This is a genomic window from Luteibacter yeojuensis (genome assembly GCF_000964085.1).
Taxonomy (GTDB): Bacteria; Pseudomonadota; Gammaproteobacteria; order Xanthomonadales; family Rhodanobacteraceae; genus Luteibacter; species Luteibacter yeojuensis_A.
Map to the genome: position 1 here is coordinate 1 of NZ_JZRB01000014.1, position 57,671 is coordinate 57,671.

Annotated in this window: 51 protein-coding genes (1 of these 51 running past the window's edge); 25 read left to right on the plus strand and 26 right to left on the minus strand. The window is 62.9% G+C overall.

The features are described 5' to 3' along the window. Positions 1-1,163 precede the first annotated feature (1,163 nt). The 4 genes from VI08_RS06575 (at position 1,164) to VI08_RS06590 (ending at position 9,825) form a co-directional block, all read left to right on the plus strand. Positions 1,164-4,373 carry a TonB-dependent receptor gene (locus VI08_RS06575; protein ID WP_045828768.1) on the plus strand — a complete coding sequence of 1,070 codons (3,210 nt, stop codon included), beginning with the start codon at positions 1,164-1,166 and terminating at the stop codon, positions 4,371-4,373. Positions 4,374-4,454: 81 nt separating this feature from the next. Beyond that, positions 4,455-6,821, plus strand: a complete 2,367-nt coding sequence (locus tag VI08_RS06580; RefSeq protein WP_045828769.1) for a GH92 family glycosyl hydrolase — start codon at positions 4,455-4,457, stop codon at positions 6,819-6,821. Positions 6,822-6,831: 10 nt separating this feature from the next. After that, positions 6,832-8,676, plus strand: coding sequence for a glycoside hydrolase family 2 protein (locus VI08_RS06585; RefSeq protein ID WP_052697724.1), 1,845 nt, complete (start codon positions 6,832-6,834; stop codon positions 8,674-8,676). Positions 8,677-8,742: 66 nt separating this feature from the next. Continuing rightward, the gene (locus tag VI08_RS06590; RefSeq protein WP_232309485.1) at positions 8,743-9,825 is read left to right on the plus strand and encodes a PA0069 family radical SAM protein; all 1,083 of its coding nucleotides are present in this window, start codon (positions 8,743-8,745) and stop codon (positions 9,823-9,825) included. A gap of 34 nt (positions 9,826-9,859) precedes the next feature. Here the strand turns inward: VI08_RS06590 and VI08_RS06595 are convergent, their stop codons facing one another. Continuing rightward, complete coding sequence (locus VI08_RS06595) at positions 9,860-10,087, minus strand: hypothetical protein (RefSeq protein WP_045828770.1); 228 nt, start codon at positions 10,085-10,087, stop codon at positions 9,860-9,862. 85 nt (positions 10,088-10,172) lie between these two features. Further along, on the minus strand, positions 10,173-10,385 hold the full coding sequence (locus tag VI08_RS06600; RefSeq protein ID WP_045828771.1) for a hypothetical protein: 213 nt from the start codon (positions 10,383-10,385) through the stop codon (positions 10,173-10,175). Between the two features lie 321 nt (positions 10,386-10,706). Between VI08_RS06600 and VI08_RS06605 the strand changes: the two genes are divergently transcribed. Genes VI08_RS06605 through VI08_RS06615 form a run of 3 tightly spaced genes read left to right on the plus strand, consistent with a single transcriptional unit; the run spans position 10,707 to position 15,630 of the window. Then, complete coding sequence (locus tag VI08_RS06605; protein ID WP_045828772.1) at positions 10,707-11,654, plus strand: helix-turn-helix transcriptional regulator; 948 nt, start codon at positions 10,707-10,709, stop codon at positions 11,652-11,654. Positions 11,655-11,695: 41 nt separating this feature from the next. Beyond that, positions 11,696-13,924, plus strand: a complete 2,229-nt coding sequence (locus VI08_RS06610) for a hypothetical protein (RefSeq protein WP_045828773.1) — start codon at positions 11,696-11,698, stop codon at positions 13,922-13,924. After that, positions 13,924-15,630: a LeoA/HP0731 family dynamin-like GTPase gene (locus tag VI08_RS06615; RefSeq protein ID WP_045828774.1), complete on the plus strand. Its 1,707-nt coding sequence runs from the start codon at positions 13,924-13,926 to the stop codon at positions 15,628-15,630. Before VI08_RS06610 ends, VI08_RS06615 begins: the two co-directional genes overlap by 1 nt. Positions 15,631-15,951: 321 nt before the next feature. Here the strand turns inward: VI08_RS06615 and VI08_RS06620 are convergent, their stop codons facing one another. The 3 genes from VI08_RS06620 to VI08_RS22490 form a co-directional block, all read right to left on the minus strand. Further along, positions 15,952-16,410, minus strand: a complete 459-nt coding sequence (locus tag VI08_RS06620; protein WP_052697725.1) for a hypothetical protein — start codon at positions 16,408-16,410, stop codon at positions 15,952-15,954. Between the two features lie 198 nt (positions 16,411-16,608). Then, complete coding sequence (locus tag VI08_RS21655; RefSeq protein ID WP_198148860.1) at positions 16,609-16,917, minus strand: hypothetical protein; 309 nt, start codon at positions 16,915-16,917, stop codon at positions 16,609-16,611. A gap of 216 nt (positions 16,918-17,133) precedes the next feature. Further along, positions 17,134-17,451, minus strand: a complete 318-nt coding sequence (locus VI08_RS22490) for a restriction endonuclease (RefSeq protein WP_084621324.1) — start codon at positions 17,449-17,451, stop codon at positions 17,134-17,136. Between the two features lie 234 nt (positions 17,452-17,685). Between VI08_RS22490 and VI08_RS06635 the strand changes: the two genes are divergently transcribed. Then, positions 17,686-18,618 (plus strand): hypothetical protein, encoded by a 933-nt coding sequence (locus VI08_RS06635; RefSeq protein WP_045828776.1) that lies wholly within the window; start codon positions 17,686-17,688, stop codon positions 18,616-18,618. 103 nt (positions 18,619-18,721) lie between these two features. Further along, complete coding sequence (locus tag VI08_RS21195) at positions 18,722-19,198, plus strand: DUF535 family protein (RefSeq protein WP_269745828.1); 477 nt, start codon at positions 18,722-18,724, stop codon at positions 19,196-19,198. A gap of 102 nt (positions 19,199-19,300) precedes the next feature. On the opposite strand, the gene VI08_RS06645 is transcribed toward VI08_RS21195, so the two are convergent. The 7 genes from VI08_RS06645 to VI08_RS06675 form a co-directional block, all read right to left on the minus strand. Beyond that, positions 19,301-20,893: a hypothetical protein gene (locus VI08_RS06645; RefSeq protein WP_157006393.1), complete on the minus strand. Its 1,593-nt coding sequence runs from the start codon at positions 20,891-20,893 to the stop codon at positions 19,301-19,303. Between the two features lie 553 nt (positions 20,894-21,446). Continuing rightward, a complete protein-coding gene (locus VI08_RS06650) occupies positions 21,447-22,061 on the minus strand; it encodes a hypothetical protein (RefSeq protein WP_045828779.1) in 615 nt (204 codons plus the stop codon). Between the two features lie 118 nt (positions 22,062-22,179). Beyond that, the gene (locus tag VI08_RS06655; RefSeq protein ID WP_084621328.1) at positions 22,180-23,199 is read right to left on the minus strand and encodes an HNH endonuclease; all 1,020 of its coding nucleotides are present in this window, start codon (positions 23,197-23,199) and stop codon (positions 22,180-22,182) included. A gap of 375 nt (positions 23,200-23,574) precedes the next feature. Next, on the minus strand, positions 23,575-25,059 hold the full coding sequence (locus tag VI08_RS21660; RefSeq protein WP_157006396.1) for a hypothetical protein: 1,485 nt from the start codon (positions 25,057-25,059) through the stop codon (positions 23,575-23,577). Positions 25,060-25,190: 131 nt separating this feature from the next. After that, positions 25,191-26,507, minus strand: coding sequence for a DEAD/DEAH box helicase (locus tag VI08_RS21200; RefSeq protein ID WP_084621330.1), 1,317 nt, complete (start codon positions 26,505-26,507; stop codon positions 25,191-25,193). 385 nt (positions 26,508-26,892) lie between these two features. After that, the gene (locus VI08_RS22355; RefSeq protein ID WP_052697728.1) at positions 26,893-27,429 is read right to left on the minus strand and encodes an ImmA/IrrE family metallo-endopeptidase; all 537 of its coding nucleotides are present in this window, start codon (positions 27,427-27,429) and stop codon (positions 26,893-26,895) included. Beyond that, positions 27,422-27,793, minus strand: a complete 372-nt coding sequence (locus VI08_RS06675; protein ID WP_045828782.1) for a helix-turn-helix domain-containing protein — start codon at positions 27,791-27,793, stop codon at positions 27,422-27,424. The genes VI08_RS22355 and VI08_RS06675 overlap by 8 nt, the downstream gene beginning before the upstream one ends. A gap of 610 nt (positions 27,794-28,403) precedes the next feature. Between VI08_RS06675 and VI08_RS06680 the strand changes: the two genes are divergently transcribed. Then, on the plus strand, positions 28,404-29,255 hold the full coding sequence (locus VI08_RS06680; protein ID WP_332308621.1) for a PA0069 family radical SAM protein: 852 nt from the start codon (positions 28,404-28,406) through the stop codon (positions 29,253-29,255). A 19-nt stretch (positions 29,256-29,274) separates the two neighbouring features. Here the strand turns inward: VI08_RS06680 and VI08_RS06685 are convergent, their stop codons facing one another. Further along, positions 29,275-29,556 (minus strand): hypothetical protein, encoded by a 282-nt coding sequence (locus tag VI08_RS06685; protein WP_045828783.1) that lies wholly within the window; start codon positions 29,554-29,556, stop codon positions 29,275-29,277. Between the two features lie 235 nt (positions 29,557-29,791). Between VI08_RS06685 and VI08_RS06690 the strand changes: the two genes are divergently transcribed. The 4 genes from VI08_RS06690 to VI08_RS06705 are packed head-to-tail and all read left to right on the plus strand — an operon-like array spanning position 29,792 to position 32,619. Next, positions 29,792-30,748, plus strand: a complete 957-nt coding sequence (locus tag VI08_RS06690; RefSeq protein ID WP_045828784.1) for a DUF6662 family protein — start codon at positions 29,792-29,794, stop codon at positions 30,746-30,748. Between the two features lie 9 nt (positions 30,749-30,757). Next, complete coding sequence (locus tag VI08_RS06695; protein WP_045828785.1) at positions 30,758-31,282, plus strand: FMN-binding protein; 525 nt, start codon at positions 30,758-30,760, stop codon at positions 31,280-31,282. Continuing rightward, positions 31,269-32,135 carry an FAD:protein FMN transferase gene (locus tag VI08_RS06700; protein ID WP_045828786.1) on the plus strand — a complete coding sequence of 289 codons (867 nt, stop codon included), beginning with the start codon at positions 31,269-31,271 and terminating at the stop codon, positions 32,133-32,135. The genes VI08_RS06695 and VI08_RS06700 overlap by 14 nt, the downstream gene beginning before the upstream one ends. Beyond that, the gene (locus VI08_RS06705; RefSeq protein ID WP_045828787.1) at positions 32,125-32,619 is read left to right on the plus strand and encodes a hypothetical protein; all 495 of its coding nucleotides are present in this window, start codon (positions 32,125-32,127) and stop codon (positions 32,617-32,619) included. The genes VI08_RS06700 and VI08_RS06705 overlap by 11 nt, the downstream gene beginning before the upstream one ends. Here VI08_RS06705 and VI08_RS06710 read toward each other — a convergent pair. The 3 genes from VI08_RS06710 to VI08_RS06720 form a co-directional block, all read right to left on the minus strand. Beyond that, positions 32,603-34,156, minus strand: coding sequence for a S10 family serine carboxypeptidase-like protein (locus VI08_RS06710; protein WP_052697730.1), 1,554 nt, complete (start codon positions 34,154-34,156; stop codon positions 32,603-32,605). The two genes, VI08_RS06705 and VI08_RS06710, sit on opposite strands and share 17 nt — an antisense overlap. After that, positions 34,153-35,580, minus strand: a complete 1,428-nt coding sequence (locus VI08_RS06715; protein WP_198148862.1) for a hypothetical protein — start codon at positions 35,578-35,580, stop codon at positions 34,153-34,155. Before VI08_RS06715 ends, VI08_RS06710 begins: the two co-directional genes overlap by 4 nt. A gap of 193 nt (positions 35,581-35,773) precedes the next feature. Then, positions 35,774-36,718, minus strand: coding sequence for a LysR family transcriptional regulator (locus VI08_RS06720; RefSeq protein WP_045828789.1), 945 nt, complete (start codon positions 36,716-36,718; stop codon positions 35,774-35,776). A gap of 160 nt (positions 36,719-36,878) precedes the next feature. On the opposite strand from VI08_RS06720, the gene VI08_RS21665 reads away from it, so the two are divergent. The 3 genes from VI08_RS21665 to VI08_RS06730 all read left to right on the plus strand — a co-directional run bounded on the left by VI08_RS21665 (position 36,879) and on the right by VI08_RS06730 (position 39,984). Next, on the plus strand, positions 36,879-37,025 hold the full coding sequence (locus VI08_RS21665; protein ID WP_157006406.1) for a hypothetical protein: 147 nt from the start codon (positions 36,879-36,881) through the stop codon (positions 37,023-37,025). A 123-nt stretch (positions 37,026-37,148) separates the two neighbouring features. Beyond that, positions 37,149-37,916, plus strand: coding sequence for an SDR family NAD(P)-dependent oxidoreductase (locus VI08_RS06725; protein WP_198148863.1), 768 nt, complete (start codon positions 37,149-37,151; stop codon positions 37,914-37,916). A gap of 7 nt (positions 37,917-37,923) precedes the next feature. Continuing rightward, complete coding sequence (locus VI08_RS06730) at positions 37,924-39,984, plus strand: S9 family peptidase (RefSeq protein WP_084621336.1); 2,061 nt, start codon at positions 37,924-37,926, stop codon at positions 39,982-39,984. Here VI08_RS06730 and VI08_RS06735 read toward each other — a convergent pair. Continuing rightward, complete coding sequence (locus tag VI08_RS06735) at positions 39,920-40,768, minus strand: oxidoreductase (protein ID WP_045828791.1); 849 nt, start codon at positions 40,766-40,768, stop codon at positions 39,920-39,922. The two genes, VI08_RS06730 and VI08_RS06735, sit on opposite strands and share 65 nt — an antisense overlap. A 182-nt stretch (positions 40,769-40,950) precedes the next feature. Here VI08_RS06735 and VI08_RS06740 point away from each other — a divergent pair, with 182 nt between their 5' ends. Continuing rightward, positions 40,951-44,091, plus strand: a complete 3,141-nt coding sequence (locus VI08_RS06740) for a S41 family peptidase (RefSeq protein WP_045828792.1) — start codon at positions 40,951-40,953, stop codon at positions 44,089-44,091. On the opposite strand, the gene VI08_RS06745 is transcribed toward VI08_RS06740, so the two are convergent. Both VI08_RS06745 and VI08_RS06750 read right to left on the minus strand, forming a co-directional pair. After that, positions 44,039-45,724 (minus strand): FAD-dependent monooxygenase, encoded by a 1,686-nt coding sequence (locus VI08_RS06745; protein ID WP_045828793.1) that lies wholly within the window; start codon positions 45,722-45,724, stop codon positions 44,039-44,041. The two genes, VI08_RS06740 and VI08_RS06745, sit on opposite strands and share 53 nt — an antisense overlap. Beyond that, positions 45,721-46,758 (minus strand): glycoside hydrolase family 5 protein, encoded by a 1,038-nt coding sequence (locus VI08_RS06750; protein WP_045828794.1) that lies wholly within the window; start codon positions 46,756-46,758, stop codon positions 45,721-45,723. The genes VI08_RS06745 and VI08_RS06750 overlap by 4 nt, the downstream gene beginning before the upstream one ends. A gap of 205 nt (positions 46,759-46,963) precedes the next feature. On the opposite strand from VI08_RS06750, the gene VI08_RS06755 reads away from it, so the two are divergent. The 4 genes from VI08_RS06755 to VI08_RS20775 are packed head-to-tail and all read left to right on the plus strand — an operon-like array spanning position 46,964 to position 49,801. Further along, the gene (locus tag VI08_RS06755) at positions 46,964-47,983 is read left to right on the plus strand and encodes a sensor histidine kinase (protein WP_052697732.1); all 1,020 of its coding nucleotides are present in this window, start codon (positions 46,964-46,966) and stop codon (positions 47,981-47,983) included. Next, complete coding sequence (locus tag VI08_RS21975; protein ID WP_198148865.1) at positions 47,980-48,123, plus strand: hypothetical protein; 144 nt, start codon at positions 47,980-47,982, stop codon at positions 48,121-48,123. The genes VI08_RS06755 and VI08_RS21975 overlap by 4 nt, the downstream gene beginning before the upstream one ends. Positions 48,124-48,138: 15 nt before the next feature. Beyond that, positions 48,139-48,735: a LytR/AlgR family response regulator transcription factor gene (locus tag VI08_RS06760; RefSeq protein WP_332308622.1), complete on the plus strand. Its 597-nt coding sequence runs from the start codon at positions 48,139-48,141 to the stop codon at positions 48,733-48,735. After that, the gene (locus VI08_RS20775) at positions 48,728-49,801 is read left to right on the plus strand and encodes a sensor histidine kinase (RefSeq protein WP_052697734.1); all 1,074 of its coding nucleotides are present in this window, start codon (positions 48,728-48,730) and stop codon (positions 49,799-49,801) included. The genes VI08_RS06760 and VI08_RS20775 overlap by 8 nt, the downstream gene beginning before the upstream one ends. 5 nt (positions 49,802-49,806) lie before the next feature. On the opposite strand, the gene VI08_RS06770 is transcribed toward VI08_RS20775, so the two are convergent. Then, positions 49,807-51,030 carry an ABC transporter permease gene (locus tag VI08_RS06770; protein WP_045828795.1) on the minus strand — a complete coding sequence of 408 codons (1,224 nt, stop codon included), beginning with the start codon at positions 51,028-51,030 and terminating at the stop codon, positions 49,807-49,809. 213 nt (positions 51,031-51,243) lie between these two features. Here VI08_RS06770 and VI08_RS06775 point away from each other — a divergent pair, with 213 nt between their 5' ends. Beyond that, entirely contained in the window at positions 51,244-51,816 is a 573-nt protein-coding gene (locus tag VI08_RS06775; protein WP_198148866.1) for an isochorismatase family protein, read from the plus strand. A 22-nt stretch (positions 51,817-51,838) separates the two neighbouring features. Here the strand turns inward: VI08_RS06775 and VI08_RS06780 are convergent, their stop codons facing one another. Genes VI08_RS06780 through VI08_RS06805 form a run of 6 tightly spaced genes read right to left on the minus strand, consistent with a single transcriptional unit; the run spans position 51,839 to position 56,172 of the window. After that, complete coding sequence (locus tag VI08_RS06780; protein WP_045828796.1) at positions 51,839-52,207, minus strand: nuclear transport factor 2 family protein; 369 nt, start codon at positions 52,205-52,207, stop codon at positions 51,839-51,841. Then, positions 52,207-52,929, minus strand: a complete 723-nt coding sequence (locus VI08_RS21980) for a nuclear transport factor 2 family protein (RefSeq protein ID WP_198148867.1) — start codon at positions 52,927-52,929, stop codon at positions 52,207-52,209. Before VI08_RS21980 ends, VI08_RS06780 begins: the two co-directional genes overlap by 1 nt. After that, positions 52,926-53,270, minus strand: a complete 345-nt coding sequence (locus VI08_RS06790) for a helix-turn-helix domain-containing protein (RefSeq protein WP_157006409.1) — start codon at positions 53,268-53,270, stop codon at positions 52,926-52,928. The genes VI08_RS21980 and VI08_RS06790 overlap by 4 nt, the downstream gene beginning before the upstream one ends. Before the next feature lie 35 nt (positions 53,271-53,305). Then, on the minus strand, positions 53,306-54,049 hold the full coding sequence (locus tag VI08_RS06795) for an SDR family NAD(P)-dependent oxidoreductase (protein ID WP_198148868.1): 744 nt from the start codon (positions 54,047-54,049) through the stop codon (positions 53,306-53,308). A gap of 17 nt (positions 54,050-54,066) precedes the next feature. Beyond that, entirely contained in the window at positions 54,067-55,494 is a 1,428-nt protein-coding gene (locus VI08_RS06800) for an alginate export family protein (protein ID WP_052697736.1), read from the minus strand. A gap of 27 nt (positions 55,495-55,521) precedes the next feature. After that, a complete protein-coding gene (locus VI08_RS06805) occupies positions 55,522-56,172 on the minus strand; it encodes a hydrolase (RefSeq protein ID WP_045828798.1) in 651 nt (216 codons plus the stop codon). Positions 56,173-56,282: 110 nt separating this feature from the next. Here VI08_RS06805 and VI08_RS06810 point away from each other — a divergent pair, with 110 nt between their 5' ends. Together VI08_RS06810 and VI08_RS06815 are read left to right on the plus strand one after the other, a co-directional pair. Then, a complete protein-coding gene (locus VI08_RS06810) occupies positions 56,283-57,167 on the plus strand; it encodes a LysR family transcriptional regulator (RefSeq protein WP_045828799.1) in 885 nt (294 codons plus the stop codon). Between the two features lie 20 nt (positions 57,168-57,187). Next, positions 57,188-57,671: the 5' portion of an alpha/beta hydrolase gene (locus tag VI08_RS06815; RefSeq protein WP_045828800.1), read on the plus strand. Its footprint extends 470 nt past the window's final position; 484 of the gene's 954 nt are visible here — the first part of the coding sequence; its start codon is at positions 57,188-57,190; the stop codon falls past the right edge of the window.

Here is a 57,671-nt window from a genome sequence, read left to right on the forward strand (position 1 = left end):
CGGGCCGTAGCGCCGCTTTCGCGACAACCGATGCACTGGGCGGCCCTCCGCTCATGTCGGCGCCAAGGGCCTGCCCACCCCCGAGTCGCTACGCCCCGTTTCGTGTGGCAAAAGCCAGTACGGCAGGGCGCCACGCTCGTCCAGCCCCGCCCTTGTGCACGCAGCGCACGGGGCGTTCGCGTTCGTGCGTGCGCGAGCCTTAGACGGGTTGCTGTTACCTGGAAGGGCCTATGCCTGCGAGCACGCCTGGCAAGTGGTCAGCGCTGACCACAGCAGCGCCCCGACCCACCGTTCGTTGCACACCTCATCAGAAGTTGCTTGTGCCCCATGGAACCGGGCGATTGGAATCGGTGGCGGGTGGGCCCCTGGGGCCGACATGAGTGGAGGGCCGCGTAGCGCAACGTAGTAGCGAGAGCGGAGCTACGGCCCGGTCCGAAGGTCCGCGACTGGCGGACCCAGGGGCCCGCCCGCCACCGAATCGCGAAGTGCCACCAGCTAGAGGCGGCGCATGCCGCTAGACCCATGCATTCGCATAAGCGAATGAACCGACGTTGAGGTGCGACACAGCGGCCGACCCCGGAAACGCGCGAAGGAACTTTTCATCGGCGACGCCCCGCAAGTGTGCAAAAAGCGGCCTTGGCAACCTTTGATCTTCACAACTCCACTTTTCGTAAGTGCTTGTTGAACAAGGCGGAAAAGAGGCAGGCCAAACGGCTTTTTGCATCGCAGCGTGACACGCCGCGGTAACAAGGTCTTAATTTGTCACCGGGGAATTAGATCGATCCAAGTTGAAAGCCAACTTGGAGGGGTGTGGGGGCCGGCCGGGGAAAGCACCGCCGGGCCTCGCAGGCCAACCATGGGGATGGGGAAGTCGCGACATGTATCCAGAATCTGTCCGTCATTTCATCGCACCGATCGTCGGCTCTTTCCGCGTGGCCGCAAGCCACGAACCTTTGCAGTAGCGCGTCCGATCGACCTGGAAGTTCCGTTGCCAACGGCCAGGGCGCTGTTGGTCGTCGCAAATTTAGATCGATCCAAGTTCCAGGAGAGGAGGACGCGTGACGTAATAAATCGCGCTTCTTGCAACGGCGGTCATACGGGGGATCGCCGGGTTCCGGGGCCCGCGAGGGGGCCTTAAAAAATCATTGAGGGAGATGACACAGATGAATCGTTCGACCCAGTTCTTCAAGCGCAAGCCACTATGCGCAGCGCTTGCCACCGCGACCCTGTCGCTCGCGGGCGTCGTGGGCATGCCCACCGCCGCCTTCGCGCAGACCGCCGCGCCTGCCACCACCAACGCCCAGGCGACGCCGCAGGACACCAGCGACGCGGGTAACTCGCAGGCCGACAAGACCAAGCGCGCCCAGCGCCAGAAGAGCGGCGACCAGACGCCCATCAACCTGGATACGGTGGTCGTCACGAGCTACCGCCAGTCGATCGACCAGAACGTGCAGGACAAGCGCGACGCGAACTCCATCGTCGAAGTGATCAACGCGCAGAACATCGCGCAGTTCCCGGCGAAGAACATCGCCGACGCGCTGGCGCACGTGCCCGGCGTGGTCATCAGCCGTGAATCGGGCGAAGGCAAGACCGTCAGCATCCGCGGCCTGGCCCCGGAACTCACCTACACCCAGTTGAACGGCAACTACGTTGCCTCGGCCGATACCTCGGCCGGCCTCACGCGTTCGTTCAACTACACCCTGTTCCCCGCCAACATGTTCTCGGACATCAAGCTCTACAAGAGCCTTGAGGCCCGCCTGGACGAAGGCGGCATCGGCGGCAACGTCGACCTGCGCACGCGCCGCCCGCTCGAGATGGCCGCCAACGAAGGCTTCGTCTCCGGCACGGCCGCCAGCTCCGATAACAGCAGCAAGACCGAACCCCAGGTCTCCGCGCTGTATTCGTGGAAGAACAAGGACGAGACGTTCGGTTTCCTCGTCGGCGGCTCGTACCAGAAGCGCCAGGCGAAGACGTACCAGGCTGACGCGACCAGCTGGCATTGGTGGTCGGACGATTGCAAGGACCACGACACCTGCACCCAGGCGCCGGTGGATGTCCACGGCAACCCGTACGGCCCTGCGATCAACAACAACATCGACCTGTGGGGCAATGGCGTGGTCGACCAGGCCGGCCGCCAGTACAACGGCTACTGGATGCCGCAGCAGTTCGCCACGAGCCAGAACGACCTGACCCTGAAGACCAAGGGCGCCCAGGCGACGATGCAGTTCAAGCCGAGCGACCACTTCCTGCTGACGGGTAACTACTTCCGCTTCGAACGCCAGCAGACCCAGATCACCAACACGCTCGAGATCCCCGAGTGGGGCCTGCCGAACAACAGCAACTACGCCGACCAGAACGGCCGCCTGCTCGCACCGAACGGCCTCACGTTCGACAAGTCGGGCACGATCGTCACCGGCGCGAACTACGTGCTGCCGCCCGCCGGCGTCGGCTGTAACTCGCAGACCAACCCGGTCACTGGCGCGGCGCGCCAGGCGGTGGATGTCTGCAACACGGAAATCCCCTGGCTCAACGGCAACTACTCCGTCGAGAAGGCCACGTCGCAGACCCTCAACCTTGAAGGTGAATGGGATACCGGTGGCGCGCTCAGCGGTACGTTCAACGTCGGCCGCACGTGGGCCAAGGGTGGCCCGTCGATCGAACTGGGCATGGCCGCCAAGCCGCGTAACTTCGTCAACGGCCAGTGGGTGAACGGCAGCAACGGTGCGTCGTGGACCACGACCGGCAATGGCAACACCGGCAAGCCGGGCATCAGCGCCGAGCAGGAAGTGCTGAACAACATGCTCGCCGGCGCGGGCCAGGTCGACCTGGGTTCCACCGGTTCGAACATGGTCAACACCACGAACTCGCAGAACTTCGCGCAGGCCGACTTCACCTGGATGTTCGATAACGGCTGGCTGCAGTCGATCCAGTTCGGTGGCAAGTACACCGATGCCAACGCCGAACAGCAGAGCAACGAAGTGCGCTGGTACTGCAAGGGCACGCAGTCGCAGTTCCAGACCTGCGATCCAAACGCCGGCCAGCTGCCCCCGGGCTTCCTGCTGCCGAACTACATCGACGGCGTGAACCACGCGTACGGCGACGATATCTTCCCGGCGATCAACTTCCCGGCCTACTACAACCACCTGAACGACACGTACGACCGCGTCCTCTACAACAAGCCGCAGAACAAGTCGTCGATCGGCGAGAAGATCGCCGCGGCCTACGTGCAGGCCAACTTCGACACCGGCACGGTGCGCGGTAACGTCGGCGTCCGCTTCGTCACCACGAAGCAGGACCTCACGGTCGCTAACCAGATCACCACCAACAACGCCACGTACTACCACGACGCGGCCGGCAACATCCTCATCTGCCCGGCCTCGGGCGTGAATGCGGGTGGTGGTGCGTGCGCCCCGGGCGATTTCCAGTACCTGCCGCGCGAAGTGTCGGTGGTCGAGAACTTCTCGAACTCGACGACGACCAAGCGCTACAACAAGTTCCTGCCGAGCTTCAACGTCGCGTGGACCATCGCCGACAGCTTCGTCCTGCGTGCCGCCGGCTCGCAGGCCCTGGCCCGCGCGAACTACACCGACCTGGCCCAGCTGGGCCAGCTGACCAACAACACGCAGGAGTACTACAACGACCGCAAGCAGTTCGGCGCACCCCTGCCGGGCTGGTACGGTTCCGGTGCCAACGCCGACCTGAAGCCGTTCACGGCCACGCAGTTCGACCTGGCCGGTGAGTGGTACTACGCACCGCACGGCGTGGTCGGCGTCGACCTGTTCAAGAAGAAGGTGAAGAACTTCGTCGTCCCGGTCACCGTCAACAACATCAACGTCGATGTTGCCGGCACCCCGACGAACTTCCTGCAGTACAGCACCAACGCCAACGGCCGCTCCGGTACGTCGAAGGGCGTGGAAATCTACGCGCAGCACACCTGGGACATGGGCTTCGGCTACATCGTCAACTACACGCTCAACAAGACCAACGAAACCGCGGTCTCGCTGGGCGATACACAGGTCGGCAAGGCCGAGCTGATCGGTAGCGCGAAGTACGCCGCCAACGTGTCGCTGTTCTATGAAAAGAACGGCCTGCTGCTGCGTGCCAGCGACAACTGGACCGGCCGCACCATGCAGGGCCTGGCCACCGGCCTGCCGATCTACGCGCAGCCGTACAAGCAGATCGACCTGAACGGTGACTATGAGTTCAACAAGCACTTCATGGTCACGGCCTCGATCATCAACTTCAACAAGGCACGCCCGCACACCTACCTCGGTGGCGATACCCGCGCACGCCTGGTCGAGCTGATGTACCCGGGCCGCCAGTACTACGTTGGCATCACCTACAAGTTCGGTGGCGACAGCGACAAGGAGTAACACTCGAGGGGCCGGGCAGATGGACTGCCCGGCCCCTTTCCATTTCAACGGATGAATCCCCGCTCCGTCGAAGGAAAGCACATGACCATCCCCCCGGCTCGTCACACGCGCCGCGCGCTCTTCATCGCGCTATCGATGCTCACCCTGGGTGCCGCCGCTGCGGACCAGGCAAAGCACGCCAAATCCTCGCCGTCGACCGCACCGGTCGAAATCGCCAACCCGCTTGTCGGCACGGCACCGCTGGACAAGCAGGAACTGATCGGCAATGCGCCGCCGCCCGGTGAGCCCGTCTACACCGGCATGACCACGCCAGGCGCGAGCCTGCCGCAGAGCGCGACCGAAGCCGCGCCCGTCAACATCAACGCCGACCTCGGTTTCGCGACCGGCGTGCCCGTCGCCTACGACTACAACCGCCCCGCCATGATCGGCTTCAGCGGTGGTGGCTCCACGTACGGCGCGCGCGGCGCACCGATCGTGGCACCCATCGTCGGTGACTGGACCGTACCGCCCGATTACCTGACGTCGTACTACGACAAGAAGACCGAAAAAGCCTCGCCGGGTTACTACGCCGTTGATCTCGCCACGTTCCACACCAAGGCGGAACTCACGGCGACGCAATGGACGAGCCTCATGCGGTTCACCTTCCCGCAGAGCCACCGCTCCAACGTCGTCATCAACCTGCGCCGCGCGGGCGGGGACGTGGAAGTGGTGGACGACCACACCGTGCGCGGCCAGGCTGCGAGCGGCAAGCGCGATCGCGATACCGATGGCCCGTACTTCGTCGCCGAGTTCTCGCGCCCGTTCACCAGCTTCGGCACGTTCCACAGCGAAGTGATGATGAAGGGCGAGGGCCTGGGCCGCGAAGACGTACAGGCCGGCCGCCGCAAGATCTCCGGCGACTATGCCGGCGCGTACCTCACCTTCGACACCAAGGCCGGCGAGCAGGTCGTCGTGCGCATCGCGCATGGCCACAGCGCCGAAGAAGCCGACCAGCGCCTGAAGGCCCAGGACAGCGACACCGACTTTGACCGCGTGCATGCGAAGGCGCGCGAGAAGTGGGCCGAGCTATTCAGCCGCGTGCAGGTGGAAGGCGGCACGGCGAAGCAGCGCATGCTGTTCTACTCGACGCTTTACCACTCGTTCGCCAGCCCACGCATGATCGCCCGCAAGGGTGAGCACTACACGGATTCGCAAGGCCAGGACAAGGTCGCGGATTACGACCACTATGGCCCCGTGCCGTACTGGGATACCGGCCGCAACCAGATTGCGTTGCTGATGCTGATGCAGCCGACGGTGGTGCAGGACATCATGCGTTCCGAGCTCGACCGGGCGCGCGAACGCGGTTACATGAACACCTCGTTCCACGGCGACCATGCCGTGTTCATGTACGACGGTGCGTGGCAGCGTGGCATCGATTTCGATTACAACGCCGCGTACGAGTACCTGCGCAAGAACGCCACCGACCCGAAGGGCCCGCGCGGTTACCTTGCCGAGTACGACAAGCAGGGCTGGATCTCCGACGAGATCCCCGACGGGAACCCGAGCCCGCCGCACGCCGGTGGGAAAGCAGGCGTGGCCACCACGCTGGAATACGCGTGGGACGACCATGCGCTGGCCGACTTCGCCCGCCGCCTGGGCAAGACCGACGACGCCGCGATGTTCGAGAAGCGCGCCGCCAACTACCGCAACGTGTTCGACCCTTCCGTGGGCTTCATGCGCGGCCGCACGGCCGACGGCAAGTGGATCTCGCCGTTCGATCCGGGCGAGCCGTACTACAACTTCATGATGAAGGAAGGCTCGGGCTGGTCGACGCTGTGGCTGGTGCCGCACGACGTGCAGGGCCTGATGGACCTGCTAGGCGGCCGCGACAAGTTCAACGCCAAGCTCGATGCGTTCTTCTCCACGCCTTATGCGCCCAAGGGCATCTGCCGCGATTGCACGGGGCTTATCGGCCAGTACGTGCAGGGTAACCAGCCCGACCAGCAGGCGGCCTACCTGTATGCATGGAGCGGCGAGCCGTGGAAGACGCAGGAACTCACCCGCCGCATCCTCGCCGAGATGTACGGCAGCGATAGCACGGGCTACGGCTACCCGGGCATGGATGACCAGGGCTCCACCTCGTCGTGGTATGTGCTCAGCGCCATGGGTTTCTACCCCGTCGACCCGTCGCGCCCCGAATACATCCTCGGCAGCCCGCTGTTCGATCGCGTGCGCCTGACGCTCGGCAACGGCAAGGTGCTCGAGATCGTCGCGCGCAACAATTCGGACACGAACAAGTACATCCAGTCTGCGACCCTCAACGGCAAGCCCTGGACCAAGCCCTGGTTCAGCCACGCAGATGTCGTGAATGGCGCGACGCTGGTGCTCACGATGGGCCCGAAGCCCAACAAGACGTGGGGCAGCGATCCGCACGATGCACCGCCGTCGATGACGACGGCCAAGAACTAAGGACAAACGGATGATGCGATACACCCTCCTCGCCGCCGCGCTCGCCCTGGGCGCCACGGCGACGGCCACCGCCGCCGACCAGCCCGCCACGTGGAGCGGCAAGCCCGCCGTGCTGGCCACGCCCTGGACCACCAAGGTGGACCCGAAGAACGCGCTGCCCGAATACCCGCGCCCGCAGCTCGCGCGCCCCTCGGCGGCCCAGCCGCGCTGGATGAGCCTCAACGGGCTTTGGGAATTCGCCGGTGCCGACAAGGCCGCCGCGCCCACGTTCGGCAAGGCGCTCAGCGAAAAGGTGCTGGTGCCTTACCCGATCGAGTCCGTGCTCTCCGGCGTGCAGAAGCACAGCGACTACATGGTCTACCGGCGCATGGTGGATATCCCCGCTGACTACACGGCCAATGGCCAGCACGTGCGCCTCAACTTCGGCGCCGTGGCCGACGACGCCACCGTGTACGTCAACGGCAAGCAGGTGGCGAAGCACCAGGGCAGCTACACCTCGTTCGGCGCGGACATCACCGCGGCGCTGAAGCCGCAGGGCCAGCAGGAAATCGTCGTGGCCGTGCATGCGCCGGTCGATGGCGAAAACATCATGGTGGGCAAGCAGCGCCTGAAGCCCGAGGGCATCTTCTACACCCCGGCCTCGGGTATCTGGCAATCGGTGTGGCTCGAGCCCGTGCCCGCCGCCAGCCTCGCCCAGCTCGAGTTCACGCCGGCGGCGTCGCTCGATGCCTTCACCGTCAACGCGAAGGTCGATGGCGCCGCCAAGGGCGGCACGCTGCACGTCGTGGCGTATGCCGATGGCAAGCAGGTGGGCGAGGCCAACGGGCCGGTAGGCAAGCCGCTGCGCCTTGCCGTGCAGCAGCCGCACCTGTGGAGCCCCACCGACCCCTTCCTCTACACCTTCAAGGCCACCCTCGACCAGGGCGGCAAGAAGGATGAGGTGGAAAGCTACGCCGGCCTGCGCACCATCGCGATCAAGAAGGTGGGCAAGTTCAATCGCATCGTGCTCAACGGCAAGCCGACGTTCCTGCTCGCCACGCTAGACCAGGGCTACTGGCCCGACGGCATCCACACCGCGCCCACCGATGACGCGCTGAAGTTCGATATCCAGAAGACCAAGGATTTCGGCTTCAACACCATCCGCAAGCACATCAAGGTGGAGCCGGCACGCTGGTACTACTGGGCCGACCGCATCGGCCTCATGGTGTGGCAGGACATGCCCGCCATGCCCAACGGCCACAACGACAAGATCAGCGAGGCCGACAAGGCGCGCTTCCGCAAGGATGTCACCGCCATCGTGCAGCAGCTGAAGGGCACCACGTCGATCATCGGCTGGATCCCCTTCAACGAAGGCTGGGGCCAGTGGAGCATCCCGGCCGCCGGCGAGCTCTCGACGCTGATCAAGAAGGTGGACCCGAGCCGCATCGTCAACGCGCGTAGCGGTTACAACTGCTGCGACACCAAGGGCGACGTGCATGCCGGCGACATCATCGACGTGCACGACTACCAGGGCCCCGGCCTGCCGAGCCCCGACGCCACCCGCGCCTCCATGGATGGCGAACATGGCGGCCTGACCCTGGGCGTGGCCGGCCACGTGTGGCCGAACACCGCCATCAACCCCTACGGCGACGTGAAGGACGCCGCGGCGCTCAACGCGGGCTACGTGGCCAACACCGCCGTGCTGCGCGACAAGGGCCCGGCCGTGGGCATGTCGGGCAGCGTCTATACGCAGATCACCGACGTGGAAGGCGAGCACAACGGCCTGTACACCTACGATCGCCAGGTCGAGAAGGTGGACGAAGCCAAGGTGAAGGCGATCAACGAGGCCACCATCAAGGCTTTCGAGACGCCGTAAGCGCTTCGGCAGGGATGGGCAGGGGTGTCGTAGCCCCTGAGACCGGATTGGCGTACATTTGTACGCATGTCCGAACCCATCCCCATGACCCGCCTGCACAAAGGCCGCGGCGCCGCCTCCAACCCGGAGGGCCGCTTCGAATCCACGCGGTACCAGGCCGAGGACGATGGCTGGTACCGCGAGGATGACGACCGCCGCCCCGCCACCAGCGTTCGCGAGGAAATCGCCCGCAGCGTCGTCTCGCGTAACGACTCGCCTGACATCGGCTTCGACCAGGCCATCAACCCCTACCGGGGCTGCGAGCACGGGTGCATTTACTGCTACGCACGCCCCTCGCACGGCTACCTGAACCTATCGGCCGGCCTCGACTTCGAGACCAAGCTCTTCGCCAAGACCAACCTGGCCGACGTGTTGCGCGACGAGCTGGTGAAGAAGAACTACACCTGCAAGCCGATCAACATCGGCAGCAACACGGACCCCTACCAGCCGATCGAAAAGAAGTGGCGGCTCACCCGTGCCGCGCTGGCGCTGCTCAACGAGTGCCACCACCCTTGCACCATCGTCACCAAGAACGCGCTGATCGAACGCGACATCGACATCCTTGCGCCCATGGCCGAGCGGAACCTGGTGCAGGTGTTCATCTCCATCAACTCGCTCGACAACAAGCTCGCCTCGAAGCTGGAGCCGCGTGCGTCGGCGCCGCATCGCCGGCTGCAGGCGGTGAAGGCATTGCGTGATGCCGGTATTCCCGTGGGCGTATTGGTTGCACCGATCATTCCTGCACTGAACGAGAAGGACGTGGAGGGGATCATCGAGCGTGCCGCGGCGGATGGGGCGAATTCGATTGGCTACACGTGCATCCGGCTGCCGCATGAGCTAAAGCAGCTGTTCCGGGAGTGGCTGGATATCCACTACCCCGACAAGGCGGCGCACATCATCAGCCTCATCCAGCAGATGAATGGTGGGAAGGACTACGACAGCAACTTCGCCACACGCATGCGGGGGCAGGGGATTTTCGCGGACATTATCCGGAAGCGGGTGCAGGTGGCTTCAAGAAAGGCAGGGCTGCATCGGGCATGGGATACGGTGCTGGATACGTCGCGTTTCGTCCCGCCGCGGGTGCATTCGCCACAAGGGGAGCTGTTCTAAATCTAAAGCTTACGGCTACAGCGAGCGTCTGCGGCTAGTAAGACGCTTTTGCATATGCGCGCTTGGCTTCGCGCAAAGCCGGGCTGCATCGGGCTTGGGATACGCTGGCCACGTTCCAGATGATACAGCGCGGTGCGTTGCCCTTGCTCAAGGCCTTCGCCTCCGCACCCTTGCCCCAGAACGCAATCGCCACGTCGAGCGGTTGGTCGGACGCGAGCAGCTCTTTAACGGCCCGCGAATACCCATCCCCTGCCACGAACATCGACGTGCCCTCCCTATGCCACTCAGAAAATGAAATCACACCCGCCAGATCGCAGGCAATACCCCAATGCCTGGAGGCGCCGCGATTAACGCGCCCCGCGCTTTGCGGGAAGAATGCGCTCGATCAGGCGCTCCAGATCCGTCGCCTCACGGCGCATCAGGTTCTCGCCGCTGCACGCGGGGCAGGTGTCGAAATGCGTGACGCCTCGGAGAAGCATGTCTCCCGCCGGCATCGTGGTCGTCCGCCACTCGCAATCAAGGCACTCGAACGTCCAGCTATGCACCTTGCCCCATACCATCACAGTGCATCCGTCGAATTATTGACGGACGACAGATAAGTGCACAGGCCGAAGAAGGCAAAGCCGTACACCACAGTGGCGCCGATAAACTTGAACATATCAATACTCCCAAAACGCAAATAAATTTCACGCCGCGTCGTGAAGCCGGGTCGGCATCCTTGCCGTGACAGGCGCTCCGTCCCATCCCATTTTGCATTTCGATGCGACATACTGCGTCGCACATCGATGCATCATGGAGAGCATCGAGAGCCTCAGGGGGCGATAGTTGTGAGTGCTGCCACAAAGGACACGGTCTGGCGCCAATGGAGTCTTTTGCGCCTCATGCCGCGCGCACCGACCTGGACCACGGCGTCCGAGTTGCGCAAGGCTTTGGCCAGACAGGGTATTGAAGTAAGCAGGCGAACCATCGAAAGGGATCTTCAGGTCCTTTCGGGTCGTTTTCCCCTGCTCGCGGACGAATCCAGCAAGCCATTCGGCTGGTGCTGGGCGAGGGATGCGAACTTCCAGTTCACTCCAAGGCTGAGCGCATCCCAGGGCGTGGCACTTCTGCTTGCGCAGGCCCATCTGCGGACACTACTGCCGAGCTCCGTGCTAGCGGAACTCATTCCTCTGTTCGACCTGGCCGACCAGGAGCTTGCGCATGGCGACTGGAGTGACTGGCACCGACGCACCGCGGTCGTACCGACGTCACTGTCGTTGCTCCCTCCATCGATCGCGCCCGGGGTGCTGAACGATGTGCACGAGGCGCTGCTCTCGCGCCGCCAGCTGATGGCCTCCTATCGCTCCAAGGGCGCGACGGAGGCCCGCGAAACGACGATTCATCCGCTTGGCCTGATCGTTCGCGGACCAGTGCAGTATCTCGTCTGCACGCTGTTCGACTACGGCGATATCCGCCAACTTGCACTGCACCGGCTGTCGGCTACGAAGGTCTCGCCTGAGCGCAGCGTGATGCCCGTCGGGTTCGATTTCACGGATTATGTCAGGCCGGCCATGAAGTACGAATCGGAAGGGCCTGTGCGCCTCGTTGCGCACTTCACGCCCGATGCCGCGGACCATCTCCGTGAGACAGCGCTCTCTAAAGATCAGCGCTTGGTGGACCTTGCTGGGACCGGGCGAATCGAGGTCACGGCCACCGTGGAACTGGACCAAACCCTTCGCTGGTGGCTCAAGGCATTCGGCAGCCGGGTCGAAGTGCGGGAGCCCGCGGCACTTCGCGAGGAGTTCGCAGCGGACCTGAGAGCCAGCCTCGCGCAGTACGACGCGGCCTGAGTCTGCAACTGTCAACGAGCACTGAATATGACCAAGGAACGATGGGCCAGATGACCACAGATGCTCTCAACGACGGCACGGTTGACCTGGCAGATACGATTTATCCGGCGATCCTTGCGCAGATCCACGGGCTGGTCGACACGGTCAGTCAGGAGACGACCGATGGAGCACTGGGCAAGAAGCAGGAAGCCGCAAAGGCCATGCTCGAGTCAATCGCGGGCAAGCTTACCGACGACGTCGAGTGGCTGCGCAAGCATTCCCGGACGAAGGATTTCACGCTCGCCTTCTATGGCGAGACAAACGCCGGCAAGTCTACCTTGATCGAGTGCCTCCGCATCCTCCTTGGAGAAAGAACGAAGAAGGAACAGCGCGCCGCATTCATGAAGCTGCAGCAGCAGCTCGGGCTGAGCGAATCGGACCTTCAGGAAGCGGAGGCGCGGGTAGAGGCAGCTCGGCTACAGCTCGACGAGGTTGCTGCCGAAGCGCTCGCCCAAACGGTGATCCACGCAGAGCAAGTCGCGGCGATCGACGAGCATATCGCCACGGCCCAGTCGGCGATCGATGCGCGAGCCAAGGCAGTCAGCTGGTTCGGGCGCATCATGCACCTGTTCCGTGAATGGCCCGAGGAGCGTGAACTGCGCGAACTGAAGGCGCGGCACACAGAGCTCCCATCTCGGCACAATGGGGTTATGCAGCGTCTTCGTGATCACGAGGCCGAAGCGCAGCTCGCACGCGAAAGTGCCTCGAAGTATCGCGACGCGGCATTGGGCAACCTGGCCGAACTCGCCGCTTTCGAGGATGGACAGATCATTGGCGATGGCAGGTCCGACTTCACCCGCAAGACCGGTGAATATACGTTCACGGCGGGCGACCAGACCTTCATTATGCTGGATGTTCCGGGCATCGAAGGTGACGAGGCCCGGGTCGGTGACGAGATCAATGAGGCGATGGCGTCAGCACATGCCGTCTTCTACGTTACCGCCAAGGCCGCGCCGCCGCAGACGGGAGAAACCGGGCGTCCTGGCACGCTTGAGAAGATCAAGGCCCACCTCGGCTACCAGACTGAGGTGTGGACTATCTTCAATAAGCGCGTGACTAACCCGATGGCGCTCAAGAAGACCGGACTGCTTACGGCCGACGATGAAGGGGGTCTTGCCGACCTCAACGCCAGGATGGTGGAGCAACTGGGCCGGAACTATCAGGGTGAGATAACCCTGAGTGCACTCCCAGCGTACCTCGCGGTGGCTGACTGCATTGTCCCGAGGTCCACGAACGCCAGCATCCGTGACAAGTTCCTGGGCGCGTTCTCCGCCCTGGAGCTTCTTGAAAAGTCAGGGATCGACTCATTTCGGCGACGCGTGACCGGTGAGATGATCGCGGGCCAGGAGGAGAAAATCCGTCTGGCGAACATTCACAAGGTAGCTTCGACGCTCAGGGACGTAGGTACTGAGATCGAACAGATGAACAAGGCAGAGTTCACTCCGTTAGCCGACGAGCTTGCCGCGAAAGCCAGGAACTCCGGAAGGCAGCTCGACATCGCAGTGACTGGCCTGAAGAGCCGTCTTGAGAATCGTGGCGAGCAGGCGGTGCATGAGTTCGAGAATGAGGTCAGAAGGAAGATCTACAAGGTTATTGACCGCAACGTCAGCAACGACGCCTTCGAGGAATGCCTGCGCGAGATCTTGGCAGCCGAGCAGGGGGCCCTGCAGGAGAGGCTGCCGGTGAAGCTGGACGAGGAAGTGGTGCTCTTCCAGGAGCACGTTAAGACGGTTGTCGAACGGTTCGCGGAGCATGTTGGCGCGTTGCTCGCCAGCTACGAACACCTGCGCCGAGTGCGGACTGAGAGCACATTCTCGCTCAATGTGAACATCGACAATGGGATCAACTATTACGGAATACTCGGAAGCCTGGTGAGCGGTGGCCTGCTCATTTGGAATCCGGCTGGCTGGATCATTATGTCCATCAGCATCGCGTCGCTCGTAGCGAGTCTCATCAAGTCGGTATGGTCATTCTTCAATGACGACTATAAGAAGGGCCAGCAACGCAAAGCGGCTGACGAAAACCTGGCCAGTATCTGCGCTGAAATTCGCACTTCATTGAGGGCGAGCCTCAAGGAAGCGATGCCTGGTCTCGAAGAAAACGCCAGGATGATCCATGACCTACTTCAAGCGCCCGTGCGTCAGGCACGGCAGGTCGCCAGCGCGTTAGATAGCGCTAGGCTGTACCTCAAGCGCCTCTCTACTACCCTCGAAACCCAGGACGCTATCTGATGGAGTCGACACTAGAACTGTTCCAGGCCAAACAGGCCCACGCCCTCGACCTGCTCGGCAAGCTCGAACAATTCATCCGACAAGGGTCAGATCTTGGCGTGCCAATCGATCCCTCCCTTTCCGCCAAGCTGGACCATGCTAGCCAGACCCTCTCCGACAGCAAGCTGAAGATCGCACTCATCGGCGGCTTTTCAGAGGGTAAGACGTCGATCGCGGCGGCGTGGATGGAGCGCTTGGACAAGGCCAGCATGCGCATCAGCCAGCAGGAGTCTTCCAACGAGATCTCTGTCTACCAGGTCGAGGATGACCTGTTGTTGATCGATACGCCGGGGCTCTTCGGGTTCAAGGAGCGAAATGACGCCGATCTCCAGGCTGTCGAGAAGTACAAGGACATCACCCGGAAGTACGTGAGCGAAGCGCACCTGGTTTTGTACGTCATGAACTCGACGAATCCGATCAAGGAGAGCCACAGGGACGAACTTCACTGGCTTTTCCGCACCCTTGATCTGCTTCCGCGAACGGTCTTCGTGCTGAGTCGATTCGATGAGGTTGCCGACGTCGAGGACGAGGGTAGCTATCAGGAAAGCCTGAAGGTGAAGCGCGCGAACGTGCAGGATCGGCTCCGCGATGCGCTGGACATGAACGCCCAGGAGGTCGCCGACACGTGCATCGTAGCGGTCGCGGCCAACCCGTTTGACCTTGGTACCGAGCACTGGTTGGCGAACCTTGAGCAGTTCAAGTCGCTCTCGCATATCAGCAGCCTACAGGCCGCTACGCTGGCGAAGATAAAGGACAACGGCGGGGCCATGGTGCTCGTCGACCAGGCGCGGAAGAGTGTCATCCGGGATATCCTCCACAAGGAACTCCCGGTGGCCAAGGAGAATGACGACCGGCTGGGCGCTGAGCTGGAAAAGCTAAAGGACGGTCATCGAACGCTGACGAGTCAGCTGGCTGGCGCCGGTAGCCAGCTCTCTGAGGCACGCACGGCTTTGCGTGAATTCATTGTTCGCTACTTCTCGGATCTCATCCTCCGGACGCAGGGCCTGACACTCGAAACGTTCCCTGAGTTCTTTGAGCGTGAGATCGGTGCCGAAGGCATCATCGTCACGACCCGCCTTCAGAACGAATTCGACCGCCAGCTCAATGGGGTCGCGCAGGAGCTCGGGCGCATGCGGCTCAGCTTTGATTCCGAGGTCAGCTACTTCAACGACTCGGTGCTCAAGTTTGGCAAGCAGGGCGTCAATTACCTGGTGAAGGGCAACCTCATCAACAACACCAGCATCCTCGCTGCGCGCGATGGCGTGGTCGGTATCGCGAAGACGCTTGGCATGGACTTGAGCAAGGCCCTGAAGTTCAAACCCTGGGGCGCGGTGAATCTGGCAAAGGGCGTCAATGGTGCGCTAGCCGGTCTGGGGCTGGCCCTTGAGGCTTGGGATAGCTACGAGCGAATTCAACGCCAGAAGGAATTCGAGTCCGCGAAGGTCAAAATGGTTGGGAACTTCGAAGGCCAGCGCAAGGATCTTATGGAATTGGTCAATGACGACTATTTTATCGAGCGATTCTTCCCCGAGTACGCACAACTTCAGGCCGGTATTGCTGAAGTGGCGGCAGCCATCGCCAGGCAGGAAGACTTGCGTCGTCAGTTCCACCAGTGGCGGGTAGCCGGCGAGTTTATCGAGGGCGAGTTTTCGGTCGTTGTTGGCTAACGCCACCGGCTGACGCAACTGGTCCGCTACCGTACACCCCAACAGCGACAAAGACGCCTGCCGTGCGACGAAACGAAGCCCCGGGCACGGGGCCTCGTGCTACTAATCAAGGCCAAAGGCTTCGGAGCGGCACGATCGCGCTGGAAGGAAAGGCGTTATACGCGAACCTGACGATAGCCCCTGATAAAACGGATGGCATCCCCGCACAGCCAGCGGACGATGCAACTTCATCTGATCCAAGCGTGCGGACACGCTGGGAAGGCGCTGCATTGCTCGCAACTACAGCGGAGCTATGGCTTAGGAGGTGCGACCGGCCCTGCGTCACAGGCCGGTCAGGTGCCTGATGATGGTGGAAGCGACGGTGCCGAACAGTTTGCCACCGAGCGTCCGCACGGTCGTGCTCATCCGCGACTCGATGTCACCCTCCGCGTAGTACAGGTTCGCGCCGGTCTTGTGCTTGAAATGCTCCGCCAGCCCATCGCGCTCGGCGCGGTAGGTGCCAGCCGGTAAGCCAGCTTCACGGAGCTCGATGTAGCGGAGCACCGCCTGGCTCGCAAAGAAGGCGCCCGACACCTCGGTTGCTCGCTTCGGATTGCCATGCCAGTACACCATCACCCATCCGTCGTCATCAATCGGGTCGAGGTCAGGGTCGACGATGGGAGCGACCACCGTCCCGTCAATGAGAGATAGGGCGCAGGTGCGGCCGTCGACTTCTGTGTTTGTGTACAGCGGCAGAAGGTTGGCGACGAAACGGACGATGTCTTCGGATTTCTGGCTCATGGACTCAGATGCATCCGCCGCAGGGAGAACTGTTCAAAATAATAGGCACAAATCTCTACCTACTAGAAGAGGGAATCCGAAGCCAGCATCAGCTCAAATCGAACTACCAGATTGCCTGCCGAATTCTGACCAACGAGAACGAGTCTTGCGCACGTCTAATGAGCGCAAAAAATTAAAGCTTCAACGAGTAAACTTTGATCACTTCTTCGGGCACTTCGAGTACAAGGCATCTCCATCGGTGCCGAGGAAGAGGCGGCCATCATCGAAGATGAAGCGCTCATATCCGGTATATCCACCGTACGCATTCTTGGCGTTGTAATCGCCACAAACGATGGGGTGCGGCTGGCCGTAGCTATCCTTGTTGGATAAACTAATCATGTCACGGAATTGAACAGAATCGGGATCCTTCATCTTCTCCAGGATCGCCTTTTTCGCATCGGCTTCGTAGTTTGCGCACCCAGCAAGGGTCAGAGCCGCAGACAAAAGCCAAACATTTCGGATACTCACGTTTCGTCCTGAAGTAGAGTTTCTGGGCAATCTGGCTAGATTCTGCAGTGCACCCCTGTTGATCTGCTCAACGGACCAACGCGAGCAGTGAGTTCGGGGCGTGCTGGGCGCATCGTATAGCCTGATATCCGGGTGCAGTCGTACCGTCCGGAGCAGACTATCGGCGGAAACGCACGAAACTTTAGGCGACCCTATTGCTCTAGGACGGCGCGATCGCTAGGAATTGCCGTCATGACGGATCATGAGGATGACGGAGTAACGGTGAAGTCTCGAACTCTGCAATGCTCTATCAATGCATCGGAGGGCGTGAACGACCTCCTGATGCACGGGCCTGGACCAATGCTTGCACTCCGCTATGATTTTGTGCGGGATGTTATGCCCGGGGTTCTCAACGAAGACGTCGACTTCCTTAATACCACGTACCAGCGCGAGCTTATGCGGCGTACGAGCGGTGTAACCCATTTCGCGGAAGAGCGAGGCAACCTGATCCTGGAGATCATGCCAATGCTTGATGTCTGAGTTCGGGATGAGCATGGAGGCCGGTCCTGTCCACTATTGCAGCGGGCTGCGCTTATTTAGTAGCAATATCGGTGCGGACGCAATGAGGACGCCCATGCCGTTAAGAGTGTCAACGTTCCGTCGGATCGATAGAATAATGACGCCGCCTTGCCGTATACCTCTGGATGGGCCGAGGCATAATGCGCCGAGGACAAGGGGCGTTATAACAAATGATTTTCAGGCAGCCACGCTAAACGCTTAGGAAAAGCAATGTTTATTACGAATAAGGCGACACCTGAGGAGCTTCTCTCCGAATTTCTCCGCGGCCATGATGCTCCAGACATAGAAAGCGAATTCAGAGATCTCGCGCATAACAACGATCTGTGCCCTCAATTCACTGAGCGCGTCGATATGGTCCTTCAATCGTACGCGCGGCATCACACTTACGTCGACGACATTCAGGCCATGAACGATCAGGGTGTCGATATCTTTTTCCGCTATCGGGCGGACGGCATGGAGTCTAAGAACGTCGGAATCCAGATTAAAAGCTACAAAGAGATCGAGGACTCTCTGAAAAAAGATCGCGAAGGCGAACCGCTTGAGTCGAAGCTCGCCTCACAATATCTCGATGCAAAGTCGAAGCATGGGGTCAAAATCTACTACATCTTTCTTTGTGGCGATGGAGCGCTCGTATCTCATGCCAACCTAGAGAGACGCATTAGAGCCAAATACTCCTCGATGGACGATGTCGTTGTGGTCGGGCCTAAAAAAGCATGGGCTTTCTATTCTCTGCATGACTACGAAATCGCGGCACATTGTGCCTCAATCTTGTGCGATGGAGATTACGTTCTTCAACGAGCAAGGGAATCTCTCAACGACTTCAAGGCTTCTCAGCAACGTATGCTGATTGCGTGGGTTCTCTTGCAGCTCGAGGGCGAGAGATACGTCGATGTTGGTGAACTTCAGGACTACGGCGTGGGGTACGGTGCAGACGATGAGGAAGACGATGATCTTAGCGAAGATATGGCTAACCTGATTGATCGCCTTGAACGTTACGCCGATCTCGAATATCTGGACGGTGAGACCTATAAAATCGACCCATCCGCTTTTCCAGAGCTGTGTGCGCTGTATTTTGACCTAAGAGTAAGGCACGGCATTAGTGGCGGTGGGGCCATTCGATACCTTCATAGCCTTCTCGTTTGACGTATCGATGAATACTCGCCGGCGGATGGCGCCACTGGCGAGGCGTCGATGCATGTACATCTTGGTTGCAAAGACTGTCGTTATTCGAGCTGGCGTCATAGTAATGCTGCCGCCGAGCGGTGAGTCAGGTTCGGGCCGATGCAGAATTAATAGCCTCGCGATAGGAGATCGGACGGGCTACATCGCTTGCTTGCAGGATACCGCGGACGTAAATGGCGTGAACTTGATCGAGGAAGCAACGAAGGACTTTCATGGCATTCGTCCACGCTGCGTGCTGGTGCACGTCTTCCGCGAGATCGCCCGGCACGCCGGAGCGACGTCGATGCTGAGGGTCAGCAACCTCGGACACTCTCTGAATTATCGGAAGGCGGCCGTAGTCACGGATTACGACCGTATGTGGTCGGAGTATGGCGGCCAGCCGGCTACCTTGAGCTGGTTCGATATACCTCTAGGTCGTGAGCCACGTGCGGACGTTGCAAGTAAGAAGCGATCTGCGCATCGTCGGCGCGAGGCGATGTACGCACTCCTCGGCGCGATGGGCAACTCGGCCGGTTCGAGCCCGGTGGCGCGTACCAGTTAATCAGTGTCCTGCGGTCGGGGGTGGATGACGCTGGCCTATTGCGGAGTGCCTGGAAGAGCATCCGTCCGCCATGACGACGGGTAGCCGTGTATTGGGGCCTATCTAGTGCGTATGGTTAGAAGCTACTTCTATCCCGGGCGTTTCATGCGTGCCTGAACTCTCGTCGGGCAGACGGAGCTGTGCGCCCTCTGCTTCGGTGCGCACATGCTTGACGTTCCAGCTGAACGGGCATGCGCCGACGGCACCATCGGGCACGTGGAATCTCAGCGAGGTTGCGCATTCAGGATATTCGGTCAGGACGACGAACGGCTTTGTTCCACTGAGTGGGCCGGCCGTTCCGAAGGACGTAGAGAGAAGGAACCTCTTGCCATCAACGGGTACTGCGTCAAGAAGCGGAAGCTTGGAGATGCTTCCAACGAAGAGCGCTTGCCTGCCCTTCGGGGTCGCCGGGTTCGAGCCTAGCCATGTGCCCGTGTATTCGTCGATTGCCTGAAGTGGCGGCAACTGTCCGTTAAGATCAACAACATATCGTTGGAGTTTGTCATGAGCTTCGGTGACGAATTTGCTGTGAGAAAAACAGCCGAGATCTCTCGCTGAGATGCAATGTGCGGTCTCCATGTTTTCTGGACCCACGCGCGTGGCTAACGCATCAGACGCAGACTGGATGATGACGTTGCCGCCTGTGTGAAGAAAGGCATTCGTGACATCCGCTTCGCTCCCTCCCTGCATCGCTACCGCGATGCCGCCTGCAGTTCCCGCCACGACGGCTTTTGAAAGAATCTCCTGAGCTGTTCCTGACGGCATCGCGGCGGCCTGCGCCCCCACCTGGGAAGCGATACCTGTACTGATGCCGGCCTTCCAGGCTTGGTCGACATCACCGGTGGTCCGGTACGTGTACCAAGCCTCGAACGCTGCGACGCCGCCAGGTCCGCCGTACATTGCGGCAGCCTGCTGCGCGGCCTGGCGAATAAGCGCGCTCTCCTGCATGGCCTTGAACGAGTTGTCTTCGTTTGATCGTGCTCTATCGATGCTCGATGCGATAATCGCCTTGCCCACATCACCTTGTTTTAGGTAGTTTGCAGTCCGTTCGGCGTTTTTAACCTCGGCGGCCGCCTCGCGTTCCGCGTAACGCGCGCCTGCCTTCGCCGCGTCAACACCATCGCTGATTTTTCGTCTTACGTCATCGGCTTTGTAGTGCCAGGCCATCGCGTAATTTGAGACGTCCTTGCCGAAGGTGGCCGTGACCCGCTTATCGACGTTCTCGTCGATCGTCTCGGTGACATTCACGATTGCGCCAGAGCTATCCTTCCATATGACGTTTGCCGAATTTGCGCCCGATTTAATGACCGTTATTCCGCTCTCGACTAGCCCTGCGCTAGTGGCTCCGGTGTTCCGAACGACGTCCCACATTGCCGTTTCGGCAAGATGAACTCCCGTTGCGGCGGCGTGTTGAATGTCATTCAATACCTGAATGGGATTCGGCAGGGCAGGTATCGGCGGCGGCGGCGGCGGCAACAAGCATAGAGGGCAAATAATTGGACCGATATTCCCTAGGTTGATTCTGCCTATGGCGCTACTGAAGTAGGCATGATCAAGGGATATTCGGTCCGTAGACTGTCTTTCTTGCGCGTATGCCGCACCACAGGCTGCTAGCGCGAGCGCGGAAATTCCTGAAAGCGTGCTGCACTTATCCATGGATGAGTCCTCATTCGGGAAGCTGCTAACGCCGCTTCGGACGCTTGCATGATGAGGTTTGCGTGGTATTGGAAATTCTGCCTACGCGCAAAGAGTGCTTTGATACGGTGTGTCTCATGGCTGAAACATAGGCCGCCGAAGTGGTTGGCAGCGGAGCATTCGCGGTGTAAAAGCCAGAAAACTAGGTTTTGCACGGAGGGTTGGTAAAAGCCATGAATAAGTCTAAGAAGGCTTGTGTGGGCGCACTTCTTGCGACCGTCTCTCTTGGCGCCATTGCACAAGATTCCAGTACGGCAAGTGGAAAAGGTGTTTTTAAGAACAGCTGTCCGGCATCCCAGACAGCGTCATTCCACGTTTGCAACGGGACCGGAGCGAATCGCTTCGAACTCAAGCCAGGCGAGGATCACCAGATGGATGTATCCGTTGGTGCGACGTACACCGTCATCTGTTCTGGGAGCGAAGCGCGTCTTGACGAGAAGTGCCCTCACGGAAAGCACTGGGTGCCTCTGGATAGATGATCGCACGCTGTTCTAATTTGCCGGACAACACTTGCTCATGTGTGGTCGAGTCCGTTATTGCGAAATCGCCGCTTCAGCAAGTAGCTTGCGAGCGGGACCTCGAGAAAGTGCAGCTCGTTGATCACTTGAAGGCGCTGATAGATCGTGCGGATAGTTTCAGCGCGCTCGCCGCATTGATCGAGATGTTTTGCGTAGGGAGGTGCGAGCTGGTCAAAATCCGTGAACGCAGAGCGGTTAAAGTCCCAGGAGTAGTGCTTCGTCCCATCGTCGTTATCGGACACATGTGGCTGCCACCAAGGGACCTGAATCAATTCTCGGAGCGATTTGTAAGCATGGAGTAGGGAGTCAGTCTCCTGGCGCAGCCTCTCCCTCAACGGCCCGGTAAAACGCAGCCCGTTCTGATTCGCCCGCCGTTCCTCGATAAGACCAGAAAATCTGTTGAAGTCGTCGCTAGAAACCCTACGGAACGTATAGACACTTGATTCAAGCTCGATAATCATCTGTTCGGGAAGGATCTCGAAGACCCGGCGGATCCTTTCTTGATCCCGCTGGAATCGGCTTTCCAATATTGGCCGCAACGCTGCAAATACGCCCGCCACCGAGCCGATCGTGAAGAAGACTTCCTTGATGTCAGACCAGGCCAGATTCATTTAAACGCATATCCTTCAGTGAGTTAGAAAACCATGTATTGACGTTGGCCGGGCTGCACCGCGCATTTCGGAATAGCTATTCTGACGCCGTATTATTTGTTGGTGGGCGATGCGGCCCTCAGGTGCGCATGTACCGAACTTCTCTACGTTCTACGCAGTTGGAGTAGATCGCACCGTGCCCGGACGTATCTCGCAGATTCCGGAAGATGAAGGGGATGCCGAACATGGCGACGACAGCATGCTTTTCATGCAGCACTGCGATGTGGAGGGCGTGCGTCGGCGAATTTGCGAGGTTCGCGACATGGTGTAGTAGCGATGTGCCCCGAGAGAAAGGCTCTGCATCGAACGCGTGCATCAGATCGTCAAAACCAGATCTGGTTGGAATCGTGCCGTCTCGCACCGAGCCCAGGAGGTCGCGGAAGTGCGTCGCACGCGCTGATTCGACGAAGCTTTCGCGATCCTCTACCGCGGCGATCTCGAATGCGACCTTCGCGGCCTCCAAAAAGAGGCAGGGCATATCCACAGCTACCTGGCCTGCGATCTCGCCGGTTGGCGTGGAATGACTCGGGGCATTCTTGTAGTTCTCGATCGCCTGGTCGATAGCCCGCCGCTGCTCTTGCGGCGACCAGCCGAGCGCAGCGCCTTGAGGGGACTTGAAGAATCGTTCGAATTTCGATCGAACAATAACGGGGATCTTGTCACGGTCGGACGCATCGATCAGAAATGAGCTGGCCAGCCCCCCTTCTGGGGTGATCGACACGTCTTTGATCTGCGGTATGACTCGCGGCTTGAAATCAGCGTCCAGTTTGACCTGCACGCTTCCGCTAGGTCCGGTGACGGTGTGCGGGCCCTCGAATGGCTGCGGGATGTTTCCACGTCGCCCTCCGAGCTTGTGCGCATTTCGTGCGACCTGGATAAAAGGTTGCTTCAAGTACGGGGCGTCGATGTGCCGGCCGAAGTGACGGTTGCATCGCTCACATAGGATGTTGGCCGTGAGAAGTCCTCCGGCACCATCGGCGAAGATATGCTCCTCGGTCAAGGGAGGTGGCGCCATGCACTGAATACACCGCGAGGCGACGTATGGTGGCCCCTGCAGTAGCAGGAAGGCGTCGTGGCTCGTGCTCGAAGAAGAATTCATGATGGCTTTGCTGTAGGCGGTGGATGGAGGAGCTTCCGGCCCGCGCCCATGAGGGCACGCTCAGCCATGCACCGGGGTCGGCGTTGGGAATGGTGGGAAGGATTACGAAAGCAACTTCGCCACGCGGATGCGGGGGCAGGGATCTTCGCGGAAATCATTCGGAAGCGGCTGCAGGTGGCTTCGCGCAAAGCGGGGCTGCATCGGTCAATGTTCCAGATAGATCGCCCGACCACTCCTCTTCAATCCCTCAATGAGCATTTGGACAACGAGGAAGATATGCTCGAATGCCTCGACCATAACACTCAGGTCGGGCAAATTATCCGGCCGCGCGCCGTCGCAGCCGTCGACCCTCAGCCTATCCCACTATGACTTTTCCTAGTCGCTTATAGTCCAGTAAATTTCGCAATCCTGACCTACCCAGTCATTTGCGGCGGCCATGATCCGCCGCACACTATCAGCGCTCTCATCATCAAGTGAAGCCGCGGATAGCCCTGGTTGAACGGCAAACACGACGAGCCGAAAGCTGATGGGATCGGTCGACTCGATCAGCCGAATGATGCTTTCGCGATCACTAACCAACACGGGAGAGTGCCCACCATTCCTTCTTTCTAACGTCCGCCTCTTGATGTGTTGAAGTAGGAACTCTTTGTCGAAAAACCGAGCGGACTTCACCGCTTGACCAGCTACCTCATAAACATCATCGACTCGACCAGCTCCTGGCTTACCTCCTGCACCCTTGCAATGATGAAGCTCGACTACAAGTTGTTCATCGACGCTACGACCGACAATAAAATCAGCGGCCTCACCGCTTCGGTGGTCGTAGATCAAGAACGTAGGTCCCGAGGCGACAAGTATATCTTTCAGAAAGGGTTGAATTGAGACCAAACCTTCGGCCTTGGCTGGACCAAACTCGGTAGAAATGTCGCAGCCATCCCAAACACGTGGCCTCAACGATTCGGCGTTGAGGGAAATTGACGGAACCACTTCGTGAAGAGTGCCGTCAGCGAACGTGGCAAGATTCTTCGTGAAATAAGTAAGCGAGACATCATCGAGCCACTCGTCAATACCAATAAATTGATGATCATTGGCCTCGACAAGAAGACGCAGTGGACTGTTCCCCATGATGCTGTACGACGGAGAAGCAGACGGGTCGTACCTAATTGATACTCGATGATTTTCGTCGGCGATATCAAACGAAAGGCTCGATTGATCATCTTCGACTTGAAACGAACGTATATCGCAATCCAGTATGTTGCTTGCGACAGACACATCTCCGTCCTGCCAACGGACCGATGGGGCGGTTTTATAAGCGTCTGGGCCCCAGTCGGCCATCACTGTATCTAGGGGTATCTGCTCCAGCGGCTCGCCGAGGCGCAAGCGATCAAGGCCCGACTTACCAATCGAAACATGCTTGGCCGTAATTCTCGCATGAAGTTCGGAGACCCAATCAACTACCGACTTGATGGAGTTGCGTCCCGTCGACCAAACACGACCTCCGCCGCTCGCTCCAATCAATTCGGTTCGGCCAGCGCCGTTGACAGCCCTCCCGAAGAAATGACCAGGAGCATACTTGGCCCCCGTGGAATCGGAGATGGTTCTGTCAGTATTAGCACCAGCTGATATTCGGTACGACTCGGCCGAACGAATCGGTGAGGTGCTGCGCATACCGACGTTAAAGAATTCCTGATTGTTGAGTCCATTGAGGACCAGCCTCGCCACACGGAAGTTGATCTTGGATGCCGATCCCTCCAGATAGTGCTGGATTATCTCCCCATACGATCGTCCTGATCGCGACGTGGCTGTGATGAAGAAAAGTGAACTGTCGGGAAAGTAGCGGATGACAAAGCAGTCAAAGTTCACGGTACGAAGCTCATTGGTCGCATACCAATCAGGCGATCCGGTCGTGCGCGTAACTAGGATAGCGGTAAGCCTATCTTGGCTAATCCACGATCCAACTATCCGACCTTGGTTGATCAATGCGGGGGGATTCGTCAGGTAAGGCTCCACAGATGCCCTGAAGATCGCTGCGTGAAATGGCAGCGAACGTTGTCCAGCGTCAGAAGGTCGACCACCGAGCCTGTGTCCGTGCTATCAAATCCTTCAGTAAACTCACGTTCGACCGCTGCCTTCGCCTGCTGGGCATCGGCAACATCGGCAAGAAGTACAGACCAATCGACGCCCTCGCGAAACAACTCACCGCTCTCGCTCTGAACGTGGCTAAACGGTGCTATAAACGTCGCGTCAGCGGTTTTTAGGTCGTTGGTACGGGCAAACCTGCCGATGAACTGCAGGGTGGGTACAAGAGATCTGTGTACCGCATGAAGTACGGCAATCTTAAATTTCGGAAAGTCGTATCCTTCACCGAACATGTCGACGCATACGACGCCATCAATGTCATTAGATGCGAGACGCTGCTCGATCTTATCGATCTGGCGCCGCGACACCATGCTCGAAACAGCTTCAACCCTCAGTCCCTTTGCAACGTAGAGGTTGACCAGATCCTTCGCGTGAGCAACGGTGTTTGTACGGATAAGCATTCGGTGGTCAAAGCCAGCGTCGCGGTCTCGCCTGTATATCGCTTCTGCCTTAGTCGCCAATAGCTCATCTATTTCGGGTCTGTCAGCGCCCTCCGGAGTATCGATTGCATCGAAGGTAACCTTGCCAAATGCTCCCTCCGCCGCAGCTTTTCTAAGCGGATAGTGAAAGATGAGTTTGCCTGGAAGTCCGAGGCGGTCCCTCCTAAATGGAGTTGCAGATACGAGAACCTGGTTCGCATTCACATGCGAAAGTAGGGCTGCCCATGTTGCCGCGGGTGAATGATGCCCCTCATCGACAAGTACAAGATCAAAGAAGCCTTCCGGCGGGGGTGAAACTCCGTCGTTTTCCGGGCTAACGACCTGCGGTGTAGCGATGACTACGTCAGCTCCCTCTAGAGCCACCCATGCCTCACGGTTTGCTGGCCGTGACTCAAGTAACGCTACTGTCGGAGGACGAAGGTCACGATTGGCTAGAAGATCGAGCCGCTTTAGAACGTCCAAGTCCGAGAAGGTTTTGCCCATTTGCTTCCGTAGTGAAGCAGTTGGTACCACGACTAGGACGCGTTTCGGGCGAAGTAGAAAACACAGACCAACAAGTACGGCAGACTTACCGTAACCAGTCGGCAGCGAGACAATTGCACCCTCATCGCTGCTCGTGAAATGTGCGGCAGTGGCGTACAGCGCGGCGATCTGCCCAGGCCTTAAGCCCGCGTTGGGGCCTGAGGACGGGCGGATGACGAAGCAATCACCGTTTTCCTCGAAGTAGCTCATGTTGTTCCCTCAATTGCGCGCAGGGCTCGGGAGTCCCGAGCCACACATCTGACCGAGTCCCATAGGGAAGGACTGGGCGCGCTACCAATGCGCGCCCAGTCGATTAGGCGAAGAGAACGTATTGGTGGGGGGCCGATCGCCAGTGCTGAATAACGTGTTCCCACTTACCGAAGCGGAAGCGAACGTAATTTCGCACGAAGACGATCTTAGGCCGCAAATGACTTGCGTCCATCTCAATCACTCCAAATTTGTCTGGAGGAGATAGTTGCCCACGGATATGAAAGTGCTACACTTTCAAGCGTCCTACCAAGACAGCCGTGGTCGGCAGAGGGACTCCTCACCACCATGCCAAAGCTTCTCAATGTTCGAGCATTGGGGAGCTTTTTTATATGAAGCGTTCCCGCCTCAGTTCGTTGATCCGCACGGATGCAGCTTGTTCTGAAACAACGCACTCCGCGGCCAGGGTCCAAGGATCAGGAAATTTGCGGACAACTTCGACTGGCATAAGGAACTCGCCGGCAAAGTTGTCCGCCTGCCACTCCGAGTCGCGAAACAGCGGAAGCTCACCGGACGGGCGCCGGGATCGCGCAAGTGGACATCCGTGAAGCACTAGGTGGCCAAGTTCATGGGCGGCGGTGAATCGGTCCCTGCCACGGTCGGTTCGTAGGCCATCGTAGACATCCTCACGAAGCCAGATCTCAGCTTTGTCGGGGAACGTCCAACCGTGATCATCTCCCATTTCGTCCAGGCCCTTCGAACCCAGATAGAAGTCAGGCCAAACCTTAGGGAGTTCGAGCTCGAGGTACTGATACAGCGGAAACGCCTTTTCGGGGTCGCACCGGAAGGAGTTTCGAAGGCCAGACGCGATGTCCCAGACCTGTCGCTTTGATAGGGGCGACACCTCGAATCCACGCCTACGCATCTTTGTCTCCTCGGGGAGGGGCAATTTGCTTGAACAAGCTTTCGACCTCGCCCTCTGAAAGATTCTCGAAGCGCCGGGCGAACGCTACGGCGAGTTCGCGTGCCCGATCGCTTCCATTGGCAAGCGAAATCGTGACCTCCTTCGCCTGGCCGGCGGCTGCCTGCGCCAGTGATGACTCTTCACTGGCAGTGAGCGACAGTCCGCGCGTCACCGCGTCAATAAACGAAGGCGGCACTGCTTTGCGCCCGGTTTCCACAGCCGAAACAAAGGCTGTGCTCACATTCGCCAGACCTGCCAGATCAGCCAGCGTCTTATCGCGGTCTATCCTCATCTTCCTGAGCAATTTTCCGAATGGACTTAACATGGGTGGCCGCCTGCGTTGGATACGTTCGAGGTCAGTATATACCTTATACTCGTTTTCTCAACCAATGGGTATAATTTCAATCATGATGTGTTCGTTGTCAACAATTGACACCACATCTAGTGTGAGGGCCGCTCCGGATCGAGGTGCTAGGCAAGAATTCTTTAGCACACTCAAAAAATGTTCATAACTAGTTGATTTGTAATAAATACTCCGCTGAATGGCATTTTGAAAGACTTTCAAAGGTACCTGAAAGCCAATATCTAAGGAATATTAAAATGCAATACAATCAATGTGTTAAGAAGGTGTGCATCGAGCTGCCGGAGTTCGAATCCGCCGTAGACTCGGCCTTCCGTCGCCACGAACAGGCAGTCTTCTAACTCCCCTGGCACTCAGATCAAGGATTGGGCAATCGACTCATACGAGAAACAAGTGCCGCTCTTTGGCATGCGGGGGCCGCATACCTTTCTGCAATTTTGGAGTACGAAAACAGGGGGGTGCCGGTTTGCCGGTCACGCACGAGGGGCTGTTCACTCGTAGCCTGAGCGATCACGCGATCTCGTTGATTTGTTCAGCGGGATAGTCCCCGAAAGTGAACACTTTCTAGATCGTCATAAAGTGCTGGTGCGTCTATTGCTACGCCAGGCCCTCGCACGGCTACCTCAACCTCTCGGCCGGCCTCGACTTTGAAACGAAGCTCTTCGCCAAGACCAACCTCGCCGACATCCTGCGCGATGAACTGGCGAAGAAGAACTACACCTGCAAGCCGATCAACATCGGCAGCAACACGGACCCCTACCAGCCGATCGAAAAGAAGTGGCGGCTCACCCGCGCGGCGCTGGGGCTGCTCAACGAGTGCAACCACCCGTGCACCATCGTCACCAAGAACGCGCTGATCGAGCGCGACATCGACATCCTCGCGCCCATGGCCGAGCAGAACCTGGTTCAGGTGTTCATCTCGATCAACTCGCTCGACAACAAGCTCGCTTCGAAGCTGGAGCCGCGCGCGTCGGCGCCGCATCGCAGGCTGCAGGCGGTGAAGGCGTTGCGTGATGCCGGCATTCCCGTGGGCGTGCTGGTTGCGCCGATCATTTCCGCGTTGAACGAGAAGGACGTGGAGGGAATCATCGAACGTGCCGCGGCCAATGGGGCGAACTCGATTGGCTACACATGCATCCGGTTGCCGCATGAGTTGAAGCAGCTGTTCCGGGAGTGGCTGGATATCCACTACCCCGACAAGGCCGCGCACATCATCAGCCTCATCCAGCAGATGAATGGTGGGAAGGATTACGACAGCAACTTCGCTACGCGCATGCGCGGGCAGGGGATTTTCGCGGACATTATCCGGAAGCGGGTGCAGGTGGCTTCGCGGAAGGCCGGGCTGCATCGGGCATGGGATACGGTGTTGGACACGTCGAAGTTCGTGGCGCCGCGGGTGCATTCGCCGCAGGGGGAGTTGTTCTAGACGGTGCCGACGAGGTCAATCATGCCTTCGACGGTGTCCTGGACCAGAAGCCAGTCGGAACGGCGGCCCCGATAGCAGCAGACACCAGGGCAATCTGGTTGCCGGCGTCACCCAGCAGGGCCAACCACCCATCACGCCCGCTGTAGTCCGGCATGAACACGCAAGCCGCAATGAGACCAGCGCTGATCAGCCAAGCCGCCCATGCACGCCACCTGCCAAAGTTGCGCAGAAGCAAAGCGATCGCCCAGGTCAGCATGGCGCCTGCAACGGCACCGGTAACAGCAAACCAGAAATAACCCATCGTTGTTTCCTTGCCGACGATCCCTCGGCCGTCATGACGTTGAATCTTATCCGCTTCGTTCTGGACATTGGCCGGGCACGGTTAACGCGAGTGGAGGTGTCCGACGCCCTAAGCGTTTCCTAAGAAAAGTCGATGCAAGAGTCACTTACACGGCAATATCGCAAGAACTTGCCGTTGACCCTGTATCGATTTTGAGATTAATCTCAACGCGAATCATTCTCACTTTGGGGCTTCCATGAGCAGCTTTCTTGGCCGGAGCGCAGCGCTGGCGGTCGTCGCGTGTCTGGCGCTGGGCGCGGCTGGGTCGTGGGCACCACCCGCACGGGCTGGCGAGGCCATCTTTGGCTACGTCTACACCACCGATCTGCTGCCGAAGGGCAAGAGCGAGCTCGAGCAATGGGCCACGGACCGCAAGTCCCAGGCCTATGGCAGCTTCAACGCCTACAACTTCAGCACCGAGTACGAATACGGCGTCACCGACAATTTCCAGATCGGTACCTACCTCAACTACACCTACGAGCAGGCAAACGGAAACAGCGTCCGCGGCAAGACCGAGGGCATCGACCTGTCGTACAAGCACGATCCGAACAAGCCATTCTCCGGCGCGCACGTGGATGGCGTTTCGATGGAGTTCCTCTATCGCGTGCTCAGCCCGTACAAGGACGGCATCGGCCTCGCGTTCTACGCCGAGCCGGAATACGGCCCGCGCGAACGCGGGCTCGAGCTGCGTGCCATCGTGCAGAAGAACCTGATGGACGATCGCCTCGTCCTGGCCGCCAACGTTTGGGTCGAGGCAGAGAAGGAGCGCGGCTCGAACCTGATCGATCCGTACGATACGGACCCCGAGCCGCCGACGCGCACCATGGATAAGGCCACCTATGCCGAGATCGACCTGGGTGGAAGTTACCGCTTCGCGTCGAACTGGTCGGCGGGGCTGGAAATCCGCAACCACAACGAATTCGGCGGCTGGACCCTGCTCCACCGCAACCAGGACCACACGGCGTTCTTCGCTGGCCCCAATGTGCATTACGCCGCACGGCGCTGGTACGCCACCTTGAGCGTGCTTCGGCAGATACATGCCATTACCTACAGTGAAGAGCAGGACCACCAGCGGCACGACGGGCTACTGTACGGCGATGAACATACCCGCTGGGACGGCATCCGCCTCAAGATTGGTTATTCCTTCGACTGAGCCATGCCCATGGACCATCGTTTCCTATTGCTTCCGGTCGCTGCCCTGGTCGCTGTCGCACCCGCGCAGGCCACGCAGTACCTGAGTGCCGACCAGGCGCGCGCATTGATCTTCCCGTCGCTGGCCATGACGGCGCAGGACATCACGCTCACGCCCGAGCAGGCCAGGGCCGTGGAAAAGGCCTCTGGCGCATCGATCGTTTCGCCGTCGATGAAAGCGTGGCGTGCAACCACCGGCGAACTGTTCATCGTCGACGAAGTACTCGGCAAGCACGAGTACATCACCTATGCGGTGGGCTTCGATGCGAGTGGTGGCGTCAAGGGCCTGGAGATACTGACGTATAACGAAAGCTACGGTGACCAGATCCGCAACCCGGCATGGCGTGCGCAGTTCACCGGTAAGCATGATGACGCGCCGCTGGTACTGGACAAGGATATCCAGAACATCTCGTCCGCGACGCTTTCGTGCAAGCACATCACCGAAGGCGTCCGCCGTCTGCTGGCCGTGCGGAAGGTCGCTCTTGGCCACGATTGAACGTGCCCAGCCATGGCTGGGTACCGTGGTCGCCATCCGTGCCGATGGCGTGGAAGATGATGCCCTCGCCCACCACGCCATCTCCGCGGCGTTCGCGGAAGTGGCCACGGTGCACCGGCTGATGAGTTTCCATGCGCCGGATAGCGATGTGAGCCGCCTGAACCGCGACGCCGCGCGCCGGTGCGTGCCGGTAGACTGGCGCACGCGCGAGGTGCTGGCCATGGCGCAAACCATGCACCGCATGAGCGAAGGCGTGTTCGATATCGCGATCGGTGGCGTACTCGCGCACGCGGGTGCGCTGCCTTGCCCGGCGCCGGCTCGCGTCGACCTGGATGCCACGGCCGCCAGCATCGCGCTCGACGACAACGGTGTTCGTTTCCACGACGCGCTCTGGATCGACCTGGGTGGTATCGCGAAGGGTTACGCGGCCGACCGCGCTGCCGCCGTGCTCCAGCAACACGGCGTGCACCAGGGGCGTATTGATGCCGGTGGCGACCTGAGGTTGCTAGGCGCGGGCCCGCACCGCGTATACCTCGATGCGGGCGGCGACATCGGGCCCATGCAGGCCGCGCTCGACACGGGTGAGGGTGCCATCGCCACCAGCAGCAACGAGGCGGCCATCCGGGCACGTAACCCACTGCCTTGCGGCGTGCACAGGCATGGCCGAACGAAGGAGCACGCGGCGCCGGGCCGCACGGTGTCGGTGCTGGCAGACCAGGCCATGGTCGCCGATGCGCTCACCAAGGTCGTGATGGCCCTCGGTCCCTCGGCCGGCGCGGTGCTCGCCCTTGCTGGCGCCACGGCCTATCTACGTGAAAAAGGCACCTGGGCGAGTATCCGTGATGCGGCATGACCCGCCAAAGCGACGGCGCCATGGCCCCATCCGGCTCGCCAGTGGCCGCCGGCTCTTCACCTGGGCCGTGGGTTGGTCGCTGTTCGCAACGGGCGCCGCCTGGCTCGCCTGCCACTACTTCCTGCAGACGATGGGCCCGTTTGGCCCACGCCCCAGTCCCTGGGAACCATGGTGGCTGCGTATCCACGCGGCCTTCGGCTTCATGGCGCTGTGGACCTTCGGCATGGTCTGGAGCGCGCACATCGCCAACGGCTGGGCAGCCGGCCACCGCCGCTGGTCGGGCGGCTTCGCCTTTGCCGTCATCGCTGGCCTGGTCATCACCGGGTACCTCACCTACTACCTCATCGACGATACCTGGCACGAATGGGTGTCACTCATCCATTGGGTCGTCGGTCTTGCGCTGCCTGTCGTCGTGGTCACGCACGTCATGCGTGGCCGCAAGGCGCGACGCAAGCCGGTGCCGCCGCCTAGCGGGTATCCGTAGACGCTGGGCCCGGGGCCTTCACGAATGCCCGAAGATCACCCGCGAGCTTCGCACGCTGCACCACGTCCTCCGCAATCCCGTGGCCGGCGGCATAGGCCTTCGCCGTCCAGCGCGAACGGTCGATATCCGCGTGGTCCAGCTGGTAGGTAGCGACGCCGAGCGGCGTGTTCGTATCGAAATACCCGCCTGCCGTGAACAGGCGAAGGGAAGGATGGGCATGCATGGCGTCGACCAGCCAGGGCACGGTGTCGAGGGAATCCGTGGCATCGCCGGTTTCCTTCACCGAATAGAACCAGCTACCCCTGTTGATCGCGAGATTGAGGTAGCGATATTCGCCGGCCGCCACGTAGTCCAGTGATTTCAGATAGCCCTCGAACGCGTGCTCCGGGCGCTTTCCCAACGTCATGGAGGGGTCGTTGTAGGGCGCAGGTAGCGCATCGAGGTCGGGGCCGCCGGTCTGGCGCGTATCCAGGCTGCCGGCGTGCTCGTTGGCTTTCCCGCCCAATAGCGCATGGGCGAACGCGTTGCGGTCGATGCGCAGGTGGGCTTTCTCCAGCGGCGCCGGCGAAATGCCCACCTGGGCACTCATGGCCTGCGCCACGGCATGCAGCCGTTCTGCCGAAAGGCTCGCCCCTTCGAGCAACGCCGAGGCGTACTCGGTGCGCGCGAACTGAACGGCCTGCGCATAGGCATCCTCCACGTTCGCAGCGGGCGCCTGGCGCAGGCCGCGAACGTAGGCACTCGCAGCCAGCGATGGCAGTAGGCCGATCGCCTGGATGTCGTCGTTCTCGCCCGTCTTCAGCACCAACGACAGGAGGATCACGCCATGGAGATGGAGGGCGTTGTGCTTCGCATCCGCGTGCAGGATGGCCACCGACCGCATTGTCCCGTAGCTTTCGCCCATGAGGAACTGCGGCGACGTGGTGCGGCCATTATCCCGGAGCCATCGTTCAATCACGCTGCGGATGGACTCGGCATCCCCGGGCGTGTTCCAGGCCGGCGAGGCGTCGCGGCCGGCGAGGGGAAAACTGGCGCCCGTGCCCAGGGGATCGATGAACACCAGGTCGGACGCATCGAGCAGGCTATCGGGGTTATCGACGAAGGCACCCGTGGCCGCCTGGTACAGCTTGGGGCCCAGGCCCTCCATCTGCAGCGACCACGAGGATGACCCCGGCCCACCGTTATAGATGAAGGTGACCGGGCGCGACGCGTCGGGCTGTTTACCGGCGAGATAGGCTTCCGTGACCATCACGCCCATGGGCTCGCCGTCGTCGCCCGGTACCGGCCATTCGCTCACGATGGCCTGGTAGGCCACGCGCTGGCCCGCGATGGTTGCGTGATGCCTTGTCACCACGGGTGGGCGTGCACCCAACGTGCGCGTCGCCGTCGGCGCGAATGCCTTGGCCGAAGCCGCCGCCGCCGTCACGTCGGGACGTGCCTGGGCCGCATGGCTCGCGCTGGCGCCGAGGGCGGCCAGCACAAGCGCCCCCGCCATGCTGCGCCACGTGGGCCGTCGTGGCGGCGGCATGGCGTTCATCGTGCTTCCTCGAAGGTCTTCCTGACCCAGGCTTTGACGGCCTCGGTGTCTTCGATATTGCCGTGATAGACAACGTCAGGAACATTCGGCTCGTTATCACCACGCTGCCGCCCATCCCGGGTCATCACTGGCACCGACACTTTTCCGTTACCGCTTGGCAGATCCGCACCCAGCGGCGTGCCGGTCCGGGAGTCGATGAACGTCTCGACACCGGCCTGCGTCACACCGGGAATCAGCTTCATCTCGTCGACCAGCCCGATGCACGCACTGCCACAGGCGTAACCCGTAAGCACGACGACCTTGGCATGCACGAGGCTTGGCGGGGCGCTTGCGGGCTTGGCGATGTTCTCCTTGTTCGCCGAGCTGCGCAGCACACTCTCGTGACGCGCCACGGCACCGGCGAGCAGGCGGTTATCCGGGTCGAACGTCGTGCCATCGGGCGGCATGGTGATGGGTTCAGGCTTGAAGGTTTCGGGCGGGCCACCAAACGCCTCGAGGATCTCAGGTGTCGCGCGGTAGACCGCGCTGATCCGCAGGCGTGCCCGCGCGTAATAGTCGGTATACGGTGCGCCGTACAAGCCGCGAAGAAACGCCATGAACCACTCATAGGGGCCACCGTGGTTGTTCCGCTCATCCACGACGATGATCTTCTTCGAGCGTAGCGAAGGCAGCTGGGCAATCACCGAACGCAATGCGTCCACCTCGGCCGGCGTGTGGGGCATGATGTTCTGCAGCATGATCCAGGCACCGTCCTTGCCGAACGGCTCGATGCGGTCGATGAGCTCGGCATCGCCCATCAGCGCGGCCCGCTTCTGCGCAAACACAGTGCCATCGATGGGGGTCCACTGCAGTTTGACGTCCTTGCCATCGATCGTGCACGACGAGGGGCGCTTGAAGAACGGGCTCTGCACATCGCGGAAGATGGACGACGCGAGGTTCCAGCGCGTGGACTCCAGCTTGGGAAGCGATGCTTCGTAGGGTGCGAGCTCATCCACCCAGGCGTTCAACGGCTTGCCGTCGCATGCGCTGATGACGAGGCCATCGGCGACCGTGCCATTCCCCGCCACGGTTCGATACTGGCCGCCTACGTAGATGGAAAGGAAGCCCGGCCACTGCAGGTTCTTCTGCACGAGGTTCAACGACAGGTAGACGTGCTCATCCTCGAACGTGGAAACGAAGTGATTCAGGGCATGTCGATAGCCAGAATAGCTCTGGATCCTGGGGATGTCGGACGCGGCGCGCGCCTGCGCGGTCTTCAGGAGCGCATCGAAGCGGGCAGGGTCGGGATAGACTGCGAGGATATGCTGCTTCTTCGCCCATTCGACGATGAACTGGATATCGGACCGGGCCATGGCCTGCCATGGCCCGCCCTGCGATGGGCTCTCCTTCGGTTCAGCGGCGACCGCCGCCGTCGAAGCGCCCATCACCGCCAGCATGAGTAAAACAAGATAACGTCGCATACGTTGAAAGCCCCCTGAGCCGAACTATCGAGCACGCTAGGCTTTGCGTCGGCGCGAGCGAATCCATATTTTGCTTATAACCGCTCATACATCCGTTATGGAACCTTGAACCCGGCCAGTGTCGGGCGCGGTCGTGGCTGCGAGGGCGTATGAAGCGTCAACGCCTCACGGGGCTCGCCGCATCCATGGCCATGTCCGGGTCGTCCTCGAGCAGCCCGCTGATGTAGTCGATCAGCGCCCGCGTGCGGGGCGGCAGGCTACGCTTGGAGGGGTACACGACGTGGATGGGGAAACGCCGCGTCGGGTAATCGGGCATGACATGCAGCAACCGGCCTGCCGCAAGGTCCTCCGCGACGAGCAGGTGCGATAGCAGCGCGATCCCTTGCCCCGCCAGCGCCGCGCGGTACACGGCCCCGGCGTTGTTCGAATGGATGCGCCCACTGACAGATATGGCCAGGTCCTGCCCCGCCACGTCGCCGGGCGCCGGTGGGGTGCTGAACCACCAGACGTTCTCCCGCCCCCACCGCTGGTAGAAGATGCAGTCGTGCTGCTCCAGGTCGCGGGGATGGGCCGGTGGCTGGTGCTGCTCGAGGTAGCCGGGCGACGCCACCAGGTACGCCTTCGTCTGGCCAATGGTGCGCGCCACCAGCGTGGAGTCTTCGAGGGGCCCGAGCCGGATCTCGCAATCCAGCCCCTCCTCGATCAGGTTGCTGACGCCGTCCCGGAGCACGAGATCCACCGAGATCCCCTCGTAGCTGGCCAGGAACGGTGCGAGGTGGCTGCTGAGGTACAGGCCCAGGGGCACGGGCAACGCGATACGGACGCGCCCGGCCGGCCGCCCGCGGCGCGCGCCCACGTTGAAGGGCAGGTCCTCCGCGTCGTCGATCAGCCGCTGTGCGGGTAGCAGTAGCTCGCGCCCTTCTTCGGTAAGCGTCACCGCCTGTGTACTGCGATGGACAAGCCGTGCCCCGAGGTAGTCCTCCAGGGCGCTTACCTGCCGTGAGATGGCCGGCTGGGTGACGCCACGCTCCGTCGCGACGGCAGAGAACGAGCCAGTCTGCGCAACGCGAACAAAGGAACGAAGTGCAGCAATGAGGTCCATGGACTCATCCCGTCGATGATCTCGTCGTTAACGACCGCGGTGCCCTACTTTGCCCGAAAACGATGAACGACCCGTAACGAACCGCTCATACAAACCCGCATGAAGACTATTACCACACGCAACGTTCCATGGCGGCGGGGCACGAGCTAGCGTCCCGCCATTGCATGCCTGGAGTACGTTCGACTTCGACGGGCCAACGCGCACCACGGTGTCGGTGCAGCAGCTTTCCCATCCGCACCTGCTTATCGAGATCAAGGCGATCGCCTACCGGCCGGTGGTTTCGCCGGCGGTCGCGGAGAACGCCTAACGCGGCACCTCACTTACCGTACGCCCCACCAGCGACAAAGACGCCCGCCGCGCGACGAAACGAAGCCTCGGGCACGGGGCCTCGTGCTACTAATCAAGGCCAATGACTTCGGAGCTATTGGCCATGACGAGCAATATGCGCAGGCGCGTCGCCCTGGTGACGGGTGGAAGCCGGGGGTTGGGTCGCGCCGAAGTGCTGGCGCTGGCAGCGCGGGGCATCGATTGCCTCTTTACGTACAGCGCCAGGCGGGATGAGGCGGAGAAGGTGGCCGCCGAGGCACGCGCGCCTGGGGTCGAGGTCCACGCCCTGCAACTCGACCAGGGCAACGTGCCCACGCTCGATGGCTTCGTCGACCGCGTAAAGGCCACCCTGGCTGGCATGGGCGTGGAGAGGATCGATTACCTGGTCAACAACGCGGGCATCTCGAACCACACGGCGTACGCGGAGGTGACGGAGGAGGAGCTTGACCGGCTGTATGCCATCAACTTCAAGGGCGTCTTCTTCCTCACGCAGAAGTTGCTCCCGCTCATCAACGATGGGGGCCGCATCATCAACACGTCATCGGGGCTTGTTCGCTTCGTCTTCCCCGATCTCATCGCCTACGCCTCGAGCAAGGCCTCGCTCGAGACGTTTACGCGGTACCTTGCCCACGAGCTGGGGCCGCGCGGCATCACGGTCAACACGATCGCGCCCGGCGCCATGGGCACGGACTTCAACGGTGGCATGATCCGTGACAATGCTGGCTACCGTGAGCGTATCGCCGGGGTCACCGCCCTGGGCCGGCCTGGCGTGCCCGACGATATCGGCCCGATGGTGGCGTCGCTACTGGACGACAGCAACCGCTGGATCAACGCGCAGCGCATCGAGGTGTCAGGCGGCATGAAACTCTAGGATCCCCATGAAAATAGCCATACCGGCGCTTTCCCTTCTCGTGGCGACGATAGCCACCGCCGCGCCTGTCAACGTCTCGGGCTTTTTCCGGCTGGTCGATGCGGGCGATGTCTCGGTGAGCCCGGATGGCCAGTTCGTCGCGTACGTGCGGACCACCCCCGACGTGATGACGGATACGCGCAAGGAAAGCCTCTGGCTCATCGATACCCGCACGCATGCGGAGCGCATGGTCGCGGCGGGCGCTTCCACACCGCGATGGTCGCCGGCCGGTACGCGCCTTGCGTTCATTGCCCCGGATGCCAGCGGGCATGCCCAGGCCTTCACGCTTGCCCCGCCGGATACGCACGCCAACCAGGTAACCCACGTCGACCATGGCCCCGCATCGCTTGCGTGGTCGGCCGACGGGAAGACGCTGGCGTTCACGGCAAGCGTACCTGTGCAGGGGCCGCCCCCGGCGCCGCCGGCGATGCCACGGCCCGCGGGCGCCACGTGGGCCCCCGCGCTGAAAGTGATGGACTGGGGTAACTACATGGCGGACGGCGCCGGCTTCCTCGACCAGCAGGTAAGCGAGGTCTTCATCGTGCCAGCCGCGGGCGGCGATGCACGGCAAGTCACGCAGGGCGGGGCGCTGAACGTCAGCAACGTGCACTGGATGCCGGGTGGCAGCCAGCTGGTCGTGGAGGCGGCGCAGGTGATGCCTTCCGACGCCACCCGCAGCTATGCGCGCCTGTTCCGTGTCGATATCGCCACCGGGAAGGCCACGGCGCTGACCGCCGGCAAGGTGGATGACGCCGACGCGGCCGTGTCGCCGGACGGCAAGCACATCGCCTTCGTACGCATGGCGGACCGTGGCACCACGTTCGACTGGATGCGCCTGATGGTGATGGACGCCGATGGCTCGAACGTGCGGCAGCTTGGCACCGGGCTGGATCGTGACCTCGGGGCACCGCGGTTCGCGCCCGACGGCCAGTCGCTGGTGGCCCGTTACGACGACCACGGCACGGGCCGGCTCGCCCGCGTGGGCATGGATGGCACGGTGACCACGCTGATCGACCGGATCGGCGCCGACGAATCGTCATCGGTCGCCACCGATGGAAGCATCGCGTTCCTCGACGCATCGCGCACGGCGCCGCCGAACGTGTGGATCAAGCCGGCGAACGGGCAGGCGTTGCAACTCACCCACCTCAACGATGCGCTCGTGGCGGGCATGGCCGTGGGCGCGATCCGCGAGTTGCCGGTGACATCGCGCGCCGACGGCAAGGCCGTGGGCACATGGATCGTCCTGCCGCCGGATTATAAGGCGGGCAAGCGTTACCCGATGATCCTGCTGCTCCACGGCGGGCCGCATGGCAGCGACGGCGACGCATGGGACATGGAACGGCAGCTCATGGCAGCGACCGGCTATGTCGTCGTCGACCCCAACTACCGTGGATCCACCTCGTACGGGAACGCGTTCGCCGCGGACGACGTGGCGCACGACTTCCCGGGCCGCGCCTACGACGACCTGATGAGCGCCGTGGATGCCGCCGTGCGCGAAGGCTATGCCGACCCCGCCCACCTGTTCATCACGGGCAGCTCGGCGGGCGGCGAGCTCACCGCGTGGACCATCGGCAACACCACGCGCTTTCGTGCCGCGGTCGCGGAGAAACCGGTCATCGACCTGGCCAGCAACGAACTCGCCACCGACCAGTACAAGGCATCAGGCGGTGTGCTGGGTGTCGCACCCTGGGCCGATCACGCGCTGTTCTGGAAGTACTCGGCGCTATCGCGCGTGGGTGAGGTGTCGACGCCCACCCTGGTGATGGTGGGTGACGAAGACCGGCGCACGCCGCTGACCCAGTCGCTGGAGTTCTACAACGCGCTGCGCTTGCGTGGCATACCCAGCCAGCTGGTGGTGGTGCCTGGCGCTAGCCACGAAAGCCTGCGCGCGCGGCCGTCGCAGCACGCGACGGAGTTCACGGTGACGATGGCATGGTTCGCCCGTTTCGGCGGCGCGGCCGTGCTTACTCCCCCTCAGGGAAGTCGGCCGTCTTCGACAGCCACGCCCACTGCTCGGCGTTCTTCTTGAGCGTGCTGAAGCGCTCGCGCGCCACGTCGACGGCGGACGCGCCGAGCAGCAGCCGCAGCGGGGGCTCGGTGGCGTTTACGGCTTCGATGATCGCCTGCGCGGCGCGCGCCGGGTCGCCAGGCTGTTTCCCCGAACTTGCCTTGGTGGTCTCGCGACGCTTGCCGGCCGTCGGCGCGTAGTCGGCGATGACGCAGCCCGACTCGGCCATCGACGAGCCCGCCCACGCCGTGCGTAGCGCGCCTGGCTCGACGATCAGAACATGCAGGCCAAGCGGCGCGGCCTCGAGGGCGAGGGATTCGGACAGTGCCTCGATGGCGTATTTGGTGGCGTGGTAATAGCCGGTGGCCGGTAGCGCGAGCAGGCCACCCAGCGACGATATGTTGATGACGGTGCCAGCCTTGCGCTGGCGCATGGCAGGTAGCACGGCACGGAGCATGTTGACGACCGAGAACACATTGGTCTCGAACAGCTTGCGTACCTCGTCGTCGCTACCTTCTTCCACGGCGGCAAGGTAGCCGTAGCCCGCATTGTTGACCAGCACATCGACCTGGCCAAAGGCGGCTTCCGCTTCCCGCACGGCCGGCACGATGGCTGCGGCATCGGTGACGTCGAGGCGCAGCACGCGGACGCGATCGCCATGCTTTGCCTGCAGTGCCTCCAGCCGCCCTGGCTCGCGTGCGGTAAGGACGGCACGGTACCCGGCGTCCAGCACGGCGTTCGCCAGGGCCAGGCCAAGGCCGGATGAGCTGCCGGTGACAAGCCATACCGCGTTGGCATCAAGCATGGGCTTCCTCGGTTTCGTGGGGGTGGCATCCGAGGCTAGGGCACGGCGTGTTTGCCGCGTGCGCTGTTCGTCGCATCGAGGGAACCTTCGTCGCATAGCGTCGTGACCGGCGCGGGCACGGCTTGCCGCCGCCACGGCTTTCGTGCACGGTGCGTCGAACGCCCGTGCGAGGTGCCTGCCCGATGACGACCCGCCACTGGCTCTGCATGCTGGCCGCTTTCGCCGCATCGTGCGTGGCGCACGCATCGCCAGCGCTCATCCGGTACCCGAACGTGCATGGCGGCAAGGTCGTCTTCGTCGCGCGCGATGCCCTCTGGGTGGCATCCACGCAAGGCGGAAAGGCGCAGGCCCTGGCGGACATGCCAGGCCCGCCATCGGCGCCGCGCTTCTCGCCCGATGGCCGTTACATCGCCTTCACCGCGCAGAACCGGGGCAACGAGGATGTCTACGTGGTGTCGAGCGCGGGCGGCCCAACCACGCGCCTCACATGGGCTGCCGATACCACTGCAACGCCGCCGCCATGGTGGGGGCCCAACAACCTCGTCGTGGGCTGGGCACCCGATTCCAGCGCCATTCTGTTCCTCTCTCGGAGCACGGCGTTCGCACGGAGCGAACCGGTGTTGATGAAGGTACCGGTGGGTGGTGGCCTTCCCGTGCGTGTCGACCTGAACGACGCGGCGATGCTGTCGTACTCGCCCGATGGGCAGGCGATCGCCTATTCGCGAACCTTTGCGGCATACCGCCCCTGGAAGCGCTACGACGGTGGGCTGGCGCCGGATGTGTACGTGTACCGGTTCGCCAGCGGGCAGCGGCGGCAGCTGACGGACTGGAAGGGTACGGATGATTTCCCGATGTGGGTGGGCCAGCGCATCTTCTTCGTTTCCGATCGCGATGCCGGGCGCCGGGCCAACCTGTGGGTGATGGACGAAGATGGGGGAAACGCCAGGGAGCTCACGCACTTCACCGACGGCGACATCGATTTCCCCAGCGTCGGGGACGGCACCATCGCGTTCCAGCAGGGCGGGGCGTTGTGGCTGATGGATACCGCGACGCTTGCCTTGCATGCCGTTCCCATCGGCGTGCCGGATGATGGGAAAAGCAGCACGCCGATCAGCATCGCGCTTGGCCCTTACGTGCGCCCGGCCGACGTGACCGGTGCGGCTGACTATGCGCTGTCGCCCGACGGCCGCCGGGTGGCGTTCTCGGCGCTCGGCCGCATGGCGTGGGTCGATGTCGACGGCAAGCCCGCGCTGCCCACGCGGCGTGCGGACAGCGACCGCGCGGACGAGGATCACCCCGCCTGGTCCCCCGACGGCACGGCGCTGGCCTTCGTCACCGACCGGTCCGGCGAGGAAGAAGTGGTGGTGCGGGCATGGGCGACGGGGAACGAGCGGGTGCTGACGCATACGGCGTCCGGCTATTACTACCGCCCCACGTGGTCGCCGGACGGCAAGCGGCTGCTTGTCGCCGATGCGGGGCACGGGTTGTGGTTGCTCGACGCCGGCGGTGGCGCGTCCTTGTGCGTGGCACGCGACCCCGCCGCCGAGATCAGGGATGCCGCCTTCTCGGCCGATGGCATGCTGGTGGCTTACAGCACGTTGCCGGCGAACCAACAGCGCGCCCTGCATGTGTATGACACACGCACGCACGCGGACCACGTGGTTAGCTCGCCCATGGACAGTGACTGGTCGGGCCGGTTTTCGAGCGACGGCACGCGGCTCTACTTCCTTTCAAACCGCCACGCGCAACCGGTGCTCTCCGATCGCGAAACCGACATGGTGCCCATCCGTTCCACGGGCGTGTACGAAGCCCCGATCAAGGGCGGCGTGGTGCAGATGGACAAGGCCACGCCCCTGCCTTTTCCCGGCGGGGCCTATGCCCTCGAGGGCGAGCACGGCGGCGCCCTTTTCGTCTTCGCAAAGGCGACGACCCAGATCGAATCGAACGTGGAAGGCGAGCGCAACGTACTCCACGTTTTTGACCTGGCCACGCGCCAGGATCGCACCCTGGCCGAGGGCGCGGAGACGGTGGATGTCGCCCCCGATGGGCGGCACATCGCCTGGTTCGCCGCTGGCACGTACCACGTATCGGGCACCGGCGAGGCCAGCGGCTGGACGGTGGACCTGGCCACCTTGCGGGGCGACGTCACCTGGCAACACGCATGGAAGGAAATGTTCGACAAGGCCTGGCGCCTGGAACGCGACATGTTCGAGGACAAGGCGCTCGACGGGGCGCCGTGGCGGCGCGTGCACGATGTGCTCGCGATGCGCCTGCCGGCACTGTCATCGCAAGCGGATTTCCATTACCTGCTTGGGCAGTTGCAGGGCGAGGTCGGCAGCTCGCACACCTACTATGGCGCCAGGCCCGCGCAGGCGCCGCGCGAGGCGGAGCCGCTGCTGGGCGCCGACCTTGCGCTCGACGGCTCGACGGGCCTGTATCGCATCGCGCGCATCCTGCAGGGTGACAACAGCCGCCCCGCGATCCGCAGCCCGCTGCAAGCGCCTGGTATCGATGCAACGGCGGGCGATTATGTGCTTGCGATCAACCACCAGCCGCTCAAGGCACCGCGGAACCCGCAGGAACTCCTCGCCGGCGCCACGGGGCCCGTGGTGCTATCGCTGGCGCCATCGCCCGCATCCGCACCCGTCGATGTCACCGTGGTGCCCCTCGAGAGTGAAGCGGCGCTGCGCCAGTACGATGCACTGGTGTCACGTCGACACCTCGTCGATTCCCTCAGCCACGGCACCATCGCCTACATCTACCTCACCAACATGGCCGAGGCGGGCACCCGCCAGTTCATCGACCAGTTCTACGCGCAGCAGGACAAGAAGGCGCTGCTGGTCGACGTGCGCTGGAACACGGGTGGCTTCACAAGCCAGCTGATGCTCGAACGCCTGCGCCGGCGGCCGGCCGGTGTGTTCGTGAACCGGCAGGGCGCCCAGGCCACGCTTCCCGACGGCCTGCTCGCGGGGCCCAAGCTGGTACTGGTGAACCATTACTCGGCCTCCGACGGCGACCAGTTCCCCTACTTCTTCCGCGAGGAAGGCGTTGGGAACGTGGTCGGCACGCGCACCTGGGGCGGCGTGCGGGGCATCCTGGGCGCGTGGCCGCTCATGGACCGAACGACCGTGAACGTGCCCAAGGATGTACTCCTGTCCAACGACCACCGGCCGCTGATCGAAAACGAGGGCGTGCATCCCGACATCGAGGTGGATGACGATGCCACCGGTGATCGCGACGCGCAGCTGGAGCGAGCGGTGCAGGCCCTGCTCAACGAGCCAGGATCGCCGCAAGCGCACGCAAAAGGCAGTCCGCCGCGTTGAGCGTACCCAGCGCGTGCGACCGCCAGCCAATGTAACCGTCGGGGCGAACGAGCAGGCAGCCGTCGTCGCGGATTTCGCGGCGCTCGGCCCACTCGAAGTACAGATCCTCCACCTCGCAGCCGGGGCCGATGGCGAAGGCCGGCACGTCGAGGCCCAGGCGTGCGGCGGCGATGCCTGCACCGGCGATCCACGCCGCGCCGCCTACGCCGGTGAGCACCGTGAAGCGCCCGCGGCCCACGAGGTCCAGCGTCGACAGCGCCTTGCCCTGGTGCTGCACCCACGCGTGCGGGACGCGCGCACCAGGGCGCGTCGTCGGCACGTGCTCCAGCTCGCGGTCGACATCATCGCCTTCCTCCATCGCTGGCGCGGATTCCGATTCAAGCACGGCAGCCGAGTGGTACACCTGGTTCAACTCGAAGCCACGCGCCCGGAACTCGTAGTGCTTCACCTTCATCACCTCGTGCAGTTCGCGCCTGCACGCGTGGCCCGTGTCGCCTGGCTCAGGCAGCGCGTTGACATCGAGCTCCACCAGCGGCCCGTACGACGCGAGGCTTTCGGTGGCCCGTTCGACCACGGCCCGCCCGATGGGCGCGCGCTCGGTGCTGTAGGTGTCCAGCAGGGCAGGGCCCGCCAGGCCGCAGAGCACCAGGTCGAGTTTCCACGCCAGGTTATAGGCATCCTGCACGGCTGTGTTCGACCCGAGGCCGTTGGATGGCACGTGCCGGTGCACGGCGTCGCCCATGCAGAACACGCGCCCTTGCTGGTAGACGGGCGACCACGCGGCGTTCATGGTCCACGGATCCACCCCGGTGATGTCGAGGTCGAGCCCGGGCAGGCCAAGGGCATCGCGCACCACGTGCGCCGCCTCGTCGGGTGACAGCGATGGCGTGGCGTGCCCGGGTGCATACCCCTTGATCATCATCCATGACGACCATGGCTTGATGCAGCGCAGGATCGACATGTCGTCGCCGAGCATGAAATACAGCACGCCGGGCCGGTGTGCCACGTAAGGGGCGAGGTCGGCATGGAACAATATGTTGAGGCTCGTGCCAATGTCGCCCGGCCCTTCGAACGGCAAGCCCAGCGCGGCAGCCACCGTGCTCCTGCCGCCGTCGGCACCGATGAGGTACCGCGCGCGCACGTCGACGGCCCCGGCGCCAAGGCGGTCGTGCAGATGCGCCGTGACCCCGTCCTCATCTTGCGTGAATGCGTCGAGCTGCGTGCCGAAACGCACGATCGCACCCTGCGCGATCGCCGCGCGGTACAGCAGCGGTTCGAACAAGTGTTGCGGCAGGTCCGCAAGCAGGCACGGGCTGGCCGTGGCATTCGCCGCCGCGCTGGCATCCTCGCCCAGCCCCCGGATCCTTGCGTATTCCTCGCCAGCGAGCGAGCGCATGAACAGCGCGTCAGGCATCGTGGCGTACGGCGTGGCCAGCGCCAACGCCTCCGCTTCCAGCCCGAACTCGCGCAGGATCTCGAACGTGCGCTGGTTGGTCACGTGCGCGCGCGGCGTGGGCGAGAGCTGCCTGTGTTTCGTCACCGCCATGACCCGCACGCCGCGCCGCGCGAGGGCAAGCGCCGCGGTGAGCCCGGCGGGGCCGCAACCCGCGATGAGGACATCGGTCTCGATCAAGGCGTGCCCGCCTGTGTGTAACGACGCTCAAGCATCTCCCCCGGGCCAAAGCCCGGGTCGCCGCACTGCTTGCCCTGGAAGGTCGACAGCGCCGGCGGAAACCCATGGAACATGGAGCCAAAGCGGGGGCCGGAAAAATCCCAGCCGTACGCCATGATGCCGATACCCCGCTGGTCGATGTAATCGAGGAACGCCTTGGCATACGCGGGCGTGCCACCGTCGCAATAGAACTTTGGCACCGGCGCCCATTCGGTCACGACGACGGGGTGCGTACGCGCGAAGTCGCCGAACTTCATGTCCCACGATGGCTCGGTCTGGCCGTCGCGATCGTGTGCGTACGGATGCGAGGCATAGACGACCTGCCGGAGCCTGTCGTTCAACTCGGGTGCACCGCTGAGCCGTTCGGCGACATTGAGCCCGTCGGCGACGATGACGTTCTCCGCGCCCTCCCCGCGCACCACGGCGATGGCCTGGTTCATCGCGTCGGCCCACAGCTGCCAGTTGAGTGCGGAGGCGCGTAGCTGCGGTTCATTGAGCAGCTCGTACATCACGCCCTTGTCGGTGCGGAATTCCGGGGCCATGGAGCGCCATACCGCCCGCGTATGCTCGTTCGGCAGGTTCGCCACGGTCTTTGGGTTCTCGCCGCTCTGCTCTTCGTCCTGCACGCTCAGCATTACCACCAGCCCCGCCGCGCGCGCCGCGTGCACTGCATCGATCACCTGCGCGCGGAACCGCGGATCGAACAGCGGGCCACCTTGCTCGAGCCCCGGCTGCGATACCTGCATGCGGACGGCGTCGATACCGTGCTTGCGCATGCTGGCGTAGTCGCTTGGCCGATAGTGCTGGTAGGCCTCGGCGAAGACGCCGGCCTGCGCGGCGGGCGGCGCGACGAAGGCGATTTGCACCACCCCATGCGGGGCCCATGGCCTGCCGTTGCGTAGCAGGTGGCCATCGCGCACTTCGACCTCGGCATGGGCCTGCAGGGCGGCAAGGGTGAGCGCGGCGGCGACGAGCGGGCGATACACAGGCGGCATAAAGGCATCCTCCATGGCCGCGACAGCGCGACCGTCACCCACCACCCTAGCGTGGCCCGGGTGCCTGGCCATGTCCGCTCGTCGCAGGCGCGCGGCCTTCGTCGACAAGCGGCAGGAAGACGAAAAGGGTGGCGATGCGACGAAGCGCGCCCGTGCCGGCGCTGCGTGGCGCTAAGGTAGGCCAAGGTCTATCCTTCGGCTCATCATGCCCCTGCCTGCCATCTACATTGCTGGCTTCTGGTTCGTCGTGGGGGCCATCAACCTGGTGCTCCTGTCGCTGGATGCGTTTCGCAAGGGGCCCTTCATCACCGATAGCCTGACCTCGCTATGCGGCTGCCTGCTCTCGTTCGGCCTGCTCTGGGTCACGCGCCACGTCGCCAGGCCACGGCGGCCCTGGCGCAACATGGCCCGTTGGGCCGCGGTGGTGGCCGCGGGAACCGCCTTGTGGGCCTTCGACTCACTGATGCAGGCATGGACGACCGGGCACCCGCCCTGGGGCCGGTGGCCGGATGACTGGTTCATGCCGTTGCGCATGAACTGGGTCTATTTCACTGCGCTGTATGCGTTGCAGATGGTGATCCTCGCCCTCGTGGAGTCGATCGACGCGCTGCGGACACGTGAACGCCAGCTGCTCGAAGCGCGCCTCGCGGCATTACGTTTCCAGCTCAATCCGCATTTCCTTTTCAACACGCTGAACGCCATCTCCACCCTCGTGGCGGAAGCCAGCGTCAGGGAAGCGGGTGAAATGATCGAGCGGCTTTCGCGTTTCCTCCGTGCTTCGCTCACCGGGGAGCCGACCGACCTGGTCAGCCTCTCGGCCGAACTGGACATGATCCATGCCTACCTGGACATCGAAGCCATCCGCTTCGGCGACCGGCTGAATGTGCGTTACGCGTGCCAGGCGGGGCTGGCCGAAGCCCAGGTGCCAAGCTTCATCCTGCAGCCGCTGGTCGAGAACGCGGTGAAGTATGCCGTGGCGCCCGCGAAGCAGGCCGTCACCATCGCCATCGAAGCGAGCGCCGAGAACGAGAGCCTGATCCTCGTCGTCGAAGACGACGGGCGCCACGACCATGCGATGGCCGTGCCGGGCACCGGCGTCGGCTTGCGCAATGTGGCGGCCAGGCTCGATGCGCTGTATGGCCCTGCGGCACGGATGGAGGCGGTGCGCCGCGAGCGCGGGTTCACGGCGGTGATCCGCCTGCCACTGCAATGGAGTGCCACATGACGGGCCAGGTGCTGCGGGTGCTGCTTGTGGACGACGAGCCGCTGGCGTTGCGCCGGCTCGGCATCGCGCTACGCGAATTCCCCGACCTCGACATCGTCGGCACGGCCAGGGATGGCGACGCCGCCGTGGACGAAGCCTAGCGCCTGGGCCCCGACCTGGTCATACTCGACGTCGAGATGCCTGGCCGCGATGGCTTGTCCGTCGCCGATGCGTTCGCGCGGGATGACGGGCCCGACATCATCATCCTCTCCGCGTTCGATCGTTACGCCGCCGCGGCGTTCCAGGTCGAAGCCATCGATTACCTGCTCAAGCCGCTGCAGCCCGAGCGCCTGCGCCAGGCGATCGAGCGCGCGCGGCGCCGCCGCGCGGAGCGCGCCGCGTTCGTCGCCAGCACCACCGATGCCGCCAACGCGAACCCACGGCCCACGATCCACGTCCCCGGCCGGCATGGCGGCCGCGACGTGGCGCTGGCGGACATCATCTGGATCGAGGCGGCGCGCGACTACGTCGTCATCCACACGGCCACGCGTTCGCACCTGCTGCGCGCGACCATGACGGAGATGCGGCGCCGGCTGCCTGACAGTTTCCTGCGCGTGCACCGTTCGTCCTTTGTTGCCCTGGGCGAAGTGCGCCGCTGGGGCGTGCCGTTGAAAGGCATCTACGGCCTCGTGCTGTCGGATGGCAGCGAGGTGCCCGTCGGGCCCAGCTACGTCCAGGAAACACGCGCGGCGCTGCGCTCGCTGGATGTCTGAGCCGCTCGTGACGATACCCGCTGCCATCCGACGGAACCGCCTGTCATTCGCGCCTGCGCTGCTTATCACAGCGGTATGGGTCGCCGTCGGCGTCGTGAACCTCGGCCTTGCGTCGGTCGACGGGCTGCATTCCGTCCGCGCCATCGCCGGGAGCCTCACTTCGTTGTGCGGCATTCCCCTTTCCCTGGGCTTGTACGCGGCCATGCGCCGCGGCAAGGCCATGCCGCGCTGGGCTTCGCGAACACTGACCGTGGTGCTCGTGCCGCTCGCGGGCACGGTGCTGTGGATAGCGAACACCTCGTTCCAGGCCTGGGCAGGGGGGCATGCACCGGTAGGCCACCTGCCGACGGACTGGTTCATGCAGACGCACATGAACTGGCTCTACTTCACCGCACTGGTGGTGTTGCAGGTCGCGGTCTCCGGGCTTTTTGATTCAAGCAACGCGCTTCGCGAGCGGGAACGCCAACTCCACGAAGCCCGGCTATCGGCCTTGCGCCTGCAACTCAATCCGCATTTCCTGTTCAACACGCTGAACGCGATCGCCACCCTGGCGGCTGAATCGGGTGCCCGCGAGGCCGAGCAGATGATCACCCGCCTCGCCGCGTTCCTGCGTACATCGCTGGAAAGCGAACCGACCGAGCAGGTGCCTTTGTCCGTGGAGCTGGAGACGGTGCAGGCTTACCTCGCCGTCGAGGCGGTGCGCTACGGCGACAGGCTCGACGTTCGCTATGCGTGCGAAGCGGGGCTGACCGATGCGCTGGTGCCCAACTTCATCCTGCAGCCGCTGGTCGAGAACGCCCTCAAGTACGCCGTCGCGCCATCACTCGGCGTCGTGACGATCACGGTATCGGCGTCGTTCGTCGGTACAACGCTTCTCGTCGCCATCGATGACAGCGGTTCGGGCCGCTCGCTGGCTGCATCGTCCGGAACCGGGCTTGGCCTGCGCAACGTCGCCGCGCGGCTGGAAGCGATGTACGGAGCCGATGCCAGCATCGACGCCGGCCCACGGGGCCGGGGGTACCGTGCCGCACTCCGCCTGCCCCTGCGGTGGCACGCCGGCGCGTAGCCCGATCATCCTGCGCGTGTTGCTTCAATAGGCGAGATGCGGCTGGCGCGCACGGCGGGTGACAGCACCGCAGCCTGGCTCAACAGGAGCAGCACCACGGTGCCCACGGCGAGATAGCCCGCGGGCATGCGTTGACCTGCGAAGTGGACCTGTAGCCACGCGGCGAGCAGCCATGCCAACCCGCAGCCGACCAGGACGCCCCCCAGGCCGATGAGCAGGTTCTCGACGAGGAAGTAGGCGATGATGTCGCGCCGCGTGGCGCCGAGCGCACGGCGTACCCCGATCTGGCGACGGCGTTGGCCCACCCAGAAGCTCGACAGGCCGGCGATGCCCGCGCCCGTGATGGCGAGCAAGACCACCGATACCACGCTCATGAGGATGACCATGCCGCGATCGGCCCGGTAGGCCTGCCGCCGGATCGTCGAGAACGGTGCGACCGGGTCGCGGGTCAGCATCGTGCGCATCGGGTTCGCCAGCGCGAGTGCGTGGGTGATGCGGGCCATCACGTGCTGGTCCTCGCCAGGCTGCGCGCGGACAAGGTAGCTCTCGTTGCCGTTGTTCGTGATCTCGGGTAGCAGCAGGGAAAACTGGTTGCCGTCTTCGCCACGGGCATGGGTCCAGGGCACTTCCATGCGTTCAAGGATGCCGATCACGATGATCGGCCGGATCCGGTCGCTGAAGTACATCGCCTTGCCCAGCGCCGAGCCCTGCGGGAAGAGGCGGTCGGCCAGCGCCTGCGTCACGATGGCGACGCCCGGGTCGGGTAGCCGCCCGCGATCAACCTGCCCCACCTCGTTCGCGGTGAAGTTCCTCCCCGCTATCAGCTTCGCGCCCAGCACGCCGAGGGCGTGTTCGTCGCCGTAATACATGGCTGCGGTCGCCGCCGCCCGCCGGCTGTCCGGCGATGTCTGCACCGCGACAAGCGCCCCGCCGCCCCGCAACGGGAACGAGTTGGCGGCATACGCGTCGGCAACGCCGGGCAGCGAGCGCAGGGCCTGCACATCGGTACGGATGAGCGGGACGTAGTCACTTATGTCGCCGACGAATTGCGTCCGTATGGCGATGAGGTGGTCCTCCGTCAGCCCGCTCGGTTCGCCAAGCCGCGTTAGATCCTGATGGATGATGAACAGTGCATTGCAGACGATGGCTAGCGTGAGGGCGATCTGCAGGCGGATCAGCACCACGCCCGCCTTGTGGCGGGATAGCGAGGCAAGGATCGGTCGAATCATGGCACGCACGGGGGTAGTGGCCTGGACGAAGCCTAGCCACGCGGCACGCCCGGCTCGATGCCGTTGGTCGCAGCGATAAGTTCTTCGTCGAAGCGCCATGGCCGTGCGCGGCCGCGCATCCGACGAACACAGCCACGTTGCGACGAAACGTTGCCGCCGACGGCGCGCTTCGCGCGAAGGTGGTTGCCCCATCGCCGCTTTAGGACACCGACCTTGGAACTGACCGGAAGGATCAACGAGGTAGCCGTGCTTTACGCGGAGCTGCAGGCGCCCATCGTGCAGAGTGTCGCCACCGTGGCACCGGAAACGCTCACCCATGCTGTCGCCGTTTCGGTGGGCATGGCGCGCGAGCTGGGCATTCCACTCTTCGCATCGGCCGTGGAACTCGCACCGGGTGCACCCGTCGAATTGATCAGCGAACTCGAAGGCCACCTTGCTCACGTGCGGCGCACGCCGGGCATGCTCGACGACCCAGGCATCGGCGACGCGGTGCGCGCCACGTCGAGGAAGATCCTCGCCATCGGTGGCGTGTCGTCCGAAATCGCCGTGCTGCACAGCGTCCTCGGTGCGCGCCGCCTCGGCTTCGAGGTCCACGTCCTGGTCGACTGTTGCGGCGGGCTGTCCGCGCGCACCGAGGGCGCCGCATTCGAGCAGATGCGGCAGGCGGGCGCGGTCATGTCCAGCGTTTCAAGCTTCTTCACGGCGCTCGCGCCCGCCATCGACGACGAGGTGGGGCGTGTTGTCTTTGCTGGCCTGGCGACGCTGTGGGGGTGGGGAACCACCTAACGGCGTTCGATGAATGCCATGTTTATCCGCCCTGCTGGTCAATGAAGACATGCAGTGTCTGGATCAGGCTAGCCTGAATGTGAGCAACGTCAAGCCCCGTGACGAGAGGGGTCGCACCTTCCACGCCACCGCGCCATTGCAACCGCCCCACGCCGTGGTGTCCGAGTCCTGGCCGCACGGGATGGAAGGCGAAGCCGGGTGGCATCTGGGCGAGAAGCTCCGTTACTGCCTGTGAGATGGCGGCGTGCCCCCTCGCTGAACGATCCGGCTCGTAGAGGACGGCATCCTCGGCGTAGAGCTCGCGAATGGCGACTATGCGCATGGCGGCATCCCTCTCGCCAAACACGCGCGCCAGGTTTGCTCGCATGATCGCGTCATAGTCGATGTGCATCACAGGTTCCCCTCGGCAGGATCGAACATCGCCGCCCCGCCACGCGTCGACGCCAGGGGCACTTCATCCTGCAACACATCCCAGTGCTCCACCAGCTGGCCATTCTCGACGCGAAATATGTCGACCACCACCTGTGGCGATGGCGCCCACCCGCGGATCCGGCCGTGGATCGCCACGAGGTCGCCTTCGGCCACGACGAGGCCCGGCTCGTAATACACATCGCCCGAAAGGCCTGCGACGAGCGTACGCAGGGCATCACGCCCCTGCGGGATATTCGGGTTGTGTTGCACGTAGCCTGGCGCGTACAGCCGGTCCACGGCGGACGCATCGCGGCGCTGGAAAAGGGCCTCCATCGCCTCGACCACGAGCGCCTTGTTGCGCGCTGGCCGAGCGTCCGACATGCGATCAGGTTGCCGCGTGACAACGAGCTGCCCCTGCTGGCGAATGAATTCACCGCCGGCAAGCGTGGCAAACGAGTGCGCGATGCCCCGGTCGTAGTCATGGATGTTGGTGACGGTAGCACCGCTTTTCTCAACCCAGCTCAAGCCGAACACGCCGTTGCCGAGCGGCGCCACCTCAAGATCCACCGTTTCCGTTCGCGCGAACGGCCCCTCCGCAATCGTGAACGTGAGCTGCTTTTCCGAGTCGATGGCCAGCCTGACCGTGAACGCGGGGTAGGTGATTTCCATGGCGAGGCCGACAGGGAAGCGATCGGTTTTCATGCTGTTTCCTCAAGGTGGGTTGGGAAGAGGCGTTCCGAGGCCGCCTTGCGCCACATGCCGGGCGGCGCGTGGCATACCCGCCGGAACACCCGGGTAAAGTGGCTCTGGTCGCAGAAGCCACACTGGCTGGCGATGTCGGTGAGTGATGCCGATGTGGTTTCGAGCAAGCGCTGCGCATGAAGCACACGCCGCTGCAGGTGCCATCGCCGGGGCGACATGCCCATGCTGGCCTTGAACATCCGCGAGAAGTGCACCCGCGAGATGCCGCAGGCGCGGGCCGCGGCGAGGATGGCGGTGCCAGCAGGTAACTCCGGGTGCAACGCTTGCTGGGCGATCTGCAAGCGCCACGGCCCCAGCCCGCCTGGCCTGGCGCCGCTCACGCAATCGCGCCGCCGTCGGCGGTCAGCGTGGCACCGGTGATCATTGCCGCCGCCGGGCTGGCGAGGAACACCACCGCATGGGCGATATCGCGAGGTTCCGCGTAGCGCCCCAATGAGGTCAGCCCACGCTGGAAATCCGCCGCTTCACCGTCGGCGGGGTTCGCGTCCGTGTTCGTCGCACCTGGCTGGACGAGATTGACGGTGATGCCGCTGGGTCCAAGCTCCCTCGAAAGCCCGCGGGTGAACGATGTCAAAGCCGCTTTCGACATGGCGTATGCCGTGATGCCGGGGAACGGAACCCGTTCGCCGAGCGCAGAGCCTATCGTGATGATGCGGCCGCCGCTGCCCAGATAGGGGATCGCTGCCTTCGCAAACAGCACGGGGGCACGCACGTTCACGTCCATCAACCTTTGGTAGTCGTCGAGGTCGAGATCGGCGATAAGCCCGCCGAGGCCCACGGCCGCGCTGTTGACAAGGATGTCGAAGCCGCCGAAAGCGCCCACCACCTCGTCCACCGCGCGCGTGATCGCCGCCGGGTCGGCGCTATCCGCTTTGATGGCGACGCCCCTTCGCCCTTGCCGCTCGATCGCACCCACGACGGCGTGTGCCTTGTCCGCCGCCGCCTGGTAAGTAAGCGCCACGTCGGCGCCGTTTTCTGCCAGGGCCAGGGCGATGGCGGCGCCTATGCCGCGGGAGCCGCCCGTCACCAATGCCCGCTTGCCATTGAGGTCAATCATCATCGTCGTCTCGTTTGTCGTCAGAATCGAAAATTCGCCATGGCGGCGGCGACGCGCATCGTGCGCGAGGGGCCGGTTTCCCGGATAAACCGGCCCGGGAAGAACGCGCTCATGGACGTGGAAAGGTTGAGCTCGGCGGTCGCCTGCCACGCGACGGCGAGTTCCAGCTGCGTGCCGATGAACCGCGCATCGCTTGCCTGGCCGCTGCGCACCAGCGCGCCCGGTATGTTGTAAAGGCCATCGCGCGTGCTGGCGCGCCAATAAGCAACGCCCGTCATCGACACGGCCACCGCTTCCGCGGGGTGCACCGTGATGGAAGGCTGGGCATGGATCAGGTTGCGCGGGCCCACCGGAGATTGCGCCGCGAAATACTTGCCGCGCGGGAACATGGGATTGAACGTGCCGAGCCGCTTGTCGCCTGGGTCGGCGTCGCCCGATATGTAGTCGGCGGTCAGGGCGACGATGGGTTGCAGGCGTGCCTGCATGAACCGGTGCCCTAGTTCACCACCGATGCCCCCGGCGGCAACACGCTTGCCGGCGAACGACCCACGTTGCAGCACGCCTTCGAGGTTCCAGTACTGCGTGCCCGTATCGCCGAACAGGCGCGCACCGACCGTATGCGCCAGTTCACGCCCCGCGCCCTGGTCAAATAACGCATGCGTATCGCGGAACCCGAGGAAAAAGACGTCGAGCCCCGTGTTGCGCTCGCGGCCTACCCATCGTGTTCCGTAGATACCCCACACCGATCGTTGGTGCGATGTCGTGTCGTCGAAGGCGCCCCCGCGGGTATCCACCGGGCGCAGGTAGAAAGCGCGGAGCTGGCCGCCATCATCCGCAAGCGTCACGTCCGTACCGTCGAAGGCCTGCGGGATATTGGGCCCGTACCGCGTATCGATGAAGCGGCCCGCACCCAGCGAAACCAGCTTGCGCCCTACGGAGACCCGCGCCGTGGCGCCGCCGGCGACCTCGAATTCGACTTCGGCGAAGGCCTGGAGGATATCTGTCGCCGTCGTATCTACCGGTGTCCTGGCACGGCCCGTACCGCGGATCGCGGAAACGATGGGCTGCACGAAGACGCGCGCGCTGCCGACGTGCAGGTCGGCATAGGGCAGGAACCGATACCAGGTGTAATGGTCGTCGGGTGCGGCCCCCCAGTTGGCGTTCTTGTAGCCTTCGTAGCGTATGCGCAACTCGGCTCCGGTGGTCAGGTACGTGGAGCCATCCGTGGCCCACGGGATGTACTTGAATGGTTCGGTCCATCGTCCCGTGCGGTTGGCCTTCACTGCGAGGTTCGACCAGTCCTCCGGGTAGCGTTCGATCGTCAGCGTCGGCGCCTGCTGCACGTCGGTAAGCACCTGCCCAGGCGCCGGTAACGGCATGGCCGCCGCCGCCACGAGCGTCATGCAGAGCGGCCATGCGCGGGAGGCGCGGAGGGCGACGGTGGCCATGACGGAAAGCCCGTCGCCCTAGCCCGATCAGCGTCCCGCGGCCACCGGCGTATTGAGGAGCTGCTGCTCCCAGAAGTAGGCGATACCGCTACCGGCCGAATGCGGGCCGATGACCTTGTTCAACTTCTCGGCGGACTCGGCGCGCGCCCAGTCACGCTGCCATTCGGCGGCCACCGCTACCCAGGTCATCATGTTCGCGCCCGCGGCGATCATCCGCTGGATGCCCACCTGGTGTGCCTCGAGCGACGTACCACCCGATGCATCGGTCACCACGGTGACATCCCAGCCCTCGCCGAGGGCCTGGATAGCCGGCATCGCCACGCAGATCTCGGTCCACAAGCCGGCGATGATGAGCTGCTTGCGCCCCGTCGCCTTCACGGCATCGACCACCGCCTTGTCTTCCCACGTGTTGATGAACGTGCGATCGATCACCTTCTGGTCGGGGAACACGTCGGTGATCGACGGGAACAGCAGGCCACCGCGCGCCGCGATCACGCTGGTGAGGATGGTGGGCACGTTGAACACCTTCGCGGCCTTGGCGAGGCCCGTGGTGTTGTTCACCACCATCTGCGGATCGTGGCTGTTCAAGTTGGCGAGTTGGTACGGCTGATGGTCGATCAGGACGAGCACCGAGTCGTCGGGGCGAAGCAGGGAGTCGAGGCCATTGCGAAACGTCATGTCGGTTCCTTTGCTGCCAATGTTGGAAAGGAGCGGGCATTATTGGCATCGCAAATTCTTGTTCGGTAGCCTCATTCCGGGCGCTACTGTGTTGCTCAACGGGGAACGCGATGGATATTGAAGAACTGCGAACGTTCGTTGAAGTGGCCGATGCGGGTGGCGTCACGCAAGCGGCGCGCCGCCTCGGTGTATCGAAATCCATCGTCAGCCGGCGGCTGTCACGCCTCGAGGAAGAACTTGGCGTGCAGCTGCTGGCGCGCACGACGCGCGGTGCGGGCCTTACCGAGGCGGGGCTCACGTTTCGCGACCACGCCGACAGGGCGTGTGCGGAAATCGAACTGGCGAAGGAAACCATCCTGCCTTCCGGAGAACTGCGTGGGCGCCTGCGCATCGCCGCGCCGCTGTCGTTTGGGCCGACGCATTTCACACCGATCCTTGCCGACCTTGCGAAGCAGAATCCGCAGCTCACCGTGCAGGTTTGCTACACCGATCGCTTCGTCGACATGATCGCGGAAGGTTTCGACTGCGCCATACGGGTGGGGAGGTTGCCGGATTCCAACCTGCTCGCGCGGCGCGTCGGCCCGATATACGCCACATGGGTTGCAAGCCCCGATTACATCGCACGGCACGGCGCGCCGGAGACACCCGAAGAATTCGTGACACACGAGGCCGTCATGCAAGGCAACGAACCCTGGCCCATCATGGACGGGGACCAGGTCGTCATGATCAGGCCACAAGGGCGATTCAAGGCCGACAACGGCGTGGCCCTCGTCGCCGCGGCCGTTGCTGGCATGGGTATCGCGGGCGTGCCGGAGGATCTCGTCACGGAGCAGCTGAAGGCGGGAACGCTCGTTCCCGTCATGACGCGCTACCCACCACCCGAACTCGGCATCTACGTGCTGCGGCCACCAGGCCAGTACCCGGCGAGGAAAGTACGCGTGCTTACCGACATGCTGGTCGAGTGCTTCGGCCACGCGAAGTCGCGTGGCGCCTGACCTGCAAGAGGAACGAATCGATGTCGATCAAGAAACAACGCGTGACATTCACGAATGGCGATCAGCAGCTCGTGGGGCACTTGCGCCTTCCGCAAGCGTTCGACGACACGAAACGGTACCCGGCCATCGTGGTGGTTGGCCCAGGGAGCAGCGTGAAGGAGCAGGCAGGGGCTGTCTATGCCGGGAAGCTGGCCGAGCGCGGCTTTATCACGCTCGTTTTCGACCCGTCTTTCCAGGGCGAGAGCAGCGGTACGCCTCGCGACCTTGAAAGCCCGGCGGTTCGCATCGAGGACATACGGTGTGCCGTGGACTTCCTGGTGACATTGGCCTACGTCGACGATGAATCGATAGGGCTTCTCGGCATATGCGCGGGCGGTGGCTACGCCGTCAGCGCAGCGATGATAGAACGCCGCTTCAAGGCCGTCGGCACCGTTGTCGCAAACGACATCGGGGCAGCGTTTCGTCGCATGCAACCACAAGCGGGGGCCGTCGAGGCCATGCTCG

Excerpts from the sequence above, each read along its gene's own strand:
- VI08_RS06575 (WP_045828768.1), top strand. The coding sequence starts at position 1,164 with ATGAATCGTTCGACCCAGTTCTTCAAGCGCAAGCCACTATGCGCAGCG.
- VI08_RS06580 (WP_045828769.1), top strand. The coding sequence starts at position 4,455 with ATGACCATCCCCCCGGCTCGTCACACGCGCCGCGCGCTCTTCATCGCG.
- VI08_RS06585 (WP_052697724.1), top strand. The coding sequence starts at position 6,832 with ATGATGCGATACACCCTCCTCGCCGCCGCGCTCGCCCTGGGCGCCACG.
- VI08_RS06590 (WP_232309485.1), top strand. The coding sequence starts at position 8,743 with ATGTCCGAACCCATCCCCATGACCCGCCTGCACAAAGGCCGCGGCGCC.
- VI08_RS06595 (WP_045828770.1), bottom strand. The coding sequence starts at position 10,087 with ATGTTCGTGGCAGGGGATGGGTATTCGCGGGCCGTTAAAGAGCTGCTC.
- VI08_RS06600 (WP_045828771.1), bottom strand. The coding sequence starts at position 10,385 with ATGGTATGGGGCAAGGTGCATAGCTGGACGTTCGAGTGCCTTGATTGC.
- VI08_RS06605 (WP_045828772.1), top strand. The coding sequence starts at position 10,707 with ATGCCGCGCGCACCGACCTGGACCACGGCGTCCGAGTTGCGCAAGGCT.
- VI08_RS06610 (WP_045828773.1), top strand. The coding sequence starts at position 11,696 with ATGGGCCAGATGACCACAGATGCTCTCAACGACGGCACGGTTGACCTG.
- VI08_RS06615 (WP_045828774.1), top strand. The coding sequence starts at position 13,924 with ATGGAGTCGACACTAGAACTGTTCCAGGCCAAACAGGCCCACGCCCTC.
- VI08_RS06620 (WP_052697725.1), bottom strand. The coding sequence starts at position 16,410 with ATGAGCCAGAAATCCGAAGACATCGTCCGTTTCGTCGCCAACCTTCTG.
- VI08_RS22490 (WP_084621324.1), bottom strand. The coding sequence starts at position 17,451 with ATGCTCATCCCGAACTCAGACATCAAGCATTGGCATGATCTCCAGGAT.
- VI08_RS06635 (WP_045828776.1), top strand. The coding sequence starts at position 17,686 with ATGTTTATTACGAATAAGGCGACACCTGAGGAGCTTCTCTCCGAATTT.
- VI08_RS21195 (WP_269745828.1), top strand. The coding sequence starts at position 18,722 with ATGCTGCCGCCGAGCGGTGAGTCAGGTTCGGGCCGATGCAGAATTAAT.
- VI08_RS06645 (WP_157006393.1), bottom strand. The coding sequence starts at position 20,893 with ATGGATAAGTGCAGCACGCTTTCAGGAATTTCCGCGCTCGCGCTAGCA.
- VI08_RS06650 (WP_045828779.1), bottom strand. The coding sequence starts at position 22,061 with ATGAATCTGGCCTGGTCTGACATCAAGGAAGTCTTCTTCACGATCGGC.
- VI08_RS06655 (WP_084621328.1), bottom strand. The coding sequence starts at position 23,199 with ATGAATTCTTCTTCGAGCACGAGCCACGACGCCTTCCTGCTACTGCAG.
- VI08_RS21200 (WP_084621330.1), bottom strand. The coding sequence starts at position 26,507 with ATGAGCTACTTCGAGGAAAACGGTGATTGCTTCGTCATCCGCCCGTCC.
- VI08_RS22355 (WP_052697728.1), bottom strand. The coding sequence starts at position 27,429 with ATGCGTAGGCGTGGATTCGAGGTGTCGCCCCTATCAAAGCGACAGGTC.
- VI08_RS06675 (WP_045828782.1), bottom strand. The coding sequence starts at position 27,793 with ATGTTAAGTCCATTCGGAAAATTGCTCAGGAAGATGAGGATAGACCGC.
- VI08_RS06685 (WP_045828783.1), bottom strand. The coding sequence starts at position 29,556 with ATGGGTTATTTCTGGTTTGCTGTTACCGGTGCCGTTGCAGGCGCCATG.
- VI08_RS06690 (WP_045828784.1), top strand. The coding sequence starts at position 29,792 with ATGAGCAGCTTTCTTGGCCGGAGCGCAGCGCTGGCGGTCGTCGCGTGT.
- VI08_RS06695 (WP_045828785.1), top strand. The coding sequence starts at position 30,758 with ATGGACCATCGTTTCCTATTGCTTCCGGTCGCTGCCCTGGTCGCTGTC.
- VI08_RS06705 (WP_045828787.1), top strand. The coding sequence starts at position 32,125 with ATGCGGCATGACCCGCCAAAGCGACGGCGCCATGGCCCCATCCGGCTC.
- VI08_RS06710 (WP_052697730.1), bottom strand. The coding sequence starts at position 34,156 with ATGAACGCCATGCCGCCGCCACGACGGCCCACGTGGCGCAGCATGGCG.
- VI08_RS06715 (WP_198148862.1), bottom strand. The coding sequence starts at position 35,580 with ATGGGCGCTTCGACGGCGGCGGTCGCCGCTGAACCGAAGGAGAGCCCA.
- VI08_RS06720 (WP_045828789.1), bottom strand. The coding sequence starts at position 36,718 with ATGGACCTCATTGCTGCACTTCGTTCCTTTGTTCGCGTTGCGCAGACT.
- VI08_RS06725 (WP_198148863.1), top strand. The coding sequence starts at position 37,149 with ATGACGAGCAATATGCGCAGGCGCGTCGCCCTGGTGACGGGTGGAAGC.
- VI08_RS06730 (WP_084621336.1), top strand. The coding sequence starts at position 37,924 with ATGAAAATAGCCATACCGGCGCTTTCCCTTCTCGTGGCGACGATAGCC.
- VI08_RS06735 (WP_045828791.1), bottom strand. The coding sequence starts at position 40,768 with ATGCTTGATGCCAACGCGGTATGGCTTGTCACCGGCAGCTCATCCGGC.
- VI08_RS06740 (WP_045828792.1), top strand. The coding sequence starts at position 40,951 with ATGACGACCCGCCACTGGCTCTGCATGCTGGCCGCTTTCGCCGCATCG.
- VI08_RS06750 (WP_045828794.1), bottom strand. The coding sequence starts at position 46,758 with ATGCCGCCTGTGTATCGCCCGCTCGTCGCCGCCGCGCTCACCCTTGCC.
- VI08_RS06755 (WP_052697732.1), top strand. The coding sequence starts at position 46,964 with ATGCCCCTGCCTGCCATCTACATTGCTGGCTTCTGGTTCGTCGTGGGG.
- VI08_RS21975 (WP_198148865.1), top strand. The coding sequence starts at position 47,980 with ATGACGGGCCAGGTGCTGCGGGTGCTGCTTGTGGACGACGAGCCGCTG.
- VI08_RS20775 (WP_052697734.1), top strand. The coding sequence starts at position 48,728 with ATGTCTGAGCCGCTCGTGACGATACCCGCTGCCATCCGACGGAACCGC.
- VI08_RS06770 (WP_045828795.1), bottom strand. The coding sequence starts at position 51,030 with ATGATTCGACCGATCCTTGCCTCGCTATCCCGCCACAAGGCGGGCGTG.
- VI08_RS06780 (WP_045828796.1), bottom strand. The coding sequence starts at position 52,207 with ATGCACATCGACTATGACGCGATCATGCGAGCAAACCTGGCGCGCGTG.
- VI08_RS21980 (WP_198148867.1), bottom strand. The coding sequence starts at position 52,929 with ATGAAAACCGATCGCTTCCCTGTCGGCCTCGCCATGGAAATCACCTAC.
- VI08_RS06795 (WP_198148868.1), bottom strand. The coding sequence starts at position 54,049 with ATGATGATTGACCTCAATGGCAAGCGGGCATTGGTGACGGGCGGCTCC.
- VI08_RS06800 (WP_052697736.1), bottom strand. The coding sequence starts at position 55,494 with ATGGCCACCGTCGCCCTCCGCGCCTCCCGCGCATGGCCGCTCTGCATG.
- VI08_RS06805 (WP_045828798.1), bottom strand. The coding sequence starts at position 56,172 with ATGACGTTTCGCAATGGCCTCGACTCCCTGCTTCGCCCCGACGACTCG.
- VI08_RS06810 (WP_045828799.1), top strand. The coding sequence starts at position 56,283 with ATGGATATTGAAGAACTGCGAACGTTCGTTGAAGTGGCCGATGCGGGT.